63 protein-coding genes and 3 pseudogenes (1 of these 66 cut by a window edge) are annotated in these 57,671 nt (G+C 35.6%); 22 read left to right on the top strand and 44 right to left on the bottom strand.

Annotated features, from left to right (window positions below):
- The first annotated feature begins 3 nt into the window (after positions 1–3).
- Positions 4–147, top strand: coding sequence for a sporulation protein YjcZ (locus tag MHH59_RS05425; RefSeq protein WP_103458299.1), 144 nt, complete (start codon positions 4–6; stop codon positions 145–147).
- A gap of 193 nt (positions 148–340) precedes the next feature.
- Here MHH59_RS05425 and MHH59_RS05420 read toward each other — a convergent pair whose 3' ends face one another.
- The 6 genes from MHH59_RS05420 to ecsA all read right to left on the bottom strand — a co-directional run bounded on the left by MHH59_RS05420 (position 341) and on the right by ecsA (position 5,990).
- Positions 341–1,042 (bottom strand): LutC/YkgG family protein, encoded by a 702-nt coding sequence (locus tag MHH59_RS05420; RefSeq protein WP_002168962.1) that lies wholly within the window; start codon positions 1,040–1,042, stop codon positions 341–343.
- Entirely contained in the window at positions 1,023–2,453 is a 1,431-nt protein-coding gene (locus tag MHH59_RS05415) for a LutB/LldF family L-lactate oxidation iron-sulfur protein (protein WP_016119766.1), read from the bottom strand. Before MHH59_RS05415 ends, MHH59_RS05420 begins: the two co-directional genes overlap by 20 nt.
- A 2-nt stretch (positions 2,454–2,455) precedes the next feature.
- The gene (locus tag MHH59_RS05410; protein WP_002168964.1) at positions 2,456–3,193 is read right to left on the bottom strand and encodes a (Fe-S)-binding protein; all 738 of its coding nucleotides are present in this window, start codon (positions 3,191–3,193) and stop codon (positions 2,456–2,458) included.
- A 128-nt stretch (positions 3,194–3,321) separates the two neighbouring features.
- Positions 3,322–4,029: an ecs operon protein EcsC gene (gene ecsC, locus MHH59_RS05405; protein WP_002011122.1), complete on the bottom strand. Its 708-nt coding sequence runs from the start codon at positions 4,027–4,029 to the stop codon at positions 3,322–3,324.
- A gap of 13 nt (positions 4,030–4,042) precedes the next feature.
- The gene (locus MHH59_RS05400) at positions 4,043–5,254 is read right to left on the bottom strand and encodes an ABC transporter permease (protein ID WP_340850922.1); all 1,212 of its coding nucleotides are present in this window, start codon (positions 5,252–5,254) and stop codon (positions 4,043–4,045) included.
- Positions 5,247–5,990, bottom strand: coding sequence for an ABC transporter ATP-binding protein EcsA (gene ecsA, locus MHH59_RS05395; protein WP_001292616.1), 744 nt, complete (start codon positions 5,988–5,990; stop codon positions 5,247–5,249). Before ecsA ends, MHH59_RS05400 begins: the two co-directional genes overlap by 8 nt.
- A 581-nt stretch (positions 5,991–6,571) precedes the next feature.
- Between ecsA and MHH59_RS05390 the strand changes: the two genes are divergently transcribed.
- The 3 genes from MHH59_RS05390 to MHH59_RS05380 all read left to right on the top strand — a co-directional run bounded on the left by MHH59_RS05390 (position 6,572) and on the right by MHH59_RS05380 (position 8,435).
- Positions 6,572–7,006, top strand: a complete 435-nt coding sequence (locus MHH59_RS05390; RefSeq protein WP_340850921.1) for an HIT family protein — start codon at positions 6,572–6,574, stop codon at positions 7,004–7,006.
- Between the two features lie 209 nt (positions 7,007–7,215).
- Entirely contained in the window at positions 7,216–7,578 is a 363-nt protein-coding gene (locus tag MHH59_RS05385; RefSeq protein WP_002011120.1) for a YtxH domain-containing protein, read from the top strand.
- Positions 7,579–7,877: 299 nt separating this feature from the next.
- The gene (locus MHH59_RS05380; protein ID WP_002011118.1) at positions 7,878–8,435 is read left to right on the top strand and encodes an HTH-type transcriptional regulator Hpr; all 558 of its coding nucleotides are present in this window, start codon (positions 7,878–7,880) and stop codon (positions 8,433–8,435) included.
- Positions 8,436–8,440: 5 nt separating this feature from the next.
- Here MHH59_RS05380 and MHH59_RS05375 read toward each other — a convergent pair whose 3' ends face one another.
- On the bottom strand, positions 8,441–8,776 hold the full coding sequence (locus MHH59_RS05375; RefSeq protein WP_002087170.1) for a YhaI family protein: 336 nt from the start codon (positions 8,774–8,776) through the stop codon (positions 8,441–8,443).
- Positions 8,777–8,894: 118 nt separating this feature from the next.
- Here MHH59_RS05375 and MHH59_RS05370 point away from each other — a divergent pair, with 118 nt between their 5' ends.
- The 3 genes from MHH59_RS05370 to helD all read left to right on the top strand — a co-directional run bounded on the left by MHH59_RS05370 (position 8,895) and on the right by helD (position 13,031).
- Positions 8,895–9,089 carry a hypothetical protein gene (locus MHH59_RS05370; protein ID WP_000172693.1) on the top strand — a complete coding sequence of 65 codons (195 nt, stop codon included), beginning with the start codon at positions 8,895–8,897 and terminating at the stop codon, positions 9,087–9,089.
- Positions 9,090–9,536: 447 nt separating this feature from the next.
- Positions 9,537–10,400 (top strand): peptidylprolyl isomerase PrsA, encoded by an 864-nt coding sequence (gene prsA / locus MHH59_RS05365; protein ID WP_016119763.1) that lies wholly within the window; start codon positions 9,537–9,539, stop codon positions 10,398–10,400.
- A gap of 294 nt (positions 10,401–10,694) precedes the next feature.
- Positions 10,695–13,031, top strand: coding sequence for an RNA polymerase recycling motor HelD (gene helD, locus MHH59_RS05360; protein ID WP_340850920.1), 2,337 nt, complete (start codon positions 10,695–10,697; stop codon positions 13,029–13,031).
- A 6-nt stretch (positions 13,032–13,037) separates the two neighbouring features.
- Here helD and MHH59_RS05355 read toward each other — a convergent pair whose 3' ends face one another.
- The 18 genes from MHH59_RS05355 to MHH59_RS05270 all read right to left on the bottom strand — a co-directional run bounded on the left by MHH59_RS05355 (position 13,038) and on the right by MHH59_RS05270 (position 32,804).
- Positions 13,038–14,309 (bottom strand): FtsW/RodA/SpoVE family cell cycle protein, encoded by a 1,272-nt coding sequence (locus MHH59_RS05355; RefSeq protein ID WP_340850919.1) that lies wholly within the window; start codon positions 14,307–14,309, stop codon positions 13,038–13,040.
- Between the two features lie 7 nt (positions 14,310–14,316).
- Positions 14,317–14,724, bottom strand: coding sequence for a PadR family transcriptional regulator (locus MHH59_RS05350; RefSeq protein WP_002011111.1), 408 nt, complete (start codon positions 14,722–14,724; stop codon positions 14,317–14,319).
- Between the two features lie 4 nt (positions 14,725–14,728).
- Positions 14,729–15,262 carry a sigma-70 family RNA polymerase sigma factor gene (locus MHH59_RS05345; RefSeq protein ID WP_340850917.1) on the bottom strand — a complete coding sequence of 178 codons (534 nt, stop codon included), beginning with the start codon at positions 15,260–15,262 and terminating at the stop codon, positions 14,729–14,731.
- A 233-nt stretch (positions 15,263–15,495) separates the two neighbouring features.
- Positions 15,496–17,178 (bottom strand): aerobic glycerol-3-phosphate dehydrogenase, encoded by a 1,683-nt coding sequence (glpD, locus tag MHH59_RS05340; RefSeq protein WP_002125759.1) that lies wholly within the window; start codon positions 17,176–17,178, stop codon positions 15,496–15,498.
- 133 nt (positions 17,179–17,311) lie between these two features.
- Positions 17,312–18,802 (bottom strand): glycerol kinase GlpK, encoded by a 1,491-nt coding sequence (glpK, locus tag MHH59_RS05335; RefSeq protein ID WP_002125757.1) that lies wholly within the window; start codon positions 18,800–18,802, stop codon positions 17,312–17,314.
- 12 nt (positions 18,803–18,814) lie between these two features.
- A complete protein-coding gene (gene glpF, locus MHH59_RS05330) occupies positions 18,815–19,636 on the bottom strand; it encodes a glycerol uptake facilitator protein GlpF (protein ID WP_002030197.1) in 822 nt (273 codons plus the stop codon).
- Between the two features lie 228 nt (positions 19,637–19,864).
- A complete protein-coding gene (gene glpP, locus MHH59_RS05325) occupies positions 19,865–20,425 on the bottom strand; it encodes a glycerol uptake operon antiterminator GlpP (RefSeq protein WP_000394293.1) in 561 nt (186 codons plus the stop codon).
- A gap of 80 nt (positions 20,426–20,505) precedes the next feature.
- On the bottom strand, positions 20,506–20,955 hold the full coding sequence (locus tag MHH59_RS05320; protein WP_340850916.1) for a helix-turn-helix domain-containing protein: 450 nt from the start codon (positions 20,953–20,955) through the stop codon (positions 20,506–20,508).
- Between the two features lie 273 nt (positions 20,956–21,228).
- Positions 21,229–22,425, bottom strand: a complete 1,197-nt coding sequence (locus MHH59_RS05315; RefSeq protein ID WP_050001273.1) for an oxalate decarboxylase family bicupin — start codon at positions 22,423–22,425, stop codon at positions 21,229–21,231.
- Positions 22,426–22,637: 212 nt separating this feature from the next.
- Positions 22,638–22,838 (bottom strand): sporulation YhaL family protein, encoded by a 201-nt coding sequence (locus MHH59_RS05310; RefSeq protein ID WP_002087191.1) that lies wholly within the window; start codon positions 22,836–22,838, stop codon positions 22,638–22,640.
- Positions 22,839–22,915: 77 nt separating this feature from the next.
- Positions 22,916–23,788, bottom strand: a complete 873-nt coding sequence (locus MHH59_RS05305) for an alpha/beta fold hydrolase (RefSeq protein ID WP_012260501.1) — start codon at positions 23,786–23,788, stop codon at positions 22,916–22,918.
- Positions 23,789–24,027: 239 nt separating this feature from the next.
- Positions 24,028–24,273, bottom strand: coding sequence for a Phr family secreted Rap phosphatase inhibitor (locus tag MHH59_RS05300; RefSeq protein ID WP_340850915.1), 246 nt, complete (start codon positions 24,271–24,273; stop codon positions 24,028–24,030).
- Complete coding sequence (locus MHH59_RS05295) at positions 24,273–25,367, bottom strand: response regulator aspartate phosphatase (protein ID WP_033730926.1); 1,095 nt, start codon at positions 25,365–25,367, stop codon at positions 24,273–24,275. The genes MHH59_RS05300 and MHH59_RS05295 overlap by 1 nt, the downstream gene beginning before the upstream one ends.
- 256 nt (positions 25,368–25,623) lie before the next feature.
- A complete protein-coding gene (locus tag MHH59_RS05290; protein ID WP_002186504.1) occupies positions 25,624–26,601 on the bottom strand; it encodes a ring-cleaving dioxygenase in 978 nt (325 codons plus the stop codon).
- A 458-nt stretch (positions 26,602–27,059) separates the two neighbouring features.
- Positions 27,060–27,257 (bottom strand): hypothetical protein, encoded by a 198-nt coding sequence (locus tag MHH59_RS05285; RefSeq protein WP_002150116.1) that lies wholly within the window; start codon positions 27,255–27,257, stop codon positions 27,060–27,062.
- A 398-nt stretch (positions 27,258–27,655) separates the two neighbouring features.
- Complete coding sequence (yhaM, locus tag MHH59_RS05280) at positions 27,656–28,600, bottom strand: 3'-5' exoribonuclease YhaM (protein ID WP_002030183.1); 945 nt, start codon at positions 28,598–28,600, stop codon at positions 27,656–27,658.
- Positions 28,601–28,641: 41 nt separating this feature from the next.
- Positions 28,642–31,566 carry an ATP-binding protein gene (locus tag MHH59_RS05275; RefSeq protein WP_088004622.1) on the bottom strand — a complete coding sequence of 975 codons (2,925 nt, stop codon included), beginning with the start codon at positions 31,564–31,566 and terminating at the stop codon, positions 28,642–28,644.
- Positions 31,563–32,804, bottom strand: coding sequence for a metallophosphoesterase family protein (locus MHH59_RS05270; protein WP_003187753.1), 1,242 nt, complete (start codon positions 32,802–32,804; stop codon positions 31,563–31,565). Before MHH59_RS05270 ends, MHH59_RS05275 begins: the two co-directional genes overlap by 4 nt.
- Positions 32,805–33,157: 353 nt before the next feature.
- On the opposite strand from MHH59_RS05270, the gene MHH59_RS05265 reads away from it, so the two are divergent.
- Positions 33,158–33,343 carry a YhzD family protein gene (locus MHH59_RS05265; protein WP_000539551.1) on the top strand — a complete coding sequence of 62 codons (186 nt, stop codon included), beginning with the start codon at positions 33,158–33,160 and terminating at the stop codon, positions 33,341–33,343.
- 27 nt (positions 33,344–33,370) lie between these two features.
- Here the strand turns inward: MHH59_RS05265 and MHH59_RS05260 are convergent, their stop codons facing one another.
- Entirely contained in the window at positions 33,371–33,733 is a 363-nt protein-coding gene (locus MHH59_RS05260; RefSeq protein ID WP_002064091.1) for a hypothetical protein, read from the bottom strand.
- 152 nt (positions 33,734–33,885) lie between these two features.
- Between MHH59_RS05260 and MHH59_RS05255 the strand changes: the two genes are divergently transcribed.
- Positions 33,886–34,026: a YflJ family protein gene (locus MHH59_RS05255; RefSeq protein ID WP_000273535.1), complete on the top strand. Its 141-nt coding sequence runs from the start codon at positions 33,886–33,888 to the stop codon at positions 34,024–34,026.
- 40 nt (positions 34,027–34,066) lie between these two features.
- Here the strand turns inward: MHH59_RS05255 and MHH59_RS05250 are convergent, their stop codons facing one another.
- The 4 genes from MHH59_RS05250 to MHH59_RS05235 form a co-directional block, all read right to left on the bottom strand.
- A complete protein-coding gene (locus tag MHH59_RS05250) occupies positions 34,067–34,483 on the bottom strand; it encodes a hypothetical protein (RefSeq protein ID WP_002168977.1) in 417 nt (138 codons plus the stop codon).
- A 122-nt stretch (positions 34,484–34,605) separates the two neighbouring features.
- Entirely contained in the window at positions 34,606–35,040 is a 435-nt protein-coding gene (locus MHH59_RS05245; protein ID WP_002186507.1) for a hypothetical protein, read from the bottom strand.
- 163 nt (positions 35,041–35,203) lie between these two features.
- Positions 35,204–35,848 carry a response regulator gene (locus MHH59_RS05240; protein WP_002087211.1) on the bottom strand — a complete coding sequence of 215 codons (645 nt, stop codon included), beginning with the start codon at positions 35,846–35,848 and terminating at the stop codon, positions 35,204–35,206.
- A complete protein-coding gene (locus tag MHH59_RS05235) occupies positions 35,838–37,055 on the bottom strand; it encodes a sensor histidine kinase (RefSeq protein ID WP_002168979.1) in 1,218 nt (405 codons plus the stop codon). Before MHH59_RS05235 ends, MHH59_RS05240 begins: the two co-directional genes overlap by 11 nt.
- A 136-nt stretch (positions 37,056–37,191) precedes the next feature.
- Here MHH59_RS05235 and MHH59_RS05230 point away from each other — a divergent pair.
- The 4 genes and pseudogenes from MHH59_RS05230 to MHH59_RS05215 all read left to right on the top strand — a co-directional run bounded on the left by MHH59_RS05230 (position 37,192) and on the right by MHH59_RS05215 (position 40,018).
- Positions 37,192–37,373 (top strand): annotated as a pseudogene (locus MHH59_RS05230) (hypothetical protein).
- Positions 37,374–37,715: 342 nt separating this feature from the next.
- Positions 37,716–38,396 carry a FadR/GntR family transcriptional regulator gene (locus MHH59_RS05225; protein WP_340850914.1) on the top strand — a complete coding sequence of 227 codons (681 nt, stop codon included), beginning with the start codon at positions 37,716–37,718 and terminating at the stop codon, positions 38,394–38,396.
- Positions 38,397–38,466: 70 nt separating this feature from the next.
- Positions 38,467–39,657, top strand: coding sequence for an MFS transporter (locus MHH59_RS05220; protein ID WP_340850912.1), 1,191 nt, complete (start codon positions 38,467–38,469; stop codon positions 39,655–39,657).
- A gap of 55 nt (positions 39,658–39,712) precedes the next feature.
- Positions 39,713–40,018 carry a hypothetical protein gene (locus MHH59_RS05215; RefSeq protein WP_078202932.1) on the top strand — a complete coding sequence of 102 codons (306 nt, stop codon included), beginning with the start codon at positions 39,713–39,715 and terminating at the stop codon, positions 40,016–40,018.
- 643 nt (positions 40,019–40,661) lie between these two features.
- Here MHH59_RS05215 and MHH59_RS05210 read toward each other — a convergent pair.
- A complete protein-coding gene (locus MHH59_RS05210; protein ID WP_000637510.1) occupies positions 40,662–40,973 on the bottom strand; it encodes a YbjQ family protein in 312 nt (103 codons plus the stop codon).
- A gap of 223 nt (positions 40,974–41,196) precedes the next feature.
- Between MHH59_RS05210 and tnpA the strand changes: the two are divergent.
- Both tnpA and MHH59_RS05200 read left to right on the top strand, forming a co-directional pair.
- Positions 41,197–41,571, top strand: a pseudogene (gene tnpA, locus MHH59_RS05205) (IS200/IS605 family transposase); the annotation flags it as partial.
- A gap of 3 nt (positions 41,572–41,574) precedes the next feature.
- A pseudogene (locus MHH59_RS05200) lies at positions 41,575–41,814 on the top strand (helix-turn-helix domain-containing protein); the annotation flags it as partial.
- Between the two features lie 26 nt (positions 41,815–41,840).
- On the opposite strand, the gene MHH59_RS05195 reads toward MHH59_RS05200, so the two are convergent.
- From MHH59_RS05195 to MHH59_RS05185, 3 genes are all read right to left on the bottom strand, one after another.
- Positions 41,841–42,041 carry a DUF4028 family protein gene (locus MHH59_RS05195; protein WP_002186515.1) on the bottom strand — a complete coding sequence of 67 codons (201 nt, stop codon included), beginning with the start codon at positions 42,039–42,041 and terminating at the stop codon, positions 41,841–41,843.
- Positions 42,042–42,176: 135 nt separating this feature from the next.
- Positions 42,177–42,707 carry a general stress protein gene (locus MHH59_RS05190; protein ID WP_340850911.1) on the bottom strand — a complete coding sequence of 177 codons (531 nt, stop codon included), beginning with the start codon at positions 42,705–42,707 and terminating at the stop codon, positions 42,177–42,179.
- A gap of 36 nt (positions 42,708–42,743) precedes the next feature.
- Complete coding sequence (locus MHH59_RS05185; protein ID WP_002011076.1) at positions 42,744–42,884, bottom strand: hypothetical protein; 141 nt, start codon at positions 42,882–42,884, stop codon at positions 42,744–42,746.
- Between the two features lie 222 nt (positions 42,885–43,106).
- Between MHH59_RS05185 and MHH59_RS05180 the strand changes: the two genes are divergently transcribed.
- From MHH59_RS05180 to MHH59_RS05170, 3 genes are all read left to right on the top strand, one after another.
- On the top strand, positions 43,107–43,358 hold the full coding sequence (locus tag MHH59_RS05180) for a hypothetical protein (RefSeq protein WP_000991707.1): 252 nt from the start codon (positions 43,107–43,109) through the stop codon (positions 43,356–43,358).
- 206 nt (positions 43,359–43,564) lie between these two features.
- Positions 43,565–46,255, top strand: a complete 2,691-nt coding sequence (locus MHH59_RS05175; RefSeq protein WP_144512627.1) for a response regulator — start codon at positions 43,565–43,567, stop codon at positions 46,253–46,255.
- Between the two features lie 16 nt (positions 46,256–46,271).
- Positions 46,272–47,129, top strand: coding sequence for a CheR family methyltransferase (locus tag MHH59_RS05170; RefSeq protein WP_340850909.1), 858 nt, complete (start codon positions 46,272–46,274; stop codon positions 47,127–47,129).
- A 39-nt stretch (positions 47,130–47,168) separates the two neighbouring features.
- On the opposite strand, the gene MHH59_RS05165 is transcribed toward MHH59_RS05170, so the two are convergent.
- The 5 genes from MHH59_RS05165 to rsbV form a co-directional block, all read right to left on the bottom strand.
- Positions 47,169–48,311: a fused response regulator/phosphatase gene (locus MHH59_RS05165; protein ID WP_002186520.1), complete on the bottom strand. Its 1,143-nt coding sequence runs from the start codon at positions 48,309–48,311 to the stop codon at positions 47,169–47,171.
- Between the two features lie 173 nt (positions 48,312–48,484).
- Positions 48,485–48,925, bottom strand: coding sequence for a ferritin-like domain-containing protein (locus MHH59_RS05160; RefSeq protein WP_002186521.1), 441 nt, complete (start codon positions 48,923–48,925; stop codon positions 48,485–48,487).
- Positions 48,926–48,994: 69 nt separating this feature from the next.
- Complete coding sequence (gene sigB, locus MHH59_RS05155) at positions 48,995–49,771, bottom strand: RNA polymerase sigma factor SigB (RefSeq protein ID WP_002188580.1); 777 nt, start codon at positions 49,769–49,771, stop codon at positions 48,995–48,997.
- Positions 49,734–50,216 (bottom strand): anti-sigma B factor RsbW, encoded by a 483-nt coding sequence (rsbW, locus tag MHH59_RS05150; RefSeq protein WP_340850908.1) that lies wholly within the window; start codon positions 50,214–50,216, stop codon positions 49,734–49,736. The genes sigB and rsbW overlap by 38 nt, the downstream gene beginning before the upstream one ends.
- Before the next feature lie 6 nt (positions 50,217–50,222).
- The gene (rsbV, locus tag MHH59_RS05145; protein ID WP_002011067.1) at positions 50,223–50,561 is read right to left on the bottom strand and encodes an anti sigma b factor antagonist RsbV; all 339 of its coding nucleotides are present in this window, start codon (positions 50,559–50,561) and stop codon (positions 50,223–50,225) included.
- Between the two features lie 197 nt (positions 50,562–50,758).
- Here rsbV and MHH59_RS05140 point away from each other — a divergent pair, with 197 nt between their 5' ends.
- Complete coding sequence (locus MHH59_RS05140) at positions 50,759–50,959, top strand: methyltransferase (protein WP_002140674.1); 201 nt, start codon at positions 50,759–50,761, stop codon at positions 50,957–50,959.
- A 163-nt stretch (positions 50,960–51,122) separates the two neighbouring features.
- Here the strand turns inward: MHH59_RS05140 and MHH59_RS05135 are convergent, their stop codons facing one another.
- The 3 genes from MHH59_RS05135 to MHH59_RS05125 all read right to left on the bottom strand — a co-directional run bounded on the left by MHH59_RS05135 (position 51,123) and on the right by MHH59_RS05125 (position 52,090).
- Complete coding sequence (locus tag MHH59_RS05135) at positions 51,123–51,374, bottom strand: GlsB/YeaQ/YmgE family stress response membrane protein (RefSeq protein ID WP_000522906.1); 252 nt, start codon at positions 51,372–51,374, stop codon at positions 51,123–51,125.
- Positions 51,375–51,449: 75 nt separating this feature from the next.
- Entirely contained in the window at positions 51,450–51,650 is a 201-nt protein-coding gene (locus MHH59_RS05130; RefSeq protein ID WP_000004264.1) for a CsbD family protein, read from the bottom strand.
- A 50-nt stretch (positions 51,651–51,700) separates the two neighbouring features.
- Complete coding sequence (locus MHH59_RS05125) at positions 51,701–52,090, bottom strand: general stress protein (protein ID WP_000448809.1); 390 nt, start codon at positions 52,088–52,090, stop codon at positions 51,701–51,703.
- Positions 52,091–52,363: 273 nt separating this feature from the next.
- On the opposite strand from MHH59_RS05125, the gene MHH59_RS05120 reads away from it, so the two are divergent.
- Positions 52,364–52,834 carry a hypothetical protein gene (locus MHH59_RS05120; protein WP_144512629.1) on the top strand — a complete coding sequence of 157 codons (471 nt, stop codon included), beginning with the start codon at positions 52,364–52,366 and terminating at the stop codon, positions 52,832–52,834.
- 265 nt (positions 52,835–53,099) lie between these two features.
- Complete coding sequence (locus tag MHH59_RS05115) at positions 53,100–53,207, top strand: YjcZ family sporulation protein (RefSeq protein ID WP_078178455.1); 108 nt, start codon at positions 53,100–53,102, stop codon at positions 53,205–53,207.
- 130 nt (positions 53,208–53,337) lie between these two features.
- On the opposite strand, the gene MHH59_RS05110 is transcribed toward MHH59_RS05115, so the two are convergent.
- Positions 53,338–54,189 (bottom strand): hypothetical protein, encoded by an 852-nt coding sequence (locus tag MHH59_RS05110; protein WP_003193607.1) that lies wholly within the window; start codon positions 54,187–54,189, stop codon positions 53,338–53,340.
- 527 nt (positions 54,190–54,716) lie between these two features.
- Positions 54,717–56,927 carry an MMPL family transporter gene (locus MHH59_RS05105; RefSeq protein ID WP_340850907.1) on the bottom strand — a complete coding sequence of 737 codons (2,211 nt, stop codon included), beginning with the start codon at positions 56,925–56,927 and terminating at the stop codon, positions 54,717–54,719.
- Positions 56,928–57,320: 393 nt separating this feature from the next.
- On the opposite strand from MHH59_RS05105, the gene MHH59_RS05100 reads away from it, so the two are divergent.
- Positions 57,321–57,671 carry the 5' portion of a TetR/AcrR family transcriptional regulator gene (locus MHH59_RS05100; RefSeq protein ID WP_048516921.1) on the top strand. It continues 165 nt past the right edge of the window, so 351 of the gene's 516 nt are visible here — the first part of the coding sequence; it begins with the start codon at positions 57,321–57,323; its stop codon lies beyond the right edge, outside the window.

The following is a 57,671-nucleotide window of genomic DNA, read 5'->3' as shown; positions in this document are numbered from 1 at the left end:
CATATGGGATCTGGCGGTAAAGGTGGTAGCGGCGGCGGTGAAGATGGCAAAGATGGTAAGAGCGGTAGTAGTGGGCTTTTATTAATCATTCTGCTCTTTATCGTATTCATTATAATTGGAGCTAGTTATAGTGTGTTTAGCTTCTAAGAAAAGACACAATTCAGTTAGTTATAGTAGCGTAGAAAACTGAAACAGAGATTAAAATTTTCCTTCTTAAGGTTTCTTCACCAGTAAGGGCACACAAAATAGAAAGCCCCGGTTATATTTAACAGCCAGCGCTTTCTATTTTCAGTATTCTTATAATGCTTCATCTATATTTCCAACTCGCACACGTAAATCGTTATTGATCATCCACAATAATATACGCTGTTCGGATTGGCCCATGCACACCTACGACAAGGTTCATTTCAATATCCGCGCTATTTGACGGACCAGAAACGAAGTTCACACAAGCCGGCAAGTTTTCTCCCGCTTTATTTTGATCATGAATCAGTTTTGTAGCTTGGGTTAATCTTGGTACAATCGTACTTTTAGGAACGATTGCAATATATGACTCCGGAAGAAGACTCACATGTCTTCCTTTTAACCCGTCATTAAATAGTACAACGGTTCCTGATTCTGCCAAAGTCATATCACTGAACGTAATGCCAAGGTCAGCAGCTTTCGCAAATGCTATGTCCTCTTCTTTATGTTCTAATCCCCATGTACGAAAATGTGTTGTACCTTTATTGCTGAAACATGGCGTAAGACCATACTCATTAAAGCGCTCATCATTCGAACATATAACAGATTTGATATTCCATTCTTTTATAAAAGACCCCAATGTTTCAACAAGATTTCCCTTTGTTGTTCGCTTTACTTCTGTATGAATGACTTCGCAGTGCTCTATTAACTTTAATACAAGTTCGTCTTGCGCCAGTCCGTCAAAAACAGTCCACTGCGGGGAAAAAGACCAGTTCGGTTTTTCCACTGCTTCTGGACGTTTCCTACCAAGCTTTTCTGATAACTGGAGTAAAAATTCCTCACGATTTTGGATGGCCATCATTGTTCTCCTTTTCGTGTTTTTCAAACCACTCTCGAAACGGTTGTTTTTTCGGAACTGGAAAATCTCTCGCATCCGTCCAAGCTTTTAACGGCCCAATTCCACGCTCGATCTTATCCCCTTTTGCAAGAGGTTTTAATGCATACGGAGCGCTCTTCGCTGCAAAAGAAAATAGTCTAGGACTCTTCACCGCTTTTTCAAAACCTTTCATAGCCACATTCCAAGCTACAGGTGATTGTTTTTCTTCTACAATGCGGCTGCGGTGTTTAATTAATAAGTCATGTAACGGGATTTTCACTGGACACGCTTCTGTACAAGCACCACAAAGGCTAGATGCGTAAGGTAAATCCTTATATTCATCATATCCCCCTAAAAGCGGTGTCAACACAGCTCCAATTGGTCCTGGATAAATAGAGCCATATGCATGTCCACCAATATGCCTGTATACAGGACACACATTAATACATGCCGCGCAACGAATGCACTGAAGGACACTTTGGAATTCTGTTCCTACAATATCGGAACGACCATTATCAACAATGACTAAATGAAATTCCTCAGGTCCATCTGTTCCGCCAGGCTCAGTTAATCCTGTAATATAACTTGTTAACTTTTGTCCTACAGAACTTCGGCATAGAAGTGTTACTAAAACATCAAGCTCTTCCCATGTCGGAACAATACGTTCCATCCCCATAACTGTAATCAACGTTTTCGGAAGTGTCGTAGTAAGTCTTGCATTTCCTTCGTTTGCTACGATAGAAATTGATCCCGACTCAGCAACAGCAAAGTTACATCCAGTCACCCCTATATCCGCTGCAAAAAAATCATCACGTAAATACGATCTTACAAACCTCGCCATTTCCGTAGGATCAGATGTTCCAGTATAATTTAACTTTGTTTTAAATATTTCACAAATGTGTTCTTTATCTTTGTGAAGACACGGAACAACAATATGTGATGGAGGGTCGTGGTCGTTCACTTGTAGAATAAATTCAGCAAGATCTGTTTCTAACACTTCCGCTCCAGCTTCTTCAATCGCTTCATTTAAACTAATCTCTTCCGTTACCATCGATTTTGATTTCACAATTTTTTTCGCGTTTTTCTTTTTTACAATCTCTTTTACATATTCCCTTGCGTCTTCTGCAGTCTTTGCGAAATAAACGAAACCACCGTTTTTCTCAATATTTTCACTCAGCTCATATAAATAATAATCAAGGTTTTCTAATGTATGCTTTCGAATTTCTTCTCCTAAAGCTCGCCATTCTTCCCAGTTTCCAAGACTCTCAGTAGCTTTTAATTTCTTGACTCTCAGACCATCTTGCGCTTTCCTGACAGCCTGTCGCATAAATTGATCCCCAATACCTGTTGCAGTACGCTTATGAAAGGGATCGTTCCCAATTTTCATTCCCATCTCTATATCCCCCCTTGTTTTCGATCTTCATTTAATACTTGAGCAATATGTTTTACATCAATTGGATAACCATTACGTGTTAAACGTCCTTTTATATTCATTAAGCAGCTACAATCCATCCCAATTAACAATTCCGCACCGGTTTCCATAATATGCTTTACTTTTTCTTCAACCATTTGCTCAGAGATTTCTGGCATTTTCACCGAGAATGTCCCTCCAAATCCGCAACAATCATAATTATGCGGCAATGAAACAACTTCCAGTCCCTTTACACACTTTAATAATTTTTGCGGTGGTTCCTTAATCCCCATTAATCGGCTCATATGACAAGATGTATGAACCGTTGCTTTTTTATGAAGCTCCGCACCTAAGTCTTCTTTCCCTAATACTTCCACAAGAAATTGTGTGAATTCATATGTTTTATTTCCAAGTTCAGTAGCTTTTTTCTTCCAATCCGCTTCACTTTCAGAAAATAAGCTAGAAAACTCGTGAACCATCATCGCGCACGAACCCGATGGTGCCACAACATATTCTGAACTAGCAAAGGTTTCAATCATATGCTTTGCAGCTGTTTTTGTTTCTTTCACATACCCGCTATTATAAGCAGGTTGTCCGCAGCAAGTTTGGCTTTTAGGAAAATCAACTTCACAGCCTAAATCTTCAAGAATTTCGACGACATCACTTCCGACCTCTGGATAAAAAACATCTGCCACACAAGTGATAAAAATTGATACTTTCATATTTGCACCCCTAAATACAGTAAAGTAATCTCAAGTAACTCTATTTGTATATTATTGGTAAAAAGATGAAAAATATGAATAAAAATAACAAAAAGCACCCTAAATTACACATGTAGGGTGCTTTCTTTTTAATTTCTATTCAGCAATCGCATACGATAACAATTCATCGTCACTTCTCCGAGTCTTTGCAGTAATTGATAGTTCGCATATGCGCCGACTGGGGCACCGATGATTGGAACGAGTTGAAGCATTTTTGCTAAATCGATATAGTCTCGGTATTCTGTTTGGAACTTTTCCCAGTCCATATGATTTTCTTCTTCTGTATCCCACGTTTCAATCGCTTTCCATACTTCTTTTCGGTAATCGTCACTTGAAAAAGCAAGCTGGAAAACGTGAAGAATAAAAAGGCGCTCTTCTTTTTTACTCGTATCAAATCCGTACAATGTTGCTGCATCAAATAAAAATTTTATTTTAATAGTAAGTAATAACGGGAAATCGGCAAGGCCAAGGAGAATACCACCTGCTCCTGTTCCTGCCCCTTCTGCCGCTGCAACTTTTTTGTACTCATCCATTTTTTTACGTACTTCATCGTCTCTTCTTTGCAGTGACCAGTTCGTTTCTTTTAGCTTCGGTTTTATGAAGTTTGATCCAGCGCTAATTGTTTGCACCATCATCCGAATCGTTTCTGTTAGTACCTTTTGCACTTTCGCGGGCACTAGTTGTTGCACTTTCACCTGCACTTTTTTAGAGAACCGTGTCATCATAGAAGAATCTTTCATGAATGTAGCTTTCCACTGCTCCAATTCTTTTATAACCTTCTCTTCATATGTAATCATAGGTTCATTCCTTTCAGTTTAAACGCTCAATGCGCTTTGCACCGTATTGATAAACGAAACCAATACTAAATAATATGCTTACGACAAATAAAATGCCGGTCATTACGAAATCTTTCGTCGCAAGTGCAAATATAATTGTAAATACAACGCTACCAATGATAAGAATCGCATTTAATAAAGTAAGGAAATCTCTCTTCTTCTCGTCTCCCCCTACCGGATATAAATCAAGCCAAACTTTCATACGGTGATGTTTCCAAAGGGTTAAGAGCTGGTAGCCGATTAAGTATAAGAAAGCAAAGCTTACGATAAAACGTCCATATAAAAATGGGATAAAGTAAAGAATAATTCCCCCAAGAACGAGTAAACGCATATATAATCCGAAATAGTTACCCGATCTTAAAAATGTTCTCGTATATAAGTATAAATATGTACGTTTCTCACCGATCATCGAAAGAATGAAATCAAGCCATTTCCTACGTGATACTCTCTCTTTTAACGCTGGTACATCAACGAACATATTCGCAATGCGGTACAGCAGCATCATTTTTTTACCCTCTTCAGAAATTAAATACTCCCAGTTCAGCGGCTTCCCTTTCACCTTTTGATGCATAACAGCAAGGTATAGCGCCATTAAAAAGACAATCACACCGGTAAAAATGACTGAAGTACGTTCTACAAGGACGTACACAAATATGCCGTTTAAAATAAAACGAATAAACCAATCCGCTCTTTGTACATTTTGATCTGTTAAAAATGATTTTTCCCACGCTACGAATAAATTCCACGCTTTTACAATGACAAACGCGATTACAATCCATATGTAATTGGCACCTGTTTGTTTCATTTGCTGGAAGTATAACGGGGCAAGCGCAGCGGCTACCATTGCGATTATGTATAACTGAATCATAAACGTAAAGAGAAATGCCTTCGTAAAGTAAGGCTTTAACTTTTCTTCAACTGGCAGCAAATACACGAGGTCTGCTTCTTTTAATAACGTTTGGACTGACCCAGCTGTTAATACGAGGCCAAGTAAGACTGCCATAACAATCGCTGTCGGAAACGAAGGTGTTAACGTTTGTAACCATTGCTGGTAATAATACGCTCCTGCGCCGATGATAAATACGAAAATAAATTTCAAATGATCATTAAATACATATTTACTATATGTACGAACTTCTTTTAGAAAGTGCCGAAATCGTTCTTTCCATAACGCTGTGCTATTCATAATCTTCTTCCTTCGTTAACGCAATATAAATATCATCAAGCGTTGCACCAGGCATATTAAACCCGGATTGAAGTTCTGATAATGTTCCCATCGCTCTCACTTCACCTTGATGCAAAATGATGAATGAATCACAATAGCGCTCTGCTGTCGCTAAAATATGTGTACTCATTAAGATGCCCGCACCACTCTTTTTCATTTGATCCATCATTTGAAGAAGTGATTGAATCGCTAACGGATCAAGCCCCACGAAAGGTTCGTCCACAATGTAAAGTGATGGTTCAACTAAAAATGCACTCATAATCATCACTTTTTGTTTCATCCCTTTTGAGAAATGAGACGGAAACCATTTTAAGCGATTTTTCATGCGAAATTCTTGTAATAGTTGTCCTACGCGTTCTTCATATTGTTTTTCATCTACACCGTACGCCATCGCTGTTAATTTCAAATGCTCTTCTAACGTTAACTCATCATATAATACTGGCGTTTCTGGAATGAAGGAGAAACTAGAACGATACGCTGTCATATCATCACGAATTGTTTTCCCATTAATTGTGACAGTTCCTTTTTTCGGCTCCATTAAACCGATGATATGTTTAATTGTCGTACTTTTCCCGGCTCCATTTAAACCGATCAAGCCGACAAGTTCGCCTTTATTAACAGAGAACGAAACATTTTGCAGTACAGGTCGTTTCGTATATCCTCCTGTAACATTTTCTACACGCAATAACTCGCTCATACGACACCACTTTCTTCATTTATATTCATTCACTTTTGTAAGAAATGTATATATTCATCTTACCAAAAATCATGGTGCACTACATAGTATCGATGCCTTCAAAAAAAAATTTAAATTTCTTGGCATATATTTTTACGAAAGCGGACATCATAATTAGTGAAGAAGGAACACATTGAAAAAGCAACCACCAATTGATGAGTACAACAACATAGTGAAGTCATCATGAAATGGGGTGTCCAAGTTGGACAATGAAATTTACACATAACCAGATAATTTGTTTCATTTTCGAAACGGGGTGTCTCCGAAAGAGCATATACTGTTTTAAAAAATAAACAATTTCATTTTAAAAAAAGATTGCAATTCATTTCACTTGAAAATGGGGTGTCTACGGCAGAAACTTTAGCCGATTTACCGTGCATTTCTTAAATAAATGAGGTGTCTGCGAACCGTAAATTATAAAAAATGCTTTTTCAATCCATCTTCAGAAAACAGGAAGCTGAGTCAGCTTCCTGTTTTTCGTGTTTGTTCTCCTATGTAATTATGGTAAAATACGGCTAAGACTATTTGAAAGGATGAGATCGATGAATCATACAGCGGACAATTGTATTTTTTGTAAAATCATTGACGGGCAAATCCCTTGCTCAAAAGTATACGAAGATAAACATGTACTTGCATTTTTAGATATTAGTCAAGTAACAAAAGGACATACTCTTGTTATTCCGAAAGTACACAAACAAGACATTTTTGCGTTAACGTCAGAAATCGCATCACATATTTTTGCTGTCGTTCCAAAAATCGCAAATGCAATGAAAGCAGAATTTAATCCAGTTGGTTTCAACCTACTTAACAATAACGGCGAGAAAGCTGGACAAACTGTATTCCACTTCCACCTTCATTTAATTCCACGCTACGGTGAAAACGATGGTTTCGGTGCTGTTTGGAAATCACACCAAAATGAATACACAATGGAAAATTTACAAAACATCGCAAGTACAATTGCAAATAGTGTGAAATAGTGCCACTATAATAAGAAGTAATACATAATAAGCCTATTCCTCTGGCATTTATTGTATGGCTTCTTTCTTCACAAAAAATGCCGGGGGTATAATTTTTTTGTGCATAGCATGTACAAGAGAGAAAAGCTCACTTTTCTTCCCCTTGTCTTAAAGATATGCACGCTTTTATACATCATGAATACGAACGAAAAATAAGGAGGTTTCCTTTTATGTCAAAAGCTAAATCCTTTATTACAGGTGTACTTTGCGGCGGAGCAGTTGCTGGACTAGCCGTTCTTTTCTCAACTCCTTCTTCTGGTAAAGCTATGCGCGGTAAGCTGAAAGAAAAAGGAACTGATATTAAAAAAACATTAGCTGATATTACAGCTGATACGAAGTTATTAAAGCGTCAAATCGTTGAAACTGCTTCAGAAGGTAAAGAAGTATTCCAAGAACTAAAAGACGATATGCATGACACGCTTTCTAACTGGAAACAAGATATTTCTCAAAACAAACGACATATCGAAAAAGAAATTTTAGACATTCAAAAGTCAATTGAGAAACTACAAGAAGCCGTTCCAGAAAAAGCGTAAACATATTCCTGCTTAGTTTTTTGCATATAACAAATATTTTTCATACGAATTGACCTTAACACGGCATATCACATAGATATGCCGTGTTTTTATGCATTTACAATATATGTTATCCCTTAGCATGTAAAGACAACACATGTATTCTCGACTCATAAAACGCTTCCATAGTTATGCATGATTTGTATAGAATGTTATTTTTCCGAAAAATTTTCACAATTCTCACAAAAAGACTTTATTAATTTTTATTTTACTGGCATAATAGATAATAATGAAAAAAGAATGTTAAAGTGGGTGAGTAAATGAAAAGTGGAGAAAAAAATTACTCGGTAAAAGAAGCGATGATTTTCAGCCAACGTATTGCTCAATTATCGAAAGCGTTATGGAAATGCGTAGAGAAAGATTGGCAACAATGGATTAAACCTTACGATTTAAACATTAACGAGCATCATATTTTATCAATCGCTTATCATTTAAAAGGGGCTTCTATTTCTGAGATTGCTAAGTTTGGAGTTATGCACGTATCAACGGCGTTTAACTTCTCTAAAAAGCTAGAAGAACGCGGCTATCTTGTATTCTCTAAAAAAGAAGATGATAAACGAAATACGTACATTGAAATTACAGACAAAGGGGAAGAATTACTACTTCGCTTAATGGAGGAGTATGACCCTGAAAATAATTCTGTTTTTAATGGTGCACTTGAACTTCGTAATTTTTACGGTAAGTTCCCAGAAAATATCGAACTTATTGCGATCCTTCGCAATATTTACGGACAGGACTTCATCGATATTTTTGAGAAATCATTAGAGAATATTGAGGAGAACTTTACGGAGACCGATCAAAAATTAGTTAAGAAATAATCTATTTATCCTTTCGCAATCATGCGTAAGAATTCATTCATAAGTGGCACAAATAAGCCCTGTTTTGCTAGCGCTTCCGCAGTTTCGTGTACTTCGAGCTGATGTGGAAGCGCTTTTTCAAATTGATCTAATAGCGCATCAAACAATAGAAGGCCTTCTGCTTTCTCCACTACATATTGTTCGTTCAGCCTTTCACAAAGTTTTAGTATACGTTCAATGTCTTTTTTACGAGCTTTTTTCTTTATGATTAAAGAATAAAATGGACACTTTTCTTCATCAATCATTTTAAATAGTAGGTCTACGTAGTATTCAGCTTGTTCTAGTCTTCTTACAACGTCCATTTTCTCCCTCGCTTCCTAACACAAAGTCTTCTATTTCTGAATTTTGTAACACGAACAAAATATCGTATGATACAATATATAAAGTATATGTATTTTAGCCAAAAGGAGGTCTCGCCTCATGACTCTTATAACCGTTGTTTTTGTTGCATTCGCACTTCTTGTTATATTTTACACGAATTTCATGACACATACACTGTGTGAGCGAAAACAAATATCTGCGAGCCGCCAGCCCGGTGTCTTTCGAGTTATTAATGTATGTATTACCATTCTATTAATTTCTAGTTATGTAGAAATTATATTTCATGGAAAGTGAGGAAGGAAGCCCCTTCCTCATTTTTTTCCTCTATAAGCAAATTATACCTACTATAACTAATAAAATAAACAGTACAAGTAATAAAATAAGTTTTGAATTCATCCCCCATCCCCTCCTCTTTTCTGTATATGCGACATGCGCCCAATATGGTACCCTTTCAAAATCTGACACAAACTGGTTAAAATTTCTTTATCAATAGGAAAACCCGTCGAAATATGATATATTAAATTTTGTACATATTGCTTATACTATGAAATAAACGACACGCATCTAAACTTTATCCTAAAGCCTCGGTAAGCCCTGTTAAGCGTGCTTTTACATATAAAAAAAGCAAAGACATCAGTGAGACTTAATCAGGTTCTTATGAACGAAAATAACCTATCATAAGGCGTTTCTTCATTCGTATGGGATAAATTAAAAATACATAATAGTAGGAGTGTTTATTGAATGAAGAAAGCTATGCTTGCCTTAGCCGCAACAAGTGTAATCGCATTATCAGCATGTGGAACATCATCATCAGACAAAATTGTTACATCTAAAGCTGGTGACATCACTAAAGAAGAGTTCTACAATCAAATGAAGACACAAGCTGGTAAACAAGTACTAAATAACATGGTTATGGAAAAAGTACTTATTAAAAACTACAAAGTCGATGACAAAGAAGTAGACAAAAAGTTCGATGAAATGAAAAAGCAAGTCGGTGACCAATTCGATACACTAATGAAACAACAAGGCCTTAAAGAAGAAACAGTTAAAAATGGCGTTCGCGCTTCATTAGCTCAAGAACAAGCTATCGAGAAAACAATCACTGATAAAGAATTAAAAGATAACTACAAGCCTCAAGTTAAGGCAAGCCACATTCTTGTAAAAGATGAAGCGACTGCTAAAAAGGTTAAAGAAGAACTTGGACAAGGTAAATCTTTCGAAGAGTTAGCGAAACAATACTCTGAAGATACTGCTTCAAAAGAAAAAGGTGGCGACTTAGGATTCTTCGAACATGGTAAAATGGTTAAAGAATTCGAAGATGCTGCTTATAAACTGAAAAAAGATGAAGTAAGCGAGCCTGTAAAAACACAATTTGGTTACCATATCATTAAAGTAACAGACATTAAAGAACCAGAAAAATCATTTGAGCAATCAAAAGCTGACCTGAAAAAAGAGTTAGTTGCTAAGAAAGCACAAGACGGCGAATTCATGAACGATCTTATGATGAAAGAAATCAAAAAAGCTGACGTAAAAGTTGACGATAAAGATTTGAAAGATCTTTTCGAAGAACCAAAAGCTGACGCTAAAAAAGACGCAAAGAAATAATGAAGTGAAAAAAGCTTGGGTAGCCCCAAGCTTTTTTATTTTGTAGTAGTTTTTTTGCCGATAAATTGATGTACTCCCTCACCTTACTCCATTCAACCAAAAAAAACCTTGGTTTCGTGTAGCACGAAACCAAGGTTTATCTTATTATCATTGATTAAATTAAAAAACTATGTTAAATTAGTACAGAAACGCATTCGTTAAAAACAAAAGAATGTATTTATCCGTATCTTAATTGTACAACAAAACACATCTTCAGTCAACCTCTATTTTTCACTTTTAAAGGAGTGCTTACGTATGAACAAAAAACTTGATCAAGAGCAAAAACGATTGGATAACGTAATAGAAACGATTACGGAGCAAATTGATAAACTGGAAAGCGACACTGGCAGACGCCGGGCAGAAGTAATCAACATTCGTAAACACTTCTGGGATGATGTTAAAGTTAACACTGATACTTTTGACGATTATCTTGAAACAGTTATCAACTTAAGACAACAAGCTCAGTCACTAGCCGTAACACAAATTACCCATAAGCACACCTTTAATCGACTTGCCGCATTAAGACGTATGCATAAAGCACCTTACTTCGGACGAATTGATTTCAAAGAAGAAGGCGAATCTGGCGCAGAACAAATTTATATCGGGGTGGCTACACTTACCGATGCAAGTGGAGAAAACTTTCTTATATACGATTGGCGCGCACCAATTTCAAGTGTTTACTACGATTATCCACCAGGACCGGCTGAATACAGCACACCAGGAGGCGTAATCTGCGGCAATGTGGAGAAGAAATTACAATATATTATTCAGAATGGCGAGATTGATTCCATGTTCGATACGAGCCTCACAATTGGAGATGAAATTCTGCAACAAGCGCTCGGAAAAGGAACAAACAAACATATGCAAAGTATCGTTGCTACTATCCAGCGCGAGCAAAATGAAATTATCCGTCACGATGAAGGGCGACTACTTATCGTTCAAGGAGCTGCTGGTAGCGGTAAAACGTCAGCTGCCCTGCAGCGAATCGCCTACTTACTATATAAATATCGCGAATGGTTAAAAGCAGATCAAATTATTCTCTTCTCCCCTAACTCTATGTTCAACAGCTACGTTTCTAACGTACTACCTGAACTCGGTGAAGAAAATATGCAGCAAGTGACATTCCAAGAATATTTAAACCATAGACTCAGTAAGGCATTTGACGTTGAAGACCCTTATGAGCAATTAGAATATATGTTAACTGAAACGAATAGCCCTACCTATAAAACTCGAAATGCGAGCATTCGATTTAAAGCATCCACTCAATTTTTCGAGATGATTAGAGCGTACAGACAATCCCTTGAATCTTCAGGCATGCTATTTAGAGGAATGAAATTTAGAGGAAAGTTAATTGCTTCTGCTAAAGAAATTACAGAACAATTTTACAACACTGACTCCTCCCTCCGCTTCCATAATCGAATTGAGAAGTTAACGGATTGGCTAAACAAACAAATAGACACAATTGAAAAAACAGAACTGAAAAAGCCTTGGGTAGAAGAAGAAATTGAACTACTTAGTAAAGATGAGTATCAAAAAGCTTATAAATACTTACAGAAAAAAGGCGAGTTTGATGACAACTCCTTTAATGATTATGAAAAAGAAACGAAAGTACTCGGTCGTATGATTGTCCGTAAAAAATTAAAACCGTTACGTAAAGGCGTTCAAACATTGCGTTTTATCAATTTTACAGGCATATATAAACAACTCTTCACAGATGAATCATGGGTTACTGGCGAAAAGCCTAAAGAATGGGATGACATTTGTTCACTAACTTTGAACATGCTTGATGAAGGAAAGCTACATTACGAGGATGCGACTCCATTTTTACTTTTAAAAGAATTAATTGAAGGCTTCCAAACGAACAGATCAATTAAACACGTACTCGTAGATGAAGCACAAGATTATTCTCCGTTTCAGTTCGAGTTTTTAAAACGTCTCTTCCCTGCCGCAAAAATGACAGTACTCGGAGACTTTAACCAAGCGATATTTGCTCATGCGAGTGAAACAGTTAATTTCAATACACTTACTAGCTTATACGGACCAGATGAAACGAACGGCATCAACTTAACTCGTAGCTATCGATCAACAAAACCGATTATTGAATTCACACGCTATCTCGTACCGGAAGGAAAGAATATTAACGCCTTTGAACGTGACGGCGAGAAACCTACAGTGACTAAAGTTTCTGATTACAGCGAACTGCATGATCGTATCACTTCTAAAGTCGCTGAACTACAAAAGCAACAGCACAATACGATCGCAATTATATGTAAATCCGCGGCTGAAAGTGCCGCTGCATACGAGGCACTCAGTCATATCGAGAATATTAAACTTGTGAAAAGTAACTCAGCCGAGTACGAGCAAGGCATCGTCGTTATCCCTGCTTATTTAGCGAAGGGTATCGAATTTGATGCTGTTATTATTTACGATGCTTCTAAAGATGTATACAGCGATGAGAGCCTACGTAGATTGTTCTACACTGCTTGTACACGCGCGATGCATGAATTGCAGCTTTATAGCGTTGGTGAGGTTAGTCCTTTTGTAACAGGGGCTGCTTCGGAGAGTTTTGAATGTATAACGAAAACACCTTGATTTTTATCAAGGTGTTTTTTTCATTCTAAACGACATATCTTTACGTCGATATACACTTAGCACGATCCCCATTATAAATGCATGAAACAGAGTTGGTACTAATCCATAACTAATAAAAGGTAATGATATAGCAACACGTGGTAATATCCCGAGGATCATGCCAACGTTACAAATGAAATGGACTACAAAAAGGGTTACTCCACCAACGAGTAGCAATTTACCATAACCATCATTTGTTTTATAAGATATGATTACTAACCTTGCTACAAAAAGAGAAAGAATTAAAACAAGGACCAAGGCAAGGAAATACCCGTAATAGTAAGTCAAACTTGCAAACACAAAATCAGTATCTGGAGCAGGGATGAACTTTGTATCTCCAGATGTACCAAACCAACCTGCTGACGACATTACCTCTTTTAAACGTACATACATAAAGCCTGTGCCCCCTGCATCACGCTCTGGGTTTAAATATCCTAAAAATCTATCCAAATGATATCCTGTTACTGAAGACCAGGAAAAGGATACCCTTATAATCAATAAACAAATTGGTACAATTGTAATAATCAATGCTTTTTTCTTTCCTAACTTACTCCACCAAAGCATAACGAATACCATCGTGATATAGATAAAAACCGTTGAAAGAGTTGCTACAGTTAAGAATAAACACAAAGAAAATAAATATAAAACCACAAGATGCATAACCTTTATCCTACTACCATTGAAAATGGAAGCCCAAGCTAGAAAAAAGAACGGCACTGCCATTAAACAGTCAATTGCAATGGGACCAATTTTTATTAACGGTTCGCCAGCCATCGAAGCGTTTGGAAAACAGTATAGCATTAACAGGATAAGTACTCCGATTGTATAAAACAGCCCTCCGAGTCTTTCTAACTTCCGATAATCAATCAGCATCATCCCAAGAGCTGCTACAACACCCAGAATAACAAATATCAACTTATTCATTATTACATCATTCGTATATCCAAAAGCTAAAACTGGCAAAAACCCTAACCCCATAGCAGCCACTAATAAAATAATTAAAAACCAATCAACCTTTGGCTTATGAAGTTTGTTAAGCTCCCGCCCTAATTTAATCGGACTTCCCATTTGTTCCACCGCTTTATTTTCAGCAACTTCCTCACTTAACCCTTTTTCTACCCATGTGCTCTTCGCCTGTTTTAAGTGAAAATCTAGTTCAGTTGCTACAAAGCTCTTTGCTTCTTTTGATTTAATGTGATTGGTAACTTCACTTAAAAAACGCTCCCCTTTTTTGTTCAATTTTATCTCACTCCTGTACTAATCCTTTTAATATAAACCGTGCCTTCGTAGAATCTTTTTCTGCCTTTCGCAGCATCTTGTTTCCTTTATCATTTAATTGATAATATTTAGCTCCTGAATGATCCCAACTTGATTGGATAAAACGATTCTGTTCTAGACGATGTAATACAGTATATAAAAAACCTTCATTTCCTTCGAATTTTCGAATCCCTCTCCCTCGTAGTAGCTGTGACAATTCGTATCCTGTTTTTTCATTACTGAGGAGTTGTAAAATGGCTAACGAGATGTCCTCTTCCTTTTCGTGTGATGCATTGATTTTTTCGCGCACCCGCTTTCGGTGTTGATCAGAAAAACTCAAATGTTTAAACGTTGTATTCTCCATTGATTTTCGCAGGCCTTTTAATCGATCTTCCATTTGATTACTCCTCCAATCCTTTCTTCAAAAGCTCCTTCGCTTTTTTCAGTCTCGTTTTTATTGTGTTTTCTTTCACTTCTATTACAATAGCAATCTCTTTAATTGATAGTTCTTCATAATAAAATAGATAAATGACTTCTCGATATTTTATCGGTAAATTCATTACTGCAGAAGCCAGTTCACGGTCCTTCGCATTTTGAATAACAGTTTGTTCGACACTATCATTTTGAACCCCAATATAAGCAGCTTCATCCTCTGTCACGATCACCTTTTTGCTATACCAACTTTTTATGTAGTCCTTACATTGATTAATCGCAATTCTCCACAACCACGTTTTCACATTCGATTTCCCTTTGTATGTATGAAGAGATTTATAACATTTCACAAATATATCTTGCGTTAAATCCTCAGCGACTTCTTTATTATTCACATATGAATACACAAGCTGTAAGACTTCTTGTCCATACTTGTTCATTATTTCATCGATAAGGAGTTCCTTATCTTCTATTTCAAACGCTTCTACCGTTAATTCATCCACATCATTTCCTCCTTCCCATATATTAGACGACGCACTGTATGGAAAAGTTTTATAAATTCATAAAAAAACGGTTGGAAATGTCCATACCGTTTTTTTAAACCTTTATTTCAAACTTAATTCTCTTTACGAAGAGTAAACCTTTTATTATGATACAACACTTTAGTTGAGATTTTAGCGCATTCATAATAAAACAAAAAACCACCTAAAGGCTCCCCTTCAGGTGGTTCTCTATTTTACGCTAACGCAGCCGCCTGCTCTTGTTGATCTACAGGAATTACAGCATCGCTTAATGCTTTTTCTAATTCAGCTGTGTATTTCATTTGCTCTTCTTTGCTCCAGCCTAGTTTCGCAGCCATGTAGTTGATTACTGCTTCTTTCCACTCGTATACCCAGTGGATGTTGAAGAATACAGCGCCTCTGCGGCGTACGAAGAAGTCAACTGGTTTCACTGTCATTTCGTAATCCATTGCGTATACAAGTGGGATTAGAACGTCTAGCGGCATGTTGTATTCTTTCGCTTCGTCTTTATGTTTTTTCGCTAAGTCAAACAGTACGTCAACGTTAGAGCCGTAGAATTTCGCGAATTTTTCCGCTTGTGCTGTCGTTAAACCATATTTCGTACCTTCGCCTGCTTTTTTCGCAACAAATGCCGGGAATCCGTGTGAACCACTTACATGGCCACCAGAGATTGGCATATGTTTCGTATCACTCTTCTTATATGCGCTATGGCCTTCTTTTTGTAATAGATTCGTTACGTAGTCTACTACCATTTCAGCCATTTTGCGGTATCCTGTTAATTTACCGCCCGCGATTGTAATTAAACCAGATTCAGAAGTCCAAATTTCATCTTTACGAGAAATTTCAGATGCATTCTTACCTTCTTCATAAATTAGCGGACGTACACCAGCCCAGCTTGATTCCACATCTTTTTCTGTAATTTTCACGCTTGGGAACATGTAATTAATCGCATTAATGATATATGTGCGATCTTCTGTTGTCATGTGCGGTACAGCTGCGTCTTTATCATAGAACGTATCTGTTGTACCTACGTACGTTTTTCCTTCGCGAGGAATCGCGAACACCATACGTTTATCTGGTGTATCAAAGTAAATTGCTTGCCCTAATGGGAAACGTTTTTGGTCAATTACTAAATGCACACCTTTTGATAACTGAAGTACTTTCCCTTTTTTAGAGTTATCTTTTTCACGAAGTGTATCTACCCAAGGACCAGCTGCGTTTACAATTTTCTTACCGTAAACTTCATACACTTCTCCGTCTAGTAAATCGATTACACGTACACCGCATACTTTTCCATCTTTATATAAGAAACTGTCTACTTTTGCGTAGTTAACAGCTTTCGCACCATGTTCAATCGCTTCTTTCATTACTTCAATTGTAAGACGCGCATCGTCTGTACGATATTCTACGTAGTAACCGCCGCCTTTTAATCCTTCTTGTTTTACAAGAGGCTCTTTATTTAGCGTTTCTTCACGGTTAAACATCTTTCTGCGCTCGCTTCGTTTTACACCTGCTAAGAAGTCGTATACACGAAGACCAATTGATGTACTGAATGACCCGAACGTGCCGCCTGTATGGAACGGAAGTAACATCCACTCCGGTGTTGTTACATGGGGACCGTTCTCATATACGATCGCACGCTCTTTCCCCACCTCTGCTACCATTTTCACTTCAAGTTGTTTTAAATAACGTAAACCGCCGTGTACAAGTTTCGTTGAACGACTTGATGTACCTGCTGCAAAGTCCTGCATTTCAAACACAATCGTTGATAAACCGCGTGTTGCCCCATCTAATGCAATACCAGAACCAGTAATACCTCCACCAATTACGATCACATCTAACTCTTGTTTATTTACTCCATTTAATACGTCTTTACGTTGTTTACTTGAAAATTTCATGGTAATTCCTCCCTTTGATAACGAAAAAAGAGACCACAAGCTCCGCTATAGATTTCGCCTCTATAGCGTGTTGTGGTCTCTCCAAATCTCCTACCGAATTATTAACTTGTCATCATTATAACACTGTTTATGATTATTTGAAAGCTTTAGTTGCTTCAATTGCTTTTTTCCATCCAGCATATAGCTCTTCGCTTGTTTCCGCTTCCATCGTTGGTTCAAAGCGTTTGTCCATATGCCACTGTGCTTTAATTTCGTCTTGGTTTTTCCAATATCCAACCGCAAGACCTGCTAAGTATGCTGCACCTAAAGCTGTCGTTTCATTGATCACTGGACGCTCTACAGGAACGTCTAACATATCACTTTGGAACTGCATTAAGAAGTTATTCTTAACTGCCCCGCCATCAACGCGTAATGTGTTCAGTTCAATACCTGAATCTGCTTCCATTGCGCATAGTACATCTTTCGTTTGGTATGCTAAAGATTCTAGCGTTGCACGAATGAAATGCTCTTTCGTCGTACCGCGCGTTACACCAAACATAGCGCCGCGTACTTCACTATCCCAGTACGGTGTACCTAATCCTACGAATGCTGGTACAACGTATACGCCGTCAGTTGATTCAACGCGAGAGGCGTACACTTCACTCTCACTTGCATCTTTAAACATGCGCATTCCGTCACGTAACCATTGAATTGCAGAACCTGCTACGAAAATACTTCCTTCTAATGCGTAATTTACTTTACCATCTAAACCCCATGCAATTGTTGTTAATAGTCCATGCTCAGAAGCTACTGCTTTTTCACCTGTGTTCATTAACATGAAGCAGCCAGTTCCGTAAGTATTTTTCGCCATACCTTCACCGAAACAAGCTTGTCCAAATAATGCTGCTTGCTGGTCACCAGCTACACCTGCAATCGGTACATTTTGACCGAAGAAGTGATAATCAATTGTTTCTCCATATATTTCAGATGATTGACGTACTTCTGGAAGCATGCTCTTTGGTACTGTTAACATGTCTAGAAGCTCATCATCCCACTGTAAGTCGTGAATGTTAAACATTAATGTACGTGATGCATTTGAGTAGTCTGTTACGTGCGCTTTACCACCAGACAATTTCCATACAAGCCATGTATCAATTGTTCCGAATAATAACTCGCCGTTTTCCGCTTTTTCTCTTGCACCTTCAACGTTATCTAAAATCCATTTTACTTTCGTACCAGAGAAATATGCATCAATTAAAAGACCTGTTTTTTCGCGAACCATCTCGCTATAACCTTTTTCTTTTAACTCATCACAAATTTCAACTGTTTGACGAGACTGCCATACGATTGCGTTATAAATTGGTTTTCCAGTTGTTTTATCCCATACAACCGCTGTTTCACGTTGGTTCGTAATACCGATACCAGCGATTTGTTCTGGTTTTACATCCGCTTCACTTAAGCAAGTTGCGATAACTGCTAAAATAGATCCCCAAATTTCTTGTGCATTATGCTCAACCCAGCCTGGCTTTGGAAAATGTTGTGTAAACTCTTTTTGAGCTGAATGAACGATTTTTCCTTCTTTATTGAAAAGAATTGCGCGTGAGCTTGTTGTTCCTTGGTCTAATGAAAGAATATATTTTTTCATATCAATTTCCCCCTATGCTACTTTTCTACTATTTGTAGTAGCTCCACTTTTTTTACTTGTCATATAAGAGATTGCTAGTACAATCACAGTTGTAATAATCACATAAATAAGTGCTGAATTTTGTTTTCCTTCAAATACAACTTGATGGAATAATCCTGCAAGTGATCCACCTAGAATTGGACCAACTACTGGGATCCATGCATACTTCCAGTTTGAACCGCCCTTTCCTGCAATCGGAAGGAAGAAGTGTGCAATACGCGGACCTAAATCACGAGCCGGGTTGATTGCGTATCCTGTTGTTCCACCTAATGATAAACCAATACTTACAATTAAGAAACCTACGATAAATGGATTTAAACCATCTGCAAATTTATTTGCTCCAATTGCTAATATACCAAATACTAAAACGAATGTTCCAATCATTTCACTTAAAAGGTTTGTAAATGTGTTCGGAATTGCTGGACCTGTTGCAAACACACCTAACTTTGTTCCTGGATCTTCTGTTTCTTTCCAGTGTGGTAAGTAATGTAAATATACAAGAACTGCCCCTATAATTGCCCCAATCATTTGTGCTGCGATATACATAGGTACATCACTCCATGGGAACGCTCCCTTAAAAGCAAGTCCTATCGTTAAAGCCGGATTCAAATGTGCCCCACTAATTGATCCAACTGCATACGCTGCCATAGCAACCGCTAGACCCCAACCCATTGTAATTACAATCCAACCAGAATCTTTCGCAAACGATTTCTTTAAACTTACACCAGCGCAAACGCCGCCACCAAGTAAGATTAACAACGCAGTCCCTATTAATTCCCCTAAAAATGCTGACATAAAATCCCTCCACAATCAATTTAAATGCTTTCGAAAAGTGATAGAGGTAAAATGAATGGCCATTCGTTTTTTTTCAAAAGAAAAAGATCCACAGCTTACATGCTTCTATATAATATATATAGAAACAATAAAATGTGGATCTCTTCTTTTCTCCGTCACGTTTATTAACTTGTCTATAATGTTAACCCTTAATGAAAGCGGTGTCAACAGAATTTTTTCACATTTTCGTCACTTTTTTTGGTAATGTTTCCATAATTCTTTTTTCGATGTCGTAATTGCTGTCGCACCAGCATTTAACGCTCTTTCAACGTCTTCTACCGTTCGAATAAAACCACCTGCTAAAATTGGTACACCTGTACGCTCTTTCACTTCAGCGATCACACCTGTTAACGCACCAGGAAGCACCTCTATATAATCCGGCTTCGTCTTTTCTAGCAAATTACAGCTCTTTTCCATTGCGCTAGAATCAATTAAAAAGATGCGTTGAATGGAGACGACACCTTTTTGCTTCGCCTTCATAATTACGCTCGCCTTTGTCGATAATAACCCGTACGGTTTATATTCTTGGCATAAAAACTCCGTCGCATGCCCATCACTTTGTAATCCATGGATCAAATCAACATGTAAAAATACTTTTTTATTATGCTGCTTCGCAAGTGACACAACACTCTTCAATTGACCGACATGAATATCTAAAATAACAATATACTCATACGAACTATGTAATAGCTTTTCCAAATCTTTAATTTGCCTCACTGCCGGCAAAATCTTTTGCTCATGAAATTCCATTCTAAACGTCCCCTTCCTATCTATCCTTTATAGTACACAATTTAAGTGGAAAGAACAGCTAGTGTGGGGAATTTCTTTCATTACCTATATATTTCCTTCAACTTATCAGAAGCCATGCCACCTACAACCATTAATAGGAGCGGTAAAAAATTCATTACATATGGTGCATCTGCGACAATTGTAATGCTTGCTCCTGCAAACTTATTTAACGCCCATACAACGATTTTTGTAATAAACAAAAATACGCCCATTATAAATAGACTATCGAAAAACACCTTCCATTTCGGATACGCTAATTGCTTACTATCCTCAATTACTTTTTGCGTCAACTCTTCATCACTCCTCAATAACTCATCAATTGTAATACCGAACAGATCACTTAAATGAATAATAATTTCAATGCTCGGATAGTTCTTTCCCGTCTCCCATTTCGAAACAGACTGCCTACTTACATGAATTTTTTCAGCCAAATCATTTTGCGACCAATTTCTTTTTTCCCTTTCTTCTTTTAAACGTTCACTAAAAATCATACTGTGTTTATCACCTCTCTATGTCTAGTATGGTCAAATAAATGATGAAGAGTAAAGCTAGTTATCATTGCGTAACCTGTGCAACTTGTGCGTTACACTTTAAAATGGCGCCATTTCATACTCTATGCCATGCAGATTTCATATGTTTTTCTTCTATAATAATTTCCCGAACAATAATACAAATAACGAATACTAGTAAAGACAGGACTAGACATAAGAAATACGCCATTCCTTCCTATAGTTCTCCAGAAAGAATAACGCATATATCCATGTTTACTCATCCGTTTTCGGTTTATAAGAAAAACCCGGATATTTCACAACAGGCCACTTTTCTTTACGTAAAGAATCCATCAATTGCGGGCCAACATGTACATTACTTTCCACTATTTCTTTAGGAGTCAGTGCCATCCATTGATTTAACGATACATCTTCAAAACGGTTACTTTTAAACATCTCTAAAAACCATAATGTTTCATTGCCTGTGTTTTGAATATAGTGTCCAGTCGCAAACGGTACATATCCGACATCACCAGCTCTATAATCAAATGTACGAGCTGTACCATTTCCAAGAAACACCGTCATTCTCGCTTGCCCGGTAAGATAATATTGCCACTCATCATTATTCGGGTGCCAATGAAGCTCTCTCATTCCACCAGGCTCAATTTCAACGAGCGCTGCTGCGATTGTTTTGGAAATAGGAAAATTCGTAGAATCTACAATTCGGACGCTACCACCAGGAGTCTTAATCGGATTTTGTTTTAACAGTTCATGTTTAAATGTTAAAGGAACTTCTCCTTCTGGCGACTGAACTTCCTGATTTTCAAGCGAACCCGGTACCTCCCCTTGATAAATATAAACTTGATCTGAAGGAATGGAGTGAAAAGTACTTTCCGGCACTCCGAAGTTAGCCGACAACACTTCTTTTGGCGTATGTGCAAACCAGTCAGAAATAGCTAAAGTAGATAGATCAGAAAAATGTCCATCATCGAAAACGAGCAGAAATTCACAATGTTCCAATCCTTGAATCGAATGCGGGATGCCAGGGGGAAAGTACCAAAGATCACCTGGACCAACGTCAGCAATGAAATTTCGCCCTTCTTGGTCAACGGCAGTTATGCGTGCCTTTCCTAAAAGCATATATGCCCATTCTGCTTGTTTATGCCAATGGAGTTCACGTACTCCTCCGGCCGTTAAACTCATATTTACCCCAGCAATCGTAGTCGAAACCGGAAGTTCTCTAACAGTAATCTCCCGGGACCACCCACCGTGTTTTAAAATCATAGAAGTGTCTGAAAATGAAAATTTCAAGTTAGGAACTAAGCCAGCATCAGTTATAGGCGGAACGAGCATATTCGGATTTTGAATATCCCGCATAACATTACGAGGTCCAGAATCTATCGCACCAGCTCCATCGCTACGGATTGGTTGTGGTATACTCCCTCCCGCTTCATTAACAGTACGTTTTTTCATCATTACACTCCTTTTTCATCCGATTATTAAGTAAAAAGCCTCCATCATAGTGTATGAATTGGGATTTGGATGGTTACTGTGACTATGGATACAAGGGGTTCTGCCTTAACAATCCACTAAAGCTTGATGCGATCTTAATTTAAAAGGGAGTATCCAACAAACTAACATATAAAAAAGAAGAGAAATCCTTTTCTCTTCTTCAAAAGTTTCTATTAAAGTAATACCGAATCTTTATCACTATCCTGATTCCGTTTCTCTCGTTCTTCTTCTAAGCGCTTCATATATACTTCGCCTTCTTTTTCGATAAAATCATTATCCATCTCTTGCTCTTTTTTCGAAGTATATAAAACCATGTAGCCACTCAATACGATCCCAATGATTACAAGATAAATCCACCATGGTAAAGTTTCCACTTTCGTTCATCCCTTTCCTTAGACAAGCCTTATTAGTTTCACTTTATGAGGAAAGAAGTGGATTTATGCTTAAAATTTTATTGTGGATTCTTCGCGAAGAACGCTTGTACATATTCCATAAACTCGATTGGCTCCTGGCGAAACGGTGCGTGGTATCCTTTTTCAATGATATGGAACGTACTATTTGCAAATAGCTCATGATACAGTTCACCATTTTTCCAAGAAACACTCTTATCGTGTCGTCCCCATATAATTAAAGTCGGTACCTTAATTTTATCTGCTTCCATCGCAATGCGGCGCTCTCTCATTTTCGTAAGCTGATCATAATGCTCTTTATCATCGCGACTATTTTTCACTTCATTTTTATTATAATCCGTAATCTCTGTTACAGTTTGTAAGTCTGTCGATAGTGGCGGCACTTCATAACTTTCTTTTTGCTGGAAAGACTCTATTCCTGTAGAATCCGCTAAAACGAGATGCGTTACTGCATCCGGATATAAATACGCTAAATTTAGAGACATCTCTCCGCCCATCGAATGACCAAGTACTGCGAATTGATCGTATCCGAGTTTCTTCATTAACTTATAATATAAATTCACTTGCGTGGGAAACGAATACTGAAAATCAATTGGCTTAGAAGAACGCCCAAACCCTAAAATATCAACCGCAATAATCGTATGGTCCTTTACAAGTTCCGGATAAATATCACTAAACCCATCTGAAGAACCACCAAACCCGTGAAGCATAAGTAAAGGCGGCTTCCCCTCACCAATTTGCTTAAAGTATATCGTCTGTCCATCAATCTGCGCCATACTCTCTTTCGTATTCAGCCTCATCATCACAGTATCTTTCACTTCTTCAACCTTCGCAATCGGCTTATCAACGAAGTTACATACTATTAATAAAACAAGAACAATACCGCTAATCATATAAAACTTAAACCGTTTCAAAATCCCCGTCTCCTTTCTCATGTTGCTATTTAAAGGTTTTACATTATTTGGTTGTTTTATGTTCTTTTTTAATTGTAACCACTTTAGTTACAATTATATTAAAAAAATATAACTCATTTCTATTAATGATGGTTATTTTGTAACTATTATAGTTACATATTTAAAGTAAGTCAATTCTTTTCTCTACATGCTCTAATAACAAAGAAAGAGACTTCATGTTGAAGTCCCTTTCTTTGTTATTAGAGTTGGCTTACTCCGCCGTCGCCTCTATTATCTGCGGGTGCTCCACCTGTATCTCCTATATTAATGTAGCCTGGTCTTGCTGGTGCTCCTCCCGTGTCACCTATATTAACGTAGTCTGGTCTTGCTGGTGCCCCTCCCGTGTCACCTATATTTACAGCTTGATTTGTAAAAGAACTATTGAATCCAATTGATAATCCCCCTACTAATGCAGCCCCAACAATAGCTAAACGAAATTTCTTCATTAGTTTAACGCTCCCTTTTCCAATATATTTTTTTGAGCCTTATTATTCATATAAAAATATTTACTTGCCTTAACATGATCATCAACCTCATAAAACTTCATTGCTAAAATTTCAGTGTATTCTTGAATACAATCCCATAATCTTTCTCTCTCAAAATAAGAAAGGCCTTTTAAAATTACATCTTCAATAATTGATATAGAAGAATTTCCATTGAGTTCTTTCAAAATTTTAAACCGATGTTGAAATTCTTTTTCACCTAAATCAATACAAATATTTAAACCTTTTTCAACAATTGGATTCGCTAAATTATATTCTCCTATTTTGTAATGTTCACGTGCTTCTACAAACAAGGCTTTAAAATGTTCTGGGTAATTTTTTGTCACCTCAGATATATGGCGAATCGCTAATTCTGAAAGGTTTTGACTGGCATAAAGCCAAGCTAAATTATGTCGAACCATTAGCATATATTTTTTTTGATTTGCTTTTTGCAATACTTCCATAGCAGCATTAAAGTTCTCTTCCGCTAATTCATAGTGATCTATGTCTACGCAACATAGTCCAAAAGCATTTTCACATAATCCTATTTTTATTTCATAGCCTGGATATTTCAAAAATGCCGCTTTGGCTCTATTCAAATAATCTATTGCATGAACTTGGTCATATTTTTGATAATAGAAATTCCCCATACGATAATTAAACTCCGCATGCTCTATCGGATCTGCAATATATTTCAATAGCTTCTCAGCTTGTTCGTACTGTTGTTTCGCTTCGTTATAATTTGAAATTAATGTGCAATGAAATCCTTTAAAAAAATGATAGTAATACGCTAGAAAGCCTTCTTCCGGAATTTCGAAAGATTCCACTTTATCAAAACTATCTTCTCTAATTGAAATCCAATCAACTAATGCATCATATCTAAAATTCAATAATGTATGATAAAGCAATACATCTTGATCCACGTCCAACCCACTAATCGTACTATCAATTTCTTCTTTCATTTCCGTTGCTTTCTCTATGTTTTGCTGCAACATTACACGATACCAATTATCTAAAGAATGTTTCATTTGCTCCTTCGTTACTACATCTGTTCCCATACCTTCGCATCCCCTTTTCTCCAAACTTACAAAATTAGGATATTTATACAATTATTCAAATTGTATATTATCACCCCTTTTCTATGTATTGAAAAATAATTGTCAGAAAATTTATAATTTAAATGAATTATACCAAATATTTCTATTTTAAAAACTTGAGAAACATTTTTCAGAAAATTTTATAGACCAAATAAAAAAGCAAGCAATTCCAGCTATCAGCTAAAACTACTTACTCTTCTACTTATTATTTCTATCTTTACTCTTTAATAAATTCCTTCGTACTTCTCACTGTATCAATCGGACGAACTAATTTTTCGATTTCTTCACGCTTTGGCTCTAAGAATGGAGGTAAAGATAATTTTTCCCCAAGTGTTTCGTATGGCTCATCTCCCATAAAACCAGGGCCATCTGTCGCAAATTCAAATAAAATTTGTGGCGCAACTCTTGCGTATAATGACTCGAAGAAGTGACGATTTACATAACCAGATGAAGGGAGTCCAACTCGACTTAGTCGCTCAATCCACTCTTCTAATACAGCGCGATCCTCTACGCGGAATGCTGCATGATGCACTGTACCAAAACCTTGTTGTGCTTCAGGAAGAACTGTATTATGTTCTACAATGACAGAGGCACCGTTTCCACCTTCACCTACTTCAAATAAGTAGAACTCTCCTTCTTGATCAATCTCTTTAAATAATAGAACTTTTTCTAGCACCTCTTTGAAATAACTAAAGTTCGCGATACGAATAAATACAGGTCCTAAGCCAGTAATTGCATATTCTAATGGAACTGGACCATTTTGCCACGGTGTACCTGATTCTATCCCGTTATCTAATTCGTCTGAGATTAATTGATAGTGTTGATCATCAAAATCAACGAACGAAAGAGTTTTCTTACCAAATTGCTCTTTAATGCCTGTATGTTCTACTTCAAGACGATCAAAACGTTTCACCCAATACGCTAATGCTGCATCAGTCGGAACGCGGAATGAAGTTTTTGAAATTTCATTTGTACCGTGTACTCCTTTTGGAACACCTGGGAAGTCAAAGAATGTCATATCTGTTCCTGCACTACCTTTATCATCTGCAAAGAATAAATGATACGTTTGAATATCATCTTGGTTTACTGTTTTTTTAACTAAACGCATTCCTAAAACGTGAGTGAAAAACTCATAGTTCTTTTCTGCACTACTTGTAATCGCTGTAACGTGGTGTATTCCTTTTAATTGGTTCATTTTATATTCCTCCAATAGTTTTAATTTATATTTAACTGTTTTATTTTTGCTCGCTGGTCAACAAAGCGCGTATTTATAAAAGTAATCAGTTCATTTTACCAGTCAAGTGATAGTTAAAAAAATAATTCACTGTGTAAAACGATTCGTTCGAAAGTAATAATTCCTTTCGTTACTATCACTTTACAACTCAAGTGATTAAAAAGCAAGTAAATTATCTTGAATTCGAGATAATTTTTTAATATCTCAGTATTAGTTTAAAATGCTATATGTTTTGTGGCGTAATTATTTTCATATCTACTGGTAATAAAACCTTTTCACTCGCCAAAATAAATAGCCTACAATCAATGAACTAATCATAGGCTATTAAAATTCTTTAATAGTCAAATATCCTTACAATAAATTGTAATTTTAGCGAATAATTAATATTAGTAATTCTCTGTTTCATTAAATGATTTATTTTATATATTCCAAAAATCACTATTTATATCACTGTTATATTTATAATCAACCTTTTCTTTACCACATTTTTCGCACTTATAAATATTAGCTGTCCCAATCTGCCCTGTTTTAAAATTTTCACTATCCTGAGTTTTAATAAATTTATAATTGTGTATACATCTAGGTTCTCTTACTTTATCCATCCATTTTCCTAGCATAAAGTAATCACTCTCCTTAAAAGAATATTCCTAATACAACTCTATATTTAGAATACTCTACAAAAGATTTCCAATCAACGAACACGTTCTCTTGCCTCCCTTGCATCACATGATATGCAAAAGGGTTGTTTTGTTTAAGATCCGTTTTTTTATTGACAACAGATCCTCATCCATTAGCTTTACACGAGCTAATGGAATATAAATTTGCCGTATGATTTACATCTTTTTCTCTCATTATTTCTTTCCTCATCAAGGAATAAATAATGGTTTTTAAAGCTATTTGCAGTGTCTTCCCTTATCAGGGCAATAAAAGATGGTGTGAAAACTTAATTTCACACCATCTTTTTAAACAATTTTATTGTCATGCCACACTTAATGAGGCCATTCTATTCACAATCTTAATTATGGAAAGTTGGCTTATAGAACGAACGATTATCAAGCGCAAAGACACGTTCTGTGTATTCGCCTGGTTTTGTGCGTCCTAATGCGCGGTCCATCATGTTCATTTTTGCATCTAAGTTATCGATGTAGTGCAGAATTTCTGCTTCTTTCACTAATGGTGGTTTTGGGCTACCCCATTCTGCTTTTCCGTGATGGGAAAGGACGATGTGCTGAAGGATTAATACTTCCTCTGCATCGATTTGTAGTTCCTCTGCTGCTTTACCAATTTCGTTCACCATGATAGAAATGTGGCCTAGTAAATTTCCTTCTAACGTATACGTCGTAGAAATTGGTCCAGATAGCTCAAATACTTTACCAAGATCGTGTAAAATAACGCCCGCATATAGTAAGTCTTTATCTAACGATGGGTATAGAGCTGATATAGCTTTCGCTAAATCTAACATTGATACAACATGATAAGCTAGTCCAGATACGAACTCGTGATGGTTCTTTGTCGCTGCTGGATATTCTAAAAATTCATTTTGATGCTTATTTAACAAATGTCTTGTTAGACGCTGTATGTTCGGGTTTCTCATTTCAAATATGTATTGCGTAATTTTCTCAACCATATCTTCTTTTTTTATTGGAGCTTTTTCTACAAAGTCTGAGATGTCTGTTACTTCATTCTCATTCGCAACACGAATTTGTTTCACACGTAATTGAATACGTCCTTTATAGTTTAGAATATCTCCAGCTACTTTAACGATTGTTTCCGCTACATATTGTTTCTCAACTTCTGGCGATACGTCCCATAGCTTTGCTTCAATATCTCCACTTGGATCTTGTAAGATTACTGTTAAAAACGGCTTGCCATTGCTTGCGAGACCTTTTGTCGCTGTTTTAATTAACAAGAAAACATCGACTTGTTCACCAACTTCATATTCTACAATTTTCTTTTTCATTCGAATTCCTCCACCAAATCAGTTACTTTTAGTATAGCATACTACAACTCATTTTCTTTACGCTTACGTGTTAATTTTATAATCTCATTTTCTGTAAAATACGTTAATAAATGCGCATGGCATGTAAAGAAGATAACTTGTCTATCTTTCGCAATTTCTTTTATAAGTTCAATCGTTCGATTCGTCCTTACCGCGTCAAAATGTACGAAGCTATCATCAATAATAAATGGATAGTCATGCTCAAACGTTTTCGCTAGCGCGAATCGCAATGATAAATATAACTGCTCCGCTGTCGCTTGGCTTAGTTCATGACTGTAAAAACGCATACCATCGTTACGTTCGACAATGAACGGTTCCGCTTCTGACGGTGAGAATATTTTACTATATCTCCCGCCTGTTAAATACACGAAATACTCTTCGGATTTTTGTAAAATACGCGGCAAATGCACTTCATGATAATATTGCTTCGTTTTCGTTAATACTGTCTTTGCGGCCGCATATGCAGCCCACTTCTTCACTTGTTCACGCACTTGCGCTTTTTTCATTTCCCACTCATGTAGTAAATCACCATACGTACTGCCTTCTTCTAAATTCGCAATTTCTATTCGATGCTTCGCAATACGCTCTGTCAGTTCTTTCTCTTGCGCCAGACAGTTTTGCGCGGCTGTAATTTCTTGCTTTAATTTTTCATCATAACCGTCAGCCTCATAATGCTCAGCTAATGACAAACTCGTTAAGCGCTGTTCTAACAAATCAATTTGAGGTAATAAACGCCCCACTTGCTTATCCGCGTCTTCACGTTTCTCTGCCAATTTTCCTGCTTCTAAAAACATCTCTTCATCTGTAGATTCTGCGATATGCCATAACCCATCTCGCTCTACTAGTAGTTGTTTTAATTGCTGCTGCATGAACTCATATTCTTCTTGCCATTCCGCCAGCTTCTCTTTCAGCTGCTTACAAGTTTGGCGCTTCTCTTTCTCGTTTTGCATACGACTTTGCGCCTCATGCAAATTGCTATACTCCGTGCTACCGATAACAGTTTCTAGTTTATGCTCAAAGTGCGAAATCATTTCATACAATGAAGATTTCCGCTCGCCTTGTTTATCTAGCTCACGATATAATTGCTGCATTTTTTCAATACGCTCAAACGCTGGCAATATGTGTGCATACGTATAAAATTCAGGGAACATATAGCGCGTTTTATACGCACCTACTTGTTCTCCTATTTGGAAAGTTTCTCTCTCCCATTCTTCATAAGATGAAACGACTTTATCATAAGCACGTTCCATTTGCTGCAACTTATACGACTCACGCTCAAATAGCTTACGAATCTCTTCATCTTTTTCTAACTGATAACGAACAGACATCGCTTCTTCACTTTGTCGTCCGCCAGCACTTTGCTGAAGAGTAAGAAGCTCTTCTTGTAATCCACCCGAAGGATCTTTATATAAAACGAGTGCTAAAACAATCCCTACAAACACAATCACACTAATAAATAACAGCACGCGGTTATCTATAAATAGACTCGTGAATAAAACAAGCGTGTTAATAAGAAGTAACAGAAGACAAATTCTTTGCCACTGTTTTTTCTTTTGCATAGCCGCCCCTGCTTTTTCCTCATACTTGCGCTTCATTCTCTCTGCGCCCATTCCTAAAAATGCCGCATCCTGAAATGATTTTTCTTTCTCAACTAACGTATTTTTTTCTTCATCAGCTAACATTTGCTGGCTGATTTGTCTTATATTTTCTTCTTGCTCTTCTAATTGCTCCTGAGCCGTTTTAAAACGTTCATCTAGTTGTGCTTTTTGCGATTCTAATTCACGCGCCTTTTGCACAGTTTGCATAATTAATTCTTTCGTCGCTAAACTTATATCAAACGAAAGAACAGTCTCTTGTTCAAAAGTAGCGCCAATTTGTTGCTGTAGTTCTGCGATTTCTTCTTTTATATTCGCAATACTTCCCGTCATATCACGCATTTCTTGGCGTGCATTTTCATAAGACATATGCTGCATACGAAGTTCTTCTACGTAACTTTCTTTTTGTAAAAATGCTTCATCTATTTCTGTGGAATCAATTTCTGATTGCACTGTTTCTATCTTTTTTTGAAGTGAATCTACTTGTACTTGGAGCGGTTCTATCTTTGCCTTTACCGCCTCATAGCGCGCCATTCCGTTTACAGGAAACTGCCCGTTCTCGTTTTCTAACACTTTCTCGTGCGTACTCTTTTCAATAACAAGAGGCTCAAGCGCCACTAATATTTCATAGTCTTGCTTTCGTCTTTCGGCTGACTCTTTTTCCGCACGAACAGAAGCAAGTTTCTCTTCACTTTCTTTTAACTGCTCGACTTGTTTTTCATACGTGCCAATTTTCCCTTGCCATTCTTTCATCTTTTCCTCAATTTTCTTCATCTCTTGCAGTGACACGTTAATTTCAGGATTACGACCACTCGGCTTAAAGCGCTGATTCATTTCTTTTTCTAATTTTTTATCTAACTGCAATAACGCATCACTTCCGACTGCGCTGGCCGAAAATAAATAATTGCCGATATCCGCTTCGCCGAGCTGATGAATATTTTGAAGACCATGCATATCAAATGAAAAAACAGAATCAAATAAGCTTTCATTCACACCGCTTAATATATCGTTTAAAATATCTTCGCCGCCAGTTTTCCCGCCTTCAAAATAAACGGTCACCGCGCCTACTGCCGTCTTTGGCAATCGTTCAATTTTCAAACGGCCGTACTTCTCTGTTTGAACAGTCATCGCTCCGCCGTACTTCCCGCCTTCTTTCGGCTCATAACGGCGCTGTCCTCTCGTCGGAAAACCGAATAAAATACTTTTCATAAACGAGCGAATTGTCGATTTCCCCGCTTCATTTTCACCGTACAGTACCGTCAGCATTGACAGATCCATTTCCACATTTTCTAGTTTTCCATAGCCATAAATATGGAGTTTTTCAATTCTCATTTTTTATCCCTCTCTTGCTGGAATAATTGCTCTAAAATAATATTTTCCGCTTCCTTTTGAATCTCTTTCTTCTCTTCTTCCGTAAAAGCTTCAATGCTATTACGCGCTACAGGAGATGTCCAAATGGTGCGCAACACTCCGTCCATATTTGTGAAAGCTTCTAACTCTTTCAGCACACTACCGACGAAATGATTTTCTTCTTTCAAACGTTCAATTTCCGCAAAAGAAACCGTCTCGTTTTTCCACTTCATCGCATATACAAAGTCTTTTCGCTCTTCTCCCGCTGCTAAAATATGAAAAATCTCTTCCACGCGCTTGTCTTCACGCAAATAAGGAGCAAGTGGTCCCTGTCCTGTAAATATGACAGTTAAAAGCGTACCTTCCTCTTCTCTTCTGCATTCATTCATCGCACTTGACGCGCTCGTCATAAGATCATCAACAGTTTCAAGTCCATCAATATTCACTTCTATCTCATCCCACACAACATCCGCCGTATGGAAAAATGAACACTGCGATCCTTGTTTCGTGAGTTCAATAAGGTACGCACCCTTCTCGCCCGTCTCCTTACGATGACGCCCTTGTATATTACCTGGATAAATAATGTACGGCTCTTCTGATAAAATTTCCCGTTTATGTATATGGCCAAGAGCCCAATAATCAAACTGCTTTTCCTTCAGCTCACGAATTTGAAACGGTGCATAGCGATTATGCTCTGCATCCCCTTCCACACTTCCGTGAAGCATTCCAATATGAAAAGGCGCATCACTCATTTTCGTATACTGCGCTGTCATATTATCCGTTACCGCTTGCTGCAAATAACTAAACCCATAAATAGAAGCTACAAGCTCACCATCTTTATAAAATGATTTCTCCTCTACATAAGGCTCCGTAAACACATGAACATTTTCCGGAAACTCAATTGCCGCCCAGCTTCCCCCTAAATGATCGTGGTTACCATGAATAATAAAAACGGGAATATCGTACTGCGAAAGTCTCTTCATTTGCTCACGCACAAACACTTGCGCCCTCAAACTTCTCGTCTCCGCATCATACAAATCCCCGGCTAGTAATACGAAATCAACGCGCTCTTGAATCGCTTTATCAACAATACGCTCGAACGATTCAAACGTACTCTGCTTCATTCTCTCCCAAACAGACTGTGGTACATTCATCTCCATCCCTTTAAACGGACTATCCAAATGCAAATCAGCCGCATGTATAAACTTCACTTGTTTCACAAATAACGATCCTTTCTATAGTTCAAAAGTTTCATCTTATCCGCATGAACACAAACAATAAATGCTCAATTGGCGAAAACTAGTAATAAGCAGGAAATAAAAAATCCCCCACTGATTAAAGTTTCACTTTACCCCGTATTAACGGGCAGTAGGCAAAGAAGCCAATCTGAAAGTAAACTGCCCATAAATACCCGATTGGTGAAGGCTAATAACTAGTGGGGATGAAAAGACTCCCCACTAGTTAAAGTTTCACTTTATTGTAACACGCAATGTCATATATTTCTTTGCATATTCTAGTGATTTATGCCAAAATAGTTATAAGATTCTGATTTTTATTATTGGAGGGAATTTTCATGGGAGTATACGTTCTAACAGTCTTTGAAAAAGATGGTTCAAAAGCATTAGACGAATCATTCGAGGCAGCAACTGAAAAAGAAGCGAAAGCAAAAGGTGAATCTATTTTACAAGAAAAAGGATTGTATGAAAAAACACATCGCTGCACATCTTCTGCAGGTAAGCTCGTTTTATTCCAGCGCTAAAAAAAAGAAGCGTCATCCGCTTCTTTTTCACTCTACTATATCTTCGTCACACCACGTAAACACCACATCTAGAATGCGATTACCGATACGTACGCGTTTATTCCATTTACCTGTTTGGATCTGATGTTGCAATTCCGCTTTCATCTTTTCCGTCCAGTCGTGAATCGTGTCACTACGGTCGTACGGATATACGCCCGGAAACTCTTCCTGCAGAAGATGCAAGCTCTCTGCATCAAAATGAAAATGGAAGAAGTAGTTTGCTGTAAGCGATGGTTCTTGCAATCGTAAAAAATGATCATCAACTTGCTTTCTATTTCTATAGAAAGTAAAGATATTCACTTTACCGCTCGTAATTTGGTCAATTTGAATTTCGTGCTTCTCTATAATCACGTCTTGCCCACCTCGTTATATACTACCCTTAGTATATATGTCTTTTGCAACAAAGTTAACCATTTTCGCGCGAAATTCATTTCCTTCATTATATTACCCGTACCTCCAAGTACAATCAGGACAAATAAACAAAGTTGAAGGGGAGCGATCACATGTATTTCGGAAGCAAAGGTTGGTATGTAAAAGAACTTAAAAAATTAGGGATTCGTACTTACGAAGGTAAAAAACTAGAATCTTATCGTACACATATTTTATCTAGTTTACTTGAGAGAATGAAGAAAGCTTCGGCTTAATAGATGTAGGAAGCGACTACGGTTGCTTCCTTTTTATTTACTAAATAAAAAGGAAATCATCATCCCTTAACTTTACCGTTATACTTCCTTGATAGAAACCGCCCATTATCAACTGAATTTCTAGTACCAAATACTCTTCCAGATAATCATTTGTATATATTTTAAATTCTCCATACTTATTAACTCGTCCGCTTCCAACATACATATCACTACTTGTTATGACAATTGTTGAATGGGGTTCTGCACGGCCCAATATACGATTATTACTATAGTCCAAAGCATCCACATTTATTTTTTGATGAATATTATTAACTGAATCTCTACATTTATTTTCACACAAATTAACATTGCTTTCTTCAGCCCTCGATAGCGCTCGATTCCTACTAGTCTTTTCTGAAGAGAAAGCAACATTCCCCAGCCAACTAAACCTATCAAATGTAGTAATAGGTAGAAACATCTACGTTAACTCCCCCATTCTTCCAATACTTCCATCTCATTTTTTATCAACTACGGTCTTTTAATGAACTTACAGCAATACGTTTTATGTTGGGGTAAAAGAAAATAGCTTTGGTTTTCCATTCAATTTCGCACTGTTAATTTGTACAGAACACATAGAATACTGTTTTTCACCCCAGATGTAATGACAACACCACACAAAAGAAACCACGATCCATTAAATGTAAATCCACCTTCAAATATATTAATAATAATTATGTTGCCAATTATTAAGAGAATCCATGAAATGGAATACTGTTTTCCATTTGTAATATATAAAATTTCATCCTCATAACAGACTGTAATTCCCCCACCTTGCCAAACACCAATAGCGAAAGAAATAAGCGTAACTGCCAGTAACTCTGCTTGTAAATCCCTAGTCATTTGTTGCGGCGCCGTATAAGTAATAATCCCTATCATCATGAGAAAAGTTATAATATCTATCCAGTTTAATTTTCTTTGTTTGCTTTGCAGCCAAATAAAGAAAATTAATACAGGAATTAAAAGCAAAGTTTCCATTTAATTATTCTTCTTCCTTTCCTACATTAGAAACGTCTATAATTGTAATGCAATTAGATTGTTCTTAAATCTCTCATACTTTCTGAAGCATAACATGAGAAAGAAATAAAAAAATCGTACAAAAGGGCAAGCCTATAATGTACGATTGGGCATATATAATGTTTTAAAAATGAATTAACTTCCTTTCAATAGATACAGCTACTGCTTCTGACCGTGAATTAACACCTAATTTATTGTATATATTTGTTAAATATGCTTTTACCGTTCGCTCAGCTATTCCCATATCAAATGCAATTTCTTTATTCTTATATCCGCGCGCAATAGCTTTCAGCACAAACAATTCTTTAACCGTTAAGTTATTTTCTGCAACCTTATCAGCATGTACTTCTTTCCTTTTATACTTCACTATCTTTTCCATAATATTTGGTTGTAGTAAAATCTCACCTCGAATAGCCGCTTCCAATGTTCGAAACAAATTCTCTCGATCCGTATCTTTTAGCAAATATCCTTTTGCCCCTAACTCAATTCCCTTTAACATTAATTCATCTTCGTTATAAGTAGTTAATATAATAATCGGCGTATGGTTTTGTTTTTCATTCAAAGCCTCAATTGTTTCTAAACCACTCATTTTAGGCATATTCAAATCCATTAAAATGACATCAGGTTTCTTCTTTTCTATGAAAGAAAGGGCTTCTTCTCCGTTTGCAGCCTCACCTATAATTTGAAATGAATCACTCGTTTCTATTATTAATTTCAGACCTTCTCTTACAACGAAATGATCATCTACAATTAATACGTTATGTTTCATGGCTATCTCCTTCTTTATTTATAGGCACTTGAATATACACTTTCGTACCTTTCATCTTTTCACTCAATATATGTATTTCTCCCTTAATCAATCGAACACGCTCATTTAGACCAATTAAACCATAATGTCCAGGATTCTTACCGATATATCTAGTGTCAAAACCAATTCCATTATCTTCAACTTCAATAGTAAGTTTTTCAAGATCATCGATATATTCAACATTTAAATTTACATCTGCTGCCTGTGAATGTTTTGCGATATTCGTTAAACATTCACTAATTACATATAAGCAGTGCTCTTTTACTACGCTTGAAATATACGGTGGACTTTGGATAGTAAATCTCACATGTATAGACGTAGCTTCAGAAAAACGTTGAATCTCTTCTTTTACTGCTCCATTAAATGAATTAGTAGTATGACGCAAATCATCAATAACCAACCTTGCATCATGTAAAGTTTGTCTCGCTCTTATCATAGTTTGTTTCATAATCTCTTGAGATCGTCCTGTATTCCCTTTTTGCATATGGGCATCTATCGCTTCCAATTGCATAATTAAGCTTGCTAAACCTTGCGCTAACGTATCATGTAAATCTCTTGCCATACGCTGCCTTTCATTAGCTAATGTCAATTCTTCCACTCTCATATATGCAGACTCTAACTCTTGAATATAGCTCTGTATACGATTACGTGCATCAAATTGCTGCTTATTAATATAAGAAAAAGGAATAATAATTGCTAACACTAAAAGAAACATAGAGATAAGAATAGCTAATTTATTCACACCATAATTGATACTAATTGCAGCACAAAATATTGCATACATAAGAGTAAAAACTGCCATTACTTTAAATATATTGTTATAAACATATAAACTTTGGGCGATTAAAATAGGAGTTAATCCAACAAAAATCGCTATCGAAGCATTTGTTGCAATAAACGCAGCCAAAAACACAATGAAAAGTTGTACAAAAAAGAAGTACAACAATTGCCTATTTTTTAATGAACTCGCATACCAATGAAAAATAGTATGAATAACAATGACTATTGTAAAGAAAAAACTATCCATAGAGAAAATATTATTACGAAACTCTAAAAGTACTGAAGCTATATATACGAGTGTAATCCATAAAACAATAAACCTTCTTGGAATAAATACCGCTTCCAATACATTTTTATCCAAATCTATATTTGAATTTATTTTTTTCATATTCGACCTCCACCATTATATTATACAAGATACAGCTTACATTTTGATAAAGTGAAGGCTTTTACATACAGCCCGACTCCCACAAATAGCGGGATAAGTCACTTATTCCTCTTCATCCTCATTACCAAATACAAATATGAATTATTGCATATCGAAATGCATTGATGTTTTTGTAAGCGCTTACTATAATGAATTTATAAAGATTTATTACATCTTACTACTAAAGGAGGCAATCATATGGAAATCGCAATGGCAGTTTTAAACTTTGTAGGTGGAGTAATTCCATTAGTTCAAGAGCTTTTAAAAGCATTCATGTAAGGTTATCATTCAGCAATTATTTATAAGAATTATCATACAAATGATCTGTATATCAAAAACACATTGATACACAGATCATTTGTGTGAGAAAACTTTATACGAGAACTATGTCACCTAGCAGAACAATAATGATACATCTATCTCAAGTTGGAAAAAGACGCTCACAAGGGCGTCTTTTTCTTATATTACTATGTATTCAGGAGAAATCGATTTTTTCAAAATAGATTTTTTATGTCTTATAAACCCTATTGTAGTATCCCAGCTTCAACTACCTAAAAAATAACATTGTCAACCGAACTTAAATTGGTTATTATAAAAGCGAATATAACAGGAGATGAGCAGATGAATATGAACGAAAGGAAATCTTTTTCAAAAGTTTCTCGGCGGAAATTAGTCGATGAAGTGCTAGAACGTCTACAAGAAAAAATCTTTTCTGGCGAGTATGAAGTTGGTGATCGCCTCCCTACAGAGCCGCAATTAATGGAAGAGTTAGGAGTAGGACGTTCAACATTGCGAGAAAGCATAAAGATATTAGTACATGCTGGCATATTAGAAGTTCGACAAGGACAAGGTACTCGTATTGTCTCACTCAATACAACGCAAGATTCATTTGAAAAACGATTGCAAGCAGCTAATATAAATCATGTGTATGAAGCACGAAATATGCTAGATAAAGAAGTAGCGATGTTAGCGGCACAGCGCCGAAGCGACGAGGATCTTTTATACTTAAAAGGACATTTGAATAAAAGAAAACATGCCCTTCAAGAAGGTAATTATGTAGCATACATAGATGCAGACATTCAGTTTCATTTAGCAATTGCAAAGGCGAGCAAAAACGAAGTTCTACTCGATTTGTATCAATCTTTCGTACCTGCCCTTCGCCACATTTTAAGCCAATTCATATTAAATACAGTGGACTATGAAGATAACTCTGACATTCATGAAAAGTTATTCCAAGCTATTTTTAAACAAAATACCGAAGAGGCACGAACATACGCCGTTCAAAATTTGGAGCTGAAATAAGCTCCTTATCTATTACACACAAACATCAGATGATATACTGAATAACATCTGATGTTTAAGAGAGGAGAAAATGAAATTGAAACATCAAGAACGAACTTATTTGTATATACTAGCACTATTTTTTGTTTCTATTAATTTACGTATCGGAATTACATCTGTTTCACCTGTATTAGAAACAATCCGACAAGACTTAAATATAAGCAATTTTTCCGTTAGCTTTTTAACAGCTATTCCTGTTTTTTGTATGGGGACATTCGCCTTACTGACTGGGAAGGTAATTAGGAAATACGGGGTAGAAAAATCAATTATGGCTTGTCTAATTTTAATCGGCTTTGCAACATGTATGAGAGCTTTTACCTTTTCCATTTCCACATTATTCGCGAGCTCTTTATTTATCGGTATTGGAATTGCACTTGCAGGTCCGTTACTATCAGGTTTTATTAAAGAAAAATCCCCTACGAAAATCGGCTTAATGATTGGCATATATTCAGTAGGTATGGGAACTGGTGCTTCTTTAAGTGCAGGATTAACGATTCCTTTACAACATGTATTAAAAGACGATTGGAATATGGCACTCGCTTTTTGGGGTGTGCTTACTATTATCGCTATTATATTTTGGTATCCCGTTATGAAACGAAAAAAGAATACGAGTACACAAAATAAAAAGAATAATAGCTTGCCTTTAAGAAATAAAAAAGCATGGTTGTTTACAATCTTTTTCGGACTACAATCAGGAATATTTTACTCTATTACAACTTGGCTTGCGCCGGCAAATCAAAGTATGGGTGTGAGTAGCGAACAAGCGGGGACTCTTATAACTGTTTTTACAGTGATTCAAATGATATGCAGTTTTTTAATTCCAACATTAGCGGATATTTATAAAAACAGAGCACTTTGGTTATTAGGAAGTATATGCTTTGTACTCGTAGGTTTATCGCTTATGATTTACCCATTAACCACACCATGGGTCCCTTCTATTTTACTAGGTATCGGGCTCGGCGGCATATTTCCACTCGCTCTCATGCTACCGCTATATGAAACAAAAACTTCAGAAGATGCGAGTGCATGGACTGCTATGATGCAGTCAGGAGGATATATTATGGGCGGATTCATTCCTGTCCTAGCAGGAATCGCTCGTGATTATTTTAATAGTTATACGCAAGTTTTTATTATAATGGCACTTTTAAGCTTCCTTTTATTCCTATTAACTTTAGTCATGAATAAAAGGAAAAGAAATGCAGAAGATCTTGTCTCCGCTTAAATTTAAAATGTTAATATATGGTATGATTTAATTAAAAACGAAGGGAGCTTCTAACATGTGGTTCATTTCGGCAATCGCGCCTGTTGTAATAGTTGGTGGAATTGTATTATATGTAATTAAAAGAATGGAACATAAATATAAAGAAGGAACATTAGGTAAGAAAAAATCAAAAGAAGCTCAAAATTTATTAGATAGTTTAATACCTATGGGAATGTTTGTTGGTTGTATGATCGGTTTGATTTTCGGCATGTTTTTCCCGGATTTCTCCCTGCTTTCAGTTAGTTTAGGAGCTGGAATAGGCTATTTATTTGGATTTTTCGCCTATGAATTTTATAGCAAGACAGGAAACAACTTTTCATAATCCAAAAAGAATCATCGGGACAGTACATAGTAGTCATATACAATATGTACTGTCCTTTATTTTTGCATCAACACTATCACCTTACCTTTCACATCCTATACACCTTTTTTATTGATTTTCCTCTCCTCCCTCTTTTGTATATCCGCTTTTTTGTTTTCATTGTAAATTCCTCTTAACCACCTTTAAAGTTATCCATATCACTCATTCTCTCCTTACCCCAAATAACAATTTTATTATTTATCATAAAGTTAACACTCTCGTTAAACATATATAAAGATTGTTGTATTTCTTACTTTTCTCCTTGAAAACAATATATACTACATTTGAAATAAGTGGGTACGTCTGCTTATTATCTAAATTCCCGTGCAATATCCCCTCACGAAATGCTAGGAGCAATCCTAGCATTTTTTACAATAACGTTTGACGAAAAAATTTTGGCCACTTTAAACATATGTAAATTATAGTTTCTTTTCAACTTTATCACTTAAACGGTTATATCATTTGAGTAAGCTAGTACATTCGCCCTCATCTTATTTTTTCCACTATAAAAATCCATCCTCTCTTCTTCATTTTAACTTTAATCATGAAACAAAAAAATCCCCTCAAAGCATCAACTTCAAGGGGGAGCCTGTTTTTCATTTACTTATATACGTACAGCTGTACCACTGACAGCAACCATTAACATTCCATCACGAACAACCTCGTAATCTACGTCAATACCAACGATAGCGTTCGCACCTTTTTGTTTTGCAAGTTCTTTCATTTCATCCATTGCGATATCACGAGCTTCTTTTAGCTTGCTTTCGTAAGAACCAGCACGACCACCGACAACATCACGAACGGAAGCGAATAAGTCGCGGACAATATTTGCACCCATAATAGCTTCACCATTTACAATATCAATATACTCAATAATTTCTTTACCTTGAATTCCAGACGTTGTTGTTACAATCATGACTGACACTCTCCTATAACTTATAATTTTTGATTAGCTTTCTTATGTCTTTATTATGACATGGAACAAGCAACTAATCTATTGAATTACCTTACAGGAGTGTGACAATTTTGTAATAATAAAGCGCCTATTCTATTTAACGAATTCTCCTTCCTCAAGTGTGTGAAGGGCGTAGCCCAACGATAGGTGGGAGATGAATTTCGGTTTGGCGTAGCCAAAAGGCTTTGCCTTTTATTGTCACCTTGTATTGGTCGTGAAATACAGAAGAAATGTATTTGATGATGATATGTCGGACTATGCAAAAGACATTTTTGTCCGACTATCTGAAAACTATAACATCACATTAGTTGAATGGAATCATGATGTAGACCATGTACATATCTTATTCAAGGCACATCCGAATACAGAAATGACAAAGTTCATTAATGCTTATAAAAGTGCAAGTTCTCGACTAATCAAGAGAGACTTTCCACATGTGAGAAAGAAACTTTGGAAAGAAATGTTTTGGTCAAAAAGCTTTTGCTTGATTACTACGGGTGGTTCACCGATAGATGTAGTAAAGAAATATATTGAAAATCAAGGAAAAAGTGAGGAGTAGGAAATGTTAAAATCATACAAATATCGTATCTATCCAAATAAAGAACAACAAATGTTTTTCTCAAAAACATTTGGATGTGTTCGATTTGTATACAACAAGATGCTTGCAGATAGAATCAAATCTTATCAAGAATCACAGGATAAACTTGATAAATCTGTTAAATATCCTACGCCTGCACAATATAAGGCTGAATTTCCATTCCTAAAGGAAGTCGATAGTCTTGCGTTGGCGAATGCTCAAATGAAGGACGTTAAGTTGTGAGTAGTTCACTAAAGCGCTTTAACATTAGGATACATAAATGATTCTCTATTTTCTTTCCAATCCTTTTCTACTTCTTTAAAAGTTGGTCGCCCTAACTCTTCCTTGTTTTTCTGTTTATGAAACCATTTCTTTACATACTTCTCCCCATTTTGATTTTGAACTGTACAAAGGAAACTATTACTACTATCCTTTAATATTTTTACAATCACGAAAAGACACCTCTTCCCTTTTTAATATCATAATAGAACTTGATCTTTTACTATAAGCCCTTCCTCTCTTATATTCATACGACTCCTCGGCCGCGCCAAAGTTGTAAGATCAAAAAATGATATATGAAGTACATACTATTTAAAGTAATCAGAGTTATAAGCATTATGTTTATCAAATATTTTATAGATTTCTAACTTATCATCTAATTTTGCATCTACTAAAATTAATATATTTCCATCGTAAATGTATTCTTCATATTTCTTAGCATGTTCTTCGGGAATTCCTAATCCGATAAATGCTCCTATTAAACTTCCAGCTCCTCCGCCAATACCGGCTCCTCCAATAGCTGCTGCGATAGGTCCCGCTGCTACGATTGGACCCATTCCAGAAACAGCAAGTATACCAAGACCTGTTAATAAACCACCGAGTCCGCCTGCTACTCCTCCTGCCACAAGCCCTGTCGCTGAAAAGATATCCGCTTTATGTGCCGTTTCACTATTCACTTTTTCACCCGATTTTTCTTCCAGATGTTCAATTTCCTTTTGATCCTTCGCAATAGCTGAAATGTTACCCGCCGAGTATCCTTTATCTTTTAATTCATTAATAACGAATGCCGCATCATCAATTGTTCTAAAAATACCTACTATTTTTCTATCTACATCCATAACTATTAACCTCCTAAAGTTTTATATAATGTATCTTTATCTTTCTTCATTTCTGTATACACTAACCTTCTTATTAACATAACCATTTACGAAAAAAGCGAATAGTAAAAGCATTACAAGCGAACTACTTAACAAGTAAATTAAATCAAATGTAATATCAATCATCATTTCATTCATGTATACCAGACTCCTTTTTATTTAAAGTAAAAGTATATTTTTATAGACTAGAAATCTTACAATTCATCTTCAGTCAATCTCTTTGTAGTATATGTATACCCTTCGTAACCCTTTCTAAACGTAAAAAACTATAATTATATTTTTTCTTATTTATATGTTTAACATTTTTTAAAACGGGTATGTTTATATTGTTATGCTTACTATACAGAAAGGAATATTTCGATGAATGCAATCCAATCTACTACTATTCTTTATAATGAAACACCTACAATAACGCAGATTCATCATTTTTATGCTTTAATGACAACATTTCAAACTAATCTATTTATAAGTAAACACGGAACACTTACTTCTATTAAAAGCTTAAGCACATTAATATCCTTTTTCCTTACTGTAAAAAAGAGAGAGCTTGTATTATTTATCTTTGAAGGAATAGATGCAAAAAAAGCTTTAAGAACACTCTTTCCTTCTTAAAAGTTTTATTATCCCCCGATTCCCTCGATTGTTACTTTTCATATATGTTTTTATATTTCAAAATGATTTCCTCTATTCAAAACGGGACCCCCTAATACAATAGGGGGATTTCTAGTTTGGCCTTATGAAAACTGATATAATATATATTACGTTTTTCATCCTTTACAATAGAAAACTTTGAATAACCTTGAAGGTAGGAATTTTTAATGAAATCGAAAGCAAAATTTAGTATTCGCTACAAAATTATGGCTGGTTATTTAGTTATGATTTTGTTCTTACTTATTTCTTTCATTATGTTAAACAATGAGATTTCCAATTTACAAAAATCTCGTAATTTTATTATTGATCACGATTTTAAAGTTCTTAATTTAACGAATCAAGTGGAGAAAGAATTGCTAACAATTGAAAATAAAGCGAAAGGATTTATTACTTCTAATGATGCAAATTACGTGCAATCCCTTAACACTGCGGAAAAGGATTACGAAAAACATTATCAAGATCTTTTGGCTCTATTAGAGGATAACCCCTCTCAGCAAGAAAAATTAAAACAGATTAACGAAAATATTAATAGTTGGATTAATAAAGAGATTCATCCATTAATTACAAATCATAATAGTAATAACATACAAGCAATCGACACGACTCAAATTCAGTCATTACAATCGCAGCTAACTAACTTCCGTGGTGTAGAGGAGCAACTAACGAAAAAAAGAGCTGCACAATTAGATACTGAAAATAATAAATTAGAGATTTGGTTATACAGTTTATTGTTCTTACTTTCTTGTATTTCTATTATCATTTCACTCTATATTTCGAATTCCATTACAAAAACGATTAAAAACGTAATTCAAGCTATTAAATCCATTTCTTCTAAAGAAAAAATTACTGAAAGAATTCATGTAAACACGCGGGATGAAATAAAAGAGCTTGCTCATACAACGAACCACCTACTAGACGAAATATCTAAAAGAGAGTGGTTACAAACCGAGCTTGCAGAATTAATTTTAATGTATCAAGGTGTACCTTCTATTGAGATGTTAGGTAAAAAAATTCTTAGTGGAATTATACAAAAAACGCAAACCTCTTGCGGTGCATTCTATGTACGTGAAGAAGTTGAAGAAACTGTCTACTATGTGAAGAAAGCTTCTTTCGCCGATCAAGGTTCTGATATTGGAAAACAATCCATTAAAATGGGTGAAGGTTTAATTGGGCAATGTGCTTTAGAAAAACAAAGCTTTATTCTTCGAGAAATACCAGAAGAATTTCGTTATGTCACTAGCGGTTTATTAGAAATACGCCCTCAAAACCTACTAGTCATCCCTATCTTATTTGAAGATGAAGTGATCGCAGTAATGGAGTTAGTAAGTGTAACTGAGATTTCAGACTTACATCAAGATTTAATTCAACAAACCGTTGATAACCTAGGTCTAACAATCCATAGTATTATGGGACGTATGCGAATTCAAACGCTTTTACATGAATCACAAGCAATGACGGAGGAGTTACAAGTTCAATCAGAAGAATTGCAAACGCAAGCTGAAGAACTACAAATGCAAGCCGAAGAATTACGAACAACGAATGAACAACTAGAGTCTAGAACTGAAGAGGCTGAACAAAAGACAACTGATTTAGAAATTACTAAATCAGAATTAGAAGAAAAAGCAAGCGAAATATTACGTAGTTCAAAATACAAATCAGAATTCCTAGCAAATATGTCCCATGAATTACGAACACCGTTAAATAGTATTTTACTATTATCTGAAATGTTAAGAGAAAATCATGATAACCATTTATCCGATGATGAAATTGAATTAGCAACCGTCATTCATTCATCAGGAAAAGATTTACTTACTCTAATTAATGACATACTAGATTTATCTAAAGTAGAAGCCGGAAAACTAGACGTCATTTTTGAAGCAACGAACATAAGTGACATGGCAGCAAATATGCAGCAAAACTTTTTACATATTGCTGCACAAAAAAATGTCGAACTTACTATTGCAGACAGTGATATTATTCCTGATTTATTTTATACAGATGCAAAACGGATTGAACAAATTATTAAAAACTTATTATCCAATGCATTTAAATTCACGGAAAAAGGATCCGTCTCTTTACATTTCGATTCGATAGAAACAACCAATTTGAGTCATGATATGCAGTCTATAAGTAAAGATTGGATGACAATTTCAGTAAAAGATACTGGTATTGGTATCGCTACAGAACAGCATCAACTCATTTTCGAAGCCTTTCAACAGGCAGATGGCGCAACGATTCGGAAATATGGTGGTACAGGCTTAGGATTATCTATCTGTAAAGAGTTTGCTAGATTATTAGGCGGTTGGATTACGTTAGAGAGTAATTTAGGAGAAGGCAGTACTTTCACAGTATATATTCCTAACCTTCCAAATGGGTTAAATGATATACAGTTATCCAATTTAGAAGTCGCAGCAACGATAGAAGATGTTATTCCTGCTGAAGTTATTGAGGAAACTATAGTTACTCCAGAAACAAATAACGTCTTCCAAGAGAAAACTATTTTAATTGTCGATGATGATCATCGAAATATATTTGCATTACAAAATGCATTAGAAAAACAACATGCCAACATTATTACTGCACAAAACGGCATAGAGTGTTTAGAAATACTAAAAAGCAATACAAATATTGACCTTATCTTAATGGATATTATGATGCCAAATATGGACGGTTATGAAACGATGGAACATATCCGAATGAATTTAGGGTTACATGAAATACCTATTATCGCATTAACTGCTAAAGCAATGCCAAATGATAAAGAAAAATGTTTATCTGCTGGCGCTTCAGATTATATAAGTAAACCATTAAATTTACATCAACTCTATTCGGTAATGAGTGTATGGTTAATAAAATAAGTGAGGTTTAGTTTAAGTGGAAAATAAGTATTATAATTTTGATCCATCCGTAGATATGGATAAGCGTACGAACTTAGAAATTGAATTACTATTGGAAGCGGTATTTAAACTGTCAGGATTTGATTTTCGCCAATATGCTCGCACATCTATTTATAGAAGAATTTGTAATAGAATGCAGCTCTCTAATATCCCTACCATTTCAAAATTAATTGAAAAAGTAATTCATGAGGAAGGGTTTTTAGAACAGTTATTAAATGATTTCTCCATTAATGTAACTGAAATGTTCCGTAACCCTACTTTTTTTAAAGCGTTAAGAGAGCATGTTATTCCTGAATTAAAAAAGTATCCTGAAATTAGAATTTGGCATGCTGGATGCGCAACTGGTGAAGAAGTGTTATCAATGTCCATCTTACTTCACGAAGAAGGATTAAGTGAAAAAGCTGTTATTTACGCAACAGATATGAATACAAATGTGTTAGAAAAAGCAAAACAAGGCATCCTTCCGTTAAATAAAATGCAAACTTATACGAAAAACTATTTACAAGCTGGCGGTACACAAGCATTTTCTAACTATTATTCAACAGATAATCGTTTTGCTTATTTTAATCCATCCCTTTTACAAAACATTATTTTTGCACAGCATAATTTAGTAACCGATCAATCTTTTAACGAATTTCATATTATACTTTGCCGTAACGTTTTAATTTACTTTACGAGTAAACTTCAAAACCAAGTACAGCAACTATTTTATGAAAGTTTAGGCCACAATGGATTCCTATGTTTAGGAAATAAAGAAACTCTTCATTTTTCAGATATAATGCCGCATTATATCCAATTTAATCCTAACGAACAAATCTATCAAAAAATACAATAAAAAGCGTATGAAATCCTATGTTTGGATTTCATACGCTTTTTATTTCGCATTCGTTTGTATCATAATTAGACACATATCATCTGATTGTGTTTTCTTCTGTTCTTCCTTATAAAATCCTTCTATCTCTTCTTCTAAATCTCCCCATTTTCTTTCTGTAAAAGTACGCAACTTCTCTTCAGACTCAAATTCATCATTTGCAATTGATTCAAGAACACCATCTGTAAACAATAATATTTGAGCGTTTTTCTCAAAAGGTATGACTGTCTTCTCGACTTTTATTTCATCAAAAAATCCTACCGCACAACTCCCACGATCTAGTTCAATTATATTCTCTTCATCAACTAAAACGTATCCCGAAGGATGTCCTGCATTTACATATTCAATTGTTCTATTTTCTGTATTAACTACTAAGTATATTGCTGTAAAATAATATGGAATATTGTCATTCTCATTATGTAAAAGAGTCATATATTTATTTAAGTCTTTAATGACGAGTTCTGGATCGATTAAACATTTAATCGTTTCACGTAATACAGACGAAATAAACATACAAACTAATGAAGCAGATACACCATGTCCCATCACATCTAATAATATAATACCGTAGCGGTTTTCATCGATTTTATACCAATAATACATATCTCCAGCTAGTTTGAATGAAGGTAAGTAACTTGCTTCAATTTTTATATGATCTTCTCTTAATGGGCTACTTAATAAGTTTCTTTGTACTTGTGTAGCTAAATCTAATTCATTACGAAGATTTTCTTCTTGTTCTTTATGCCAATTTAATTCCGATTTCAAGCGTAATGCCACACGCATACGGGCTAACAATTCAACTTTATTTATAGGTTTCGTAATATAATCCATTGCACCTATATCAAGCGCTTCAGCTAATTTATTCGCATCTTCTAAAGCTGTTACAAAAATAATAGGAATATCTTTAAACTTCTCCTCGTTTTGTAATCGCCTACAAACTTCAAGTCCATCAATCTCAGGCATCATGATATCTAATAGTATTAAATCAATTTCATTATGCCTGGAAGAATCTTTTCCAAAATGGATGTATTCGAAAAGCTCTTGTGCAGAATTAAGCGATACAAGATCCTGATATCCGGCTTGTTTTAAAATTTTTTCAATTACAAAGATGTTAACCGGATTATCATCGACAATTAAAATGGACACAAGTTATTTCCCCTTTTCTTATTTAAAATGTAAATCTATTATCATTTTCTATTTTTCTAGTATTACATACTCAGTTATAAAATAAAAATTTCCTACTCATACGTATCTATACAGCAAAAGAACAAACCCCCTAGAAATGAGAGTTTGTTCTTTCACTCTATAAATTTCCACTATTAATTTAACACCATCGCTTTGTCATTTAAAAGACGATCTAATTCTTCCATATGATTTGTTTCATCTGCAATCATATCTTCTAACTTTACAACTAACTCTGTCATATTTAATTTCGCTGCCTGTTCTTTTCTCGTTTCATAACGCTTAATTGTTTCATATTCTGATTGTCTAGCGTATTCTAACATTTCTCTAACATCTTTTACTTGTTTCACTGGTAAAGGGATCGTAGTAGGTGTACCACCTAGCGTCTTAATTTTCTCCGCTAAATATAGGGCATGTCCTTGTTCATCACTAATTTCAGATTCAAAGAAAGGTTTTAACACTTGTCTATATATACCAGAAACTGTAGCTGCATTATGGTTGTACATAATAATTGCCGAGTATTCTCCTGCTAAATCTTCATTCAATCCTTCGATTAGTTCTTTCACATCGTGTGACATTTTTATATCTCCTCCTATACTTAATAACTACCCCTTTTCTCATGTTTTAAACATAATTATTTAAAATTTTTATGTATCTAAAAACGCTGCTTGCTTCAATTTACTTATCGCTTGTCTTTTAATACGAGAAACGTGCATTTGTGAAATACCTAACCGCTCTCCTGTATCCTTTTGATTTAAATTTTCTCCAAATATATAATGAATAACACTCTTTTCCGTATCATTTAATACGTTAAAAATATCATCTAAAACGAGACGTCTTTCTGTCTGTTCATATCCTTGCTCTACTTCACCTACAGATTCAATTCTCGCTACCGAACTTCCATCAGATGAATTTTCAACTACATCATCTAAGGAAGATACTTGATAATTATTTTTAGCATCCATAATTTCTAGAACTTCCTCTTCGGATAGTCCTAAATGATTCGCAATCTCTATAATCTTCGGTGAACGTTGTAGGTGATCTGTTAGCTCCTCTATCGCAAGTTTAATTTTCCCGCCTAAATCTTTAATTCGCCTTGGAACATGAACGCCCCAAGTTTTATCACGTAAATACTTCTTTATTTCCCCTACTATCGTAGGTATTGCAAACGGTTCAAAAGCATTCCCTATCGAATAATCATACCTTCTTATTGCGCCTAAGAGCCCTAACATCCCTACTTGTATAATATCCTCATGCATTGGCCCACCTTTTGAATAGCGATATGCAATGGAATATACGAGATTTTTATAGTGATTAACCAACCTTTCCTGCGCTTCATCACATTGGTTTTGTTGGAATTCTGCAATTAGTTTAATAACGTCTTCTTTAGTAAGATTTGTAGGTTGAGATTGGATTTCCATCATTCTCCACCTGCTCTCTTTGTATATATTTTGTCATTAAAACTGTCATGCCCTCATCATGCATAATTTGTATATCATCCATTAACGTATTTATTAAATATAAACCTAAACCATTTTCCGGCAAATGTTCTACTGGTTTATTAATATCATACGGACCAACTTTACTTTTCAAGGTGCTAAAATCAAAGCTAACCCCATTATCCGCAACCATAATTTCTAATCGATTTTCATATAGACCAAAGACAATTATAATTTCTCCAACGTCTTCTTTATATGCATGTTGTACAATATTTGTACATGCTTCACTAATAGCAATTTTCATATCTTCTATATCGTCATAAGCAAAGCCCATTCGATTCGCAACACCAGCCATTGTTAAACGAATAATAGCCACATATTCTGCCTTTGCAGGAATTTTCATTTCTATCTTTTCAAATTTCTCCATCATCCCTAGTCACCTTCTTTCTACTTTTTCAAAATCTGAATTCAAATTTAATATTTCTGTTAGTCCTGTAATATCGAATAATCTTTTTAACCTTTTAGATACACCAATAAACTCTAGTTTTCCATCATTTTTCTTAATTGCTTTTAATAGCGCTATAAAAACGCCTAAACCTGTACTATCCATATAATCTACCTTATTAAAATCTACTACTATATAAACCTCTTTCTCACTTGCAATAGGCATTACCTTATTTTTTAAATCTGATGCCGTATACGCATCAATCTCACCATTAAGTTGTACTGTATAACCTAAATCATTTTGCAAAATATTTATTGCCAAATTCATCATTTCCGCCCCCTTATCTCAAACTACTACTATTTAATTACCCATAAAAATTAGTTTTAAACATATTTTTTCATTTTAATTATAAATAAATTTTCTACACCTTTCTCAGCTTAACACTAAAAAAAATACTACCAAATGTTTAAACCTTATAAATTTGTGTATGTATAATGTATAAACATTATTTTTAGGGGGATCTATCTATGGAAGAGCACAGCTTTAAAAAGGGAGATTTTGTTCAATTTTCTTATCGACACGATCATGCTACAAAATTAATTGGTTCCATTATTAACATACTAACGAATACAATTGTAGTTGATATAGGTAATAGCGAGGACTTATCTCATATAGAACCGAGGCAGGTCGTAAGAATAAATAATTGTAAAAAAGTAACGATAGCTTAATATGTAATCTCAATCAGTGGGGACATCCTCACTGATTCCTATGTAAAATACATTAAAAAAGCATCCAAATTATTTTAATTGGATGCTTTTTTATGTATATTTATTAGTTTATTAACTTTATAGCTACATATAATAAACTTAAGATTACTATTCATTATCATACTTACGCTTTCCGTAGCATTCTAGAAAAGAATGTAACGATTAAAATAAAGACGATTGCACCTAATAAAGCTGGAAGAATAAAGATGCCTCCCCATTCAGGACCCCAATGACCAAATAACGCACTACCTACCCAAGATCCGATTAATCCCGCAATAACATTACCAACTATACCTAAAGGAAAGTCTTTTCCTGTAATCATTCCAGCTAACATACCAATAAGTCCACCTACAATACACGTAATAATAAGTCCCACAATTAGACCTCCTATATTATTTTTATAATGGATTTATCAAGCTTTGGCGTTTAACCAAAGCTTGATAAACATGTATTATTCTTTGTTATCCAATCCATCACTTATCTTTTGTTTCACTTTTCCGACTTTTTCTTTTACAGTTCCCTTCGTCTTCTCCCACTTCCCTTCATTTTTCAACTCTCTATCTTCTGTAACTTCACCAATTCCTTCTTTTACTTGTCCCTTTTTCTTTTCAACTTTACCAGTAATTTGTTCTTTTAGCCCGCTCTCACTCATATTTCCAATCTCCTTTTCGTAATAGATTTGTAGATTTAAAGAGTATGAATTTAAATAGAATACGTGCATCTTCTTTCTTGTAACCATTCTCCGACTCTTTCTAAATCCTTAACGAATAATAAGATTTTCCCTTCATCCAGTTTTTCTTCATAAAAGTTAGCTTCTTCCTCATTAAGTCCTAACTCTTGCATCTTATTTCTTAACTGATCTCCCGTTTTTTGAAAGACATTAATAATACTTGTCCCAAGTCCCTCTTCTTTTATTCCAATTGTATTCACGTCTGCATTGTCTGCGATTCTATCTGTCCTTTCTTTCTCATGTGTTAATACGTAAATATCTTTTTGGTCGATTCCTTTCTTCACTAGATCATTCGCCGCATTCATGACCTCTTTCTCCGTAATAAATTCATATACAAAAGGTTTACTATACTTCGTTTCCATCTTTAACTTCCTCCTCTAAAATGAATTATTTGTTATATTATATGTAATACACCCATTTTCGAAATGTTAAACATAAAATATGAAAAAAATTATGTGAATTTTGATTTTGATAGAGAATGAACCGCATATTTTTCATATATACGCTTCATATTATTCATACGAACATCATTAAAACTAGTAAACATGTCTCCCTATGATTTACAAAATTATCTCCTTACAATAACTACCTAAAATAACAGAAAATTGTTATAATTAAGCGTAAGGAGGGATACTATGAAAAAAATCATATCTATATGCGCTCTAACCGCTCTATCTTTCACTTTAATAGGTTGTACAAGCACTTCTACTACAAATAATACTCCAACAACTAAGCAAGAAAATACGAAAAATACCATTCAATTAAACTCTGCAGACATTACCAACATTGAGATGCTTAGAACAACAAGTAATACTAGTTCCAAATCTCAAACAGATAACGAGGAAATGATAAAATCTATCGTTTCGGCAGTTCAAAGCGGAACTCCTAAAGCAATCACATTAGATCAAAAAAAGAGAGAAGCTGCACATTCTACTATTACCGTTACATATAAAGATGACGCAAAAGAAGAGTTTCTTGTATGGGTTGATAATAAGGAGAAAATTACGATTGCTAAAGATGAGAAGAAAGATAAAGTAGAAGCTGTGACAGTGAATATTAAAGGCGCTAAGATAATGAAGGATTTTTTTAAAAATGATAAAACGTAAAAGGATCCCCATCAACTTAAGAATTCAAAATTAGCACAAAATTTTGTTCAGAAACACTATAAAATTCCAGCCTAATAGGTCAGTGGCGAGACCGTATATTATTAAACTTAAAATGTTTCAAATCGAAGGAAGACACCTTATAAGGTGTCTTTTCTTTATTTTCAAAAGGACCTGCTCCATTCATAAATGCATAAAGTAAATTGAATCCGTTAAAACACATGAGTGAACCTTTGTCTTCCCCCTCCTATCTAAAGGAGGAACTGTTATGGGCTTTGGTGGTAGTTGTGGCGGCTGTCGCTTCGCTGGAGGATTTGCTTTATTAGTTGTATTGTTTATTTTATTAATCATCGTTGGAGCTGCTTGCTTCTGCTAAAAAACTATCGGAAAAGATCCCCGTGCTAAACAAAAAATAAAATAAGCTGCCCATATGGACAGCTTATTTACATAATTATCGAAAGCGGAAGTTAAAAGCTTTTAGTTTCTTGCTCAATTAAAGCACTACATTAATCTAGAAATTCAAGTAATTTAAATTTTTCAATTATCATTGACTTATATTTGATAGCTTCATACTGTGAATTATCAATTTTTGTCTTTTTTATATTTAACATATCAAATATTTCTCTTTCAATATCTCTTCTTGCTTCTAAAACTTTAATTGTTCCGTCTAAACCGTGATAGCCTTTCATTTTCGCATACCCTTGATTTGTATAATATTCAATAAATCCAGCAGACCATTCTTTTGCTCTTTCATTAAATACCTTTCTGAATGAGAATTCCAAATCATCTTGTTCTATATAAAACAATACTGGATTTAATTTCTCTATGATTTTCGCTAATGCATTAATATAACTTATAACTTTCTCTTTTTTTTCACCATATTTAACCATTCCGATTGTTAATGGATTTTGTATGAAGCAACATTCAAAAATATAAGTTTTATTTTCGTTGTTGGCTATTTCAACAAAATCCCTCCATTTTTCAGTTATTAATTCAATATTCCTCTCTAGCGGTAATTCATATATATCATTTTTGAAAATGGTATTTAATAAACTTTCAGGAAAATTAGAGCCGTATTCATTTTTAATTTTTTTATATGGCAATAAATAATTGTTTCCTCGCTTCGTGACTCTATCACTAATTACTTCCCTAAAATTACCACTATTCACTAACAAACTTTCGAATTCACTTTTATCAAAACAAGATACCCCATCATAATCAGCAGGGTGGTCTGGATTCCCTTCAAGAAATAACTCAACGTCAATATTTTTTTCAATTAGAATATCGTAAAGCAAGTTTGCAGTGGTGGATTTCCCAAAGCCAGGAAGCCCTTCTACTATGATTAATTTTGTATTCAAAAAAATCCACACCTTTCTAAGACAAAATAAAAAGTTTTAAATTAAAAATAAATTGTCCACTGAACTCACCCCTAATATCCAATATTAGAGTAATTCCACTATTTTCATAATTTCCCTTCTATCACTAAACTGCCCTTTCGTTGAACAAGGAACAATGTATAAAATATACATTGCTAATTACATAATTATTTATTATCAGTAGCAAGAAAAAAGCGAATCCCTACTCTCAAAAGAAATCCACTTTTTCTTTGGCTAGGTGCTCTAAAACATGAGGAGACATATGTCGTTGTAATTCTTCAGCGATCGGTTGAAGTTTGTCAAGAATCGAAAGATTCATAAAGAAACGCCATCCTTTCCTATAATTATACAGAAAGGATAACGTCTTTTTTGCTTTATGGATAGTGCAAAAACTTAGTTCCTTATATATATTTACATAATTAGCGAAGGAGGATCTATACTTTCTCTAAAAAACCGCTTCTATTTTATAGAGAGGCGGTTTTTTAAATGAATACAACTATGAATTAACTTTAACTGTTCTGTTTATATATTTTTTCACTTTTGTTTTCTACGCGATGTATAATGCTTTCTCCTTCAACATCAATGTTAGGCAAAATTTTATCCAGCCATTTTGGCAAGTACCAGGCTGACTTACCCATGAGAATCATGACTGCAGGTACGATTGTCATTCTCACGATGAATGCGTCAAAGAAAACACCGAATGTAAGAGCCATACCTATGGATTTAATGATGGTATCAGGTGCCAGCATGAATCCAATAAATACAGACATCATAATTAATCCCGCTGCGACTACGACTCTCCCGCTCTCCCGCATTCCTTCTAGAATAGCTCTCTTTGGATCACCTGTATGCGTATATACTTCCCGCATCTTGCTCACTAGGAACACCTCATAGTCCATGGCGAGTCCGAACAAGATGCCAATCAGAATGACAGGCAAGAAGGCTAAGATCGGACCGGCAGCCGGGAACCCAAATATATTTTGGAAATGTCCATCCTGCACGAAAAATACCACGGCTCCCAACGTAGCGCCAAGAGAAAGTAGAAACCCTAATACTGCTTTTAATGGAATGAGCAGAGATCTAAACACTAGAACTAAGAGTACATACGCAAGTCCCACAATAAGGGCAGCAAAAACTGGCAAGGCATCACTCAGCTTTTGCACGATATCAATATTCATCGCTGCTGTGCCCGTTACCATTAGTTCAATTTCATTTTTTTTCTCGGTTTGGTTCGATTTGTCCCTGATTGCTTTTACCAAATCCTTTGTCTTTGTATCGTCAGGTCCAGTTTTTGGTGTAATAGAAATCATATAAATCTTTCCAGAAGGCCCAGGGATAGCTGGTGTCACACTTTTCACGTCAGGTAGGTTACCCAATTCTTTTGCGATGGTGTTCATAGCATTTTGCGTTTCAGCTGTTGCTTCTTCTGATTTTGCTACTACCATTAAAGAAGCATGAAATCCTTCCCCATACGCTTCCGTCAATAAATCATATGCTCTTCTTTCTGTCGTTTCTGTGGACTTTGTTGTTCCATCAGAAGGCAGACCAAGGTTCATATGGAAAAACGGAATTGAAATCACTGCAAGTAGTCCGATTGCGAAAATCGTAACAATCAGAGGACGTCTTATGACAAATTCTCCCCATTTATTTGAACCAGCATGTTTCTTACCTGCCCCAGTCATCTTTTGCAAGAATCGATTTTGTTTAGATGGGGCAATCTTATGGCCGACAAGTCCCAAAATGGCTGGTAATATGATGACGGAAACCAACACAGCTGCAATCACAGTAAAGGCAGCGGATACGCCCATCGCTGTCAGGAATGGAATCTTTGTAACAGACAATCCCAAAAGACCTATAATAACAGTTAATCCTGCGAAGATTACGGCACTTCCCGCTGTTCCCGTTGCGATGGCAACAGATTCTGGAACAGAATCTCCTTGTGCAAGCTGCTGTCTAAAACGATTGATAATGAAGAGTGCATAGTCTATGCCTACTGCGAGTCCCAGCATGGCAGCTAATGATAAGGAAACTGATTGGATTTCCACATAATTGGTTCCAATCATGATTCCTAGCATTCCAATTGCTAATCCGATTATCGCAGTGAGAATCGGCAGTCCAGCTACTAGAAAAGACACAAAGGTAAATGCCAGGACTACGAAGGCAACAAGAACTCCGACAATTTCAGTCATACCTGAAGTCTCTGAGTCAGAAAACGTAACATCGCCTCCTGATAACTCCGTTTGAATGCCGGCATCCCTTGTTGTTTCAATACTATCTAAAAGCTTATCTTTAGAAGCTTCTGTAACCTTTTCTGCTTTTACTTTGTACGTAACAACTGCATATCCAATTGTCTTATCTTCACTGAGGTTCTGCAGTTGCATCGGTGCTGCCACAGAATCAACAGCTGAGTCTTTTTTTATCTCTTCAAGAACTCCTGCAATTTTCTGTTGTACTTCCGCTGACTCCAAGGTTTCGTTTTTTGGTGCTTTAAATGCCACTTTTACTTGGGCACCTGCTGGTTGCATCGCTTTAAACTCTTTTTCAATTATTTTTCCTGCTTTATCTGCTGGTGTATTCGGAATACTCAGCTCGTCCTTGAAAGAGGAACCCATGTTGACTGCAAAAAGCACTAATGCAATAAGAATTGCGAGTGCGCTGAATACAACCTTCTTCCTATGATTTACTGCCCAATATCCTAACTTATACAGATGTTTTGCCAATTAAATCTCACCCTATTCTTGTCAAAAATTATTCTTCTTACGTTGTAATCTAGAAACGTACAAATGCCTAAATTACATATTATTCATATAATAAGATTTTAAAATAATTATTATAGATTGTATCTGAATATCCCTCCCTATTTATAGCTTGCAAAATGGCGACAAATTGCCAGTAAGAAACAAAGAAAATGGTACACATTGACAGCGATAATGTCCTTTTATACAATGAAATTATCACCGCACTAACAATTGTACTTACAAGTGTAAGTATAACAGTGAATTTTCATCTTTCAAGCAATATGTGATGATTTACACTTAAAACGAACAGAATGAAGGGATGTGTTAGCTTTGAGGAAGTCAAGAGAAGACAGTATACACTCTCAAACATACATTATGGAGGCATTGAGCGCACTGTTGCATGAACATAAATTGCAAGATATAACCGTAACAGCTATTTGTAAAAAGGCTGGAGTTGCCAGAGTCACATTCTACAAATACTACCGCAACGTTTACGACGTCGTACAAGCATCTGTGGATGAAATTGTTCAACAATTCTTGAAAGAGGTTGATAGTTTGGATCCGTATGAAAGTATGCAGCTAATTATTGAATATATCATAGAGGGATTTGTCTCTGCACAGAAGCCGTCAGGAAAGTTAATTGATTCAAATATATCTAATATGATGCTTGATTACTTGAATTACACAATGGAAAAGGTCTTTCAAGCGGATATTACACACGATCAT

This window comes from Bacillus sp. FSL E2-0195 (assembly GCF_038003645.1).
Taxonomy (GTDB): Bacteria; Bacillota; Bacilli; order Bacillales; family Bacillaceae_G; genus Bacillus_A; species Bacillus_A mycoides.
The sequence above is the reverse complement of the archived record's forward strand: the minus strand, read 5'-3'. Positions and strand labels throughout refer to the sequence as shown.

Bases quoted from the DNA above. Each gene is read 5' to 3' on its own strand.
- MHH59_RS05425 (WP_103458299.1), top strand. From the start codon at position 4: ATGGGATCTGGCGGTAAAGGTGGTAGCGGCGGCGGTGAAGATGGCAAA.
- MHH59_RS05420 (WP_002168962.1), bottom strand. From the start codon at position 1,042: ATGGCCATCCAAAATCGTGAGGAATTTTTACTCCAGTTATCAGAAAAG.
- MHH59_RS05415 (WP_016119766.1), bottom strand. From the start codon at position 2,453: ATGGGAATGAAAATTGGGAACGATCCCTTTCATAAGCGTACTGCAACA.
- MHH59_RS05410 (WP_002168964.1), bottom strand. From the start codon at position 3,193: ATGAAAGTATCAATTTTTATCACTTGTGTGGCAGATGTTTTTTATCCA.
- ecsC (WP_002011122.1), bottom strand. From the start codon at position 4,029: ATGATTACATATGAAGAGAAGGTTATAAAAGAATTGGAGCAGTGGAAA.
- MHH59_RS05400 (WP_340850922.1), bottom strand. From the start codon at position 5,254: ATGAATAGCACAGCGTTATGGAAAGAACGATTTCGGCACTTTCTAAAA.
- ecsA (WP_001292616.1), bottom strand. From the start codon at position 5,990: ATGAGCGAGTTATTGCGTGTAGAAAATGTTACAGGAGGATATACGAAA.
- MHH59_RS05390 (WP_340850921.1), top strand. From the start codon at position 6,572: ATGAATCATACAGCGGACAATTGTATTTTTTGTAAAATCATTGACGGG.
- MHH59_RS05385 (WP_002011120.1), top strand. From the start codon at position 7,216: ATGTCAAAAGCTAAATCCTTTATTACAGGTGTACTTTGCGGCGGAGCA.
- MHH59_RS05380 (WP_002011118.1), top strand. From the start codon at position 7,878: ATGAAAAGTGGAGAAAAAAATTACTCGGTAAAAGAAGCGATGATTTTC.
- MHH59_RS05375 (WP_002087170.1), bottom strand. From the start codon at position 8,776: ATGGACGTTGTAAGAAGACTAGAACAAGCTGAATACTACGTAGACCTA.
- MHH59_RS05370 (WP_000172693.1), top strand. From the start codon at position 8,895: ATGACTCTTATAACCGTTGTTTTTGTTGCATTCGCACTTCTTGTTATA.
- prsA (WP_016119763.1), top strand. From the start codon at position 9,537: ATGAAGAAAGCTATGCTTGCCTTAGCCGCAACAAGTGTAATCGCATTA.
- helD (WP_340850920.1), top strand. From the start codon at position 10,695: ATGAACAAAAAACTTGATCAAGAGCAAAAACGATTGGATAACGTAATA.
- MHH59_RS05350 (WP_002011111.1), bottom strand. From the start codon at position 14,724: ATGGAAGATCGATTAAAAGGCCTGCGAAAATCAATGGAGAATACAACG.
- glpD (WP_002125759.1), bottom strand. From the start codon at position 17,178: ATGAAATTTTCAAGTAAACAACGTAAAGACGTATTAAATGGAGTAAAT.
- glpK (WP_002125757.1), bottom strand. From the start codon at position 18,802: ATGAAAAAATATATTCTTTCATTAGACCAAGGAACAACAAGCTCACGC.
- glpF (WP_002030197.1), bottom strand. From the start codon at position 19,636: ATGTCAGCATTTTTAGGGGAATTAATAGGGACTGCGTTGTTAATCTTA.
- glpP (WP_000394293.1), bottom strand. From the start codon at position 20,425: ATGGAATTTCATGAGCAAAAGATTTTGCCGGCAGTGAGGCAAATTAAA.
- MHH59_RS05320 (WP_340850916.1), bottom strand. From the start codon at position 20,955: ATGATTTTTAGTGAACGTTTAAAAGAAGAAAGGGAAAAAAGAAATTGG.
- MHH59_RS05315 (WP_050001273.1), bottom strand. From the start codon at position 22,425: ATGAAAAAACGTACTGTTAATGAAGCGGGAGGGAGTATACCACAACCA.
- MHH59_RS05300 (WP_340850915.1), bottom strand. From the start codon at position 24,273: ATGAAGAAATTTCGTTTAGCTATTGTTGGGGCTGCATTAGTAGGGGGA.
- MHH59_RS05295 (WP_033730926.1), bottom strand. From the start codon at position 25,367: ATGGGAACAGATGTAGTAACGAAGGAGCAAATGAAACATTCTTTAGAT.
- MHH59_RS05290 (WP_002186504.1), bottom strand. From the start codon at position 26,601: ATGAACCAATTAAAAGGAATACACCACGTTACAGCGATTACAAGTAGT.
- MHH59_RS05285 (WP_002150116.1), bottom strand. From the start codon at position 27,257: ATGCTAGGAAAATGGATGGATAAAGTAAGAGAACCTAGATGTATACAC.
- yhaM (WP_002030183.1), bottom strand. From the start codon at position 28,600: ATGAAAAAGAAAATTGTAGAATATGAAGTTGGTGAACAAGTCGATGTT.
- MHH59_RS05275 (WP_088004622.1), bottom strand. From the start codon at position 31,566: ATGAGAATTGAAAAACTCCATATTTATGGCTATGGAAAACTAGAAAAT.
- MHH59_RS05265 (WP_000539551.1), top strand. From the start codon at position 33,158: ATGGGAGTATACGTTCTAACAGTCTTTGAAAAAGATGGTTCAAAAGCA.
- MHH59_RS05255 (WP_000273535.1), top strand. From the start codon at position 33,886: ATGTATTTCGGAAGCAAAGGTTGGTATGTAAAAGAACTTAAAAAATTA.
- MHH59_RS05250 (WP_002168977.1), bottom strand. From the start codon at position 34,483: ATGTTTCTACCTATTACTACATTTGATAGGTTTAGTTGGCTGGGGAAT.
- MHH59_RS05245 (WP_002186507.1), bottom strand. From the start codon at position 35,040: ATGGAAACTTTGCTTTTAATTCCTGTATTAATTTTCTTTATTTGGCTG.
- MHH59_RS05240 (WP_002087211.1), bottom strand. From the start codon at position 35,848: ATGAAACATAACGTATTAATTGTAGATGATCATTTCGTTGTAAGAGAA.
- MHH59_RS05235 (WP_002168979.1), bottom strand. From the start codon at position 37,055: ATGAAAAAAATAAATTCAAATATAGATTTGGATAAAAATGTATTGGAA.
- MHH59_RS05225 (WP_340850914.1), top strand. From the start codon at position 37,716: ATGAATATGAACGAAAGGAAATCTTTTTCAAAAGTTTCTCGGCGGAAA.
- MHH59_RS05220 (WP_340850912.1), top strand. From the start codon at position 38,467: ATGAAATTGAAACATCAAGAACGAACTTATTTGTATATACTAGCACTA.
- MHH59_RS05215 (WP_078202932.1), top strand. From the start codon at position 39,713: ATGTGGTTCATTTCGGCAATCGCGCCTGTTGTAATAGTTGGTGGAATT.
- MHH59_RS05210 (WP_000637510.1), bottom strand. From the start codon at position 40,973: ATGATTGTAACAACAACGTCTGGAATTCAAGGTAAAGAAATTATTGAG.
- MHH59_RS05190 (WP_340850911.1), bottom strand. From the start codon at position 42,707: ATGGATGTAGATAGAAAAATAGTAGGTATTTTTAGAACAATTGATGAT.
- MHH59_RS05185 (WP_002011076.1), bottom strand. From the start codon at position 42,884: ATGAATGAAATGATGATTGATATTACATTTGATTTAATTTACTTGTTA.
- MHH59_RS05180 (WP_000991707.1), top strand. From the start codon at position 43,107: ATGAATGCAATCCAATCTACTACTATTCTTTATAATGAAACACCTACA.
- MHH59_RS05175 (WP_144512627.1), top strand. From the start codon at position 43,565: ATGAAATCGAAAGCAAAATTTAGTATTCGCTACAAAATTATGGCTGGT.
- MHH59_RS05160 (WP_002186521.1), bottom strand. From the start codon at position 48,925: ATGTCACACGATGTGAAAGAACTAATCGAAGGATTGAATGAAGATTTA.
- sigB (WP_002188580.1), bottom strand. From the start codon at position 49,771: ATGATGGAAATCCAATCTCAACCTACAAATCTTACTAAAGAAGACGTT.
- rsbW (WP_340850908.1), bottom strand. From the start codon at position 50,216: ATGATGGAGAAATTTGAAAAGATAGAAATGAAAATTCCTGCAAAGGCA.
- rsbV (WP_002011067.1), bottom strand. From the start codon at position 50,561: ATGATGAATTTGGCAATAAATATTTTGCAAAATGATTTAGGTTATACA.
- MHH59_RS05140 (WP_002140674.1), top strand. From the start codon at position 50,759: ATGGAAGAGCACAGCTTTAAAAAGGGAGATTTTGTTCAATTTTCTTAT.
- MHH59_RS05130 (WP_000004264.1), bottom strand. From the start codon at position 51,650: ATGAGTGAGAGCGGGCTAAAAGAACAAATTACTGGTAAAGTTGAAAAG.
- MHH59_RS05125 (WP_000448809.1), bottom strand. From the start codon at position 52,090: ATGGAAACGAAGTATAGTAAACCTTTTGTATATGAATTTATTACGGAG.
- MHH59_RS05120 (WP_144512629.1), top strand. From the start codon at position 52,364: ATGAAAAAAATCATATCTATATGCGCTCTAACCGCTCTATCTTTCACT.
- MHH59_RS05115 (WP_078178455.1), top strand. From the start codon at position 53,100: ATGGGCTTTGGTGGTAGTTGTGGCGGCTGTCGCTTCGCTGGAGGATTT.